Genomic DNA, 57671 nt, shown 5'->3' on the forward strand with positions numbered 1-57671 from the left:
GAAAGGCCCTGCAACGCCTGCAGCACCAGCACCGACCCGATCACCGGCGCCGGAACCGAAGGCCGGCCCCTCCGCGACGGGAAGAGGTCCTCCATCATTGAATCCGGAAACAACCGCCCCCGATGACTGGCCAGAAACGCGAAGACGCTGCCCGGAGCCAACAACTCCCCGGCCAGCGCCTCCACATCCAAATACCCGCGTTGCGCGTCCTCGCGTCCCTGCATAAGACCAGTCTTAACCACCAGGCCCACCAGTCCAGCGGACACGCCCGCCCCGCGACTAATTCAGCAGTCTCCTAGGGCGGGACGTCCTTGCGCACCACGCCCGAATTCTGGGCACGGACCATCCGGATACGTTAGTCGCTCGCGCGAATCTGGCTACACATATCGGCGTCGCCGGTCACCTCGACGAAGCGCTGCAACTCACAGCCGAGCTCGTCGAAGACAAAGTCAGAATTCTTGGACGCACTCATCCGGACACGCTCGCTAGCCGTGGAAACCTTGCCAGCTTCCTATCGCGCGCCGACCGACACGAAGAGGCCATCACCGAACTCGGCACTCTCCATGAAGATTGCATGAGGATCCTCGGCAACGACCACCCGCAAACGATGAGGACGCTCGAGAAGCTGATCCCATATATCGCGGTCGCCGGACCGGCTGGCGAAGCCTACACACTCGCCGAAAAACTCCTGGACGACCGCTACTGGTTACTGGGGCGCGAGCACCCAGACACGCTGCGCAGCCAAGAGCTATTGGAAGCCCTCAGCGGCACTGAAAACCAGATGGAAGAATCAAAAATGGAACACGTGATCGCAGAATTACTCGGATCGAACGCCGAAGTCGCCCGCGGCGCACTCCTGAGCATCGGCGCATACGAGGACGGTAGTTTCACTCCGGCCGACTTCGACCAGGTCACCTCATGGAAAAGCGGCAGCACCCGATTCACCATCATTTACTCCACCCAAGCGATGCTGCTCTTCGCCAACGACATCATGACCGGGGTTGCTCGTTATAGCCAGGAAGTTCTCGACGGGCGATTGACTGGACGGTTCGTTGCATTAACGGGCGAACGTCATCCGCTCTTCGCGGAAGGCATTCTCTGATCGTTTCCGGATCTCGACTCGTTGCGTTCGGTCTCCGGGCCCTACTCCCTTCCCGTGGCCCGTCGCTGATTCGGTCGAGAGGCGGCGATGGGCAGGACTTTGTCGACACTTGAATGTTTCACCAAAGCATCAAGGACGGGAGTACGGCACCCAAAGCCTAGATCCACAAGTGCGCCCCGGGATAAACCAACCACGGCAGCGACTGCTTCAATCCGCTCTGTAGCCCAAACGCTCATGCCACCTGATCGAAGAAGACTGAAAAGAGACTTTTATGGAGAATTTGCAGGGACACAGCGATCCCCGGACGGCACTGGTTAGCAAGCTGAACAGCTTGCACAAAGGGCTGCAGCGCGTGGAGGACCTCAAGCGGCAGAAGGTTGCGTGGGCAAGACCCGATCAACCTCTCGCGCCTCTCCCGGAAAAGTGGGGCGTCCTGGCTTTCCTGGTGTGGGCCGTGGTGCTGACGGTTGCATCCTTCACCGTCGCTCATCCAGTGACCGACGTGATCCTCAAGGCCGTCCTCACACCGCTCATGCCCTTGGAATGGGCTGAGGCGAACGTCGGGACCGCCATCGTAATTATGCTCGCGATCCCCGTCATACTCTCGGCTGGGTTGGCCCTGTTGATCACGGTGCTGCGAAACAAGCTGCTGCTCCCCTGGCAGTATTCCCGAACGGTTCGCTCCAATCAGGACCGTCAGGCGCACAACGAAGCCAACTCGCGCGAATTCTGGAAAAACTACGGCAGTTTGGCGGCGGCAGAAAGCGACCTCGCCGCCGAGGCCGGGACCTGGTACCCCCAGGCTTATCTCCACGAAGACGCTGTGGCCTTCTGTGCCCTTGCCGTGAAGAATCATCGGGCCAACGACATCACGGCCGCCATCAATCTCTACGAGGCCGAGCTGCAACACGCTGCGTTGCTGGATGAACAGGAGCGCACCCGGGCGCTCATGTTGTGGGACAGCATGGAGAACGCCGCAAACGCCCGCGCGACCACCGACGCTATCCGCCAGGAAGGTGCCAGGACCCGAGCGGCTTACGATGCCAACGCTGCGCGGGTCAGCGAACAACTCAGGAAGCCTCAGACTGTGTATGTGAAGAAGCGCTAGTAAGCACCCCATGCCACCGCCCTGAGCGGACTGACGAGGAGCCCCGAAGGAGTTTGTGAAACCTGCTGCCCGCAAGTCGGAACTGAATTTCTCAGTCCAATTTCCTGGACGCAGTTCCGGCCGCCACGGTGTCCGATTTCGGCAGCTATACATCCAGCTTGGCTTTGTCCATTCTGATTTTGGTGACGATGAACGGCACGCCGTTGAATGAGAATCCACACCAGACCGGGCCGCCGGCCGCGTCAGCGGACGGCCATCAGGAGTGCCTATGGACCGGGTGCGTGCCCGTCTTGTGGGGAGGGCCGTGGCAGGATGGGCCCATGGACAGGCGGTTGCGGCGTGCCCCGGACGCCGAATGGGTGCTGATGTACCGGCTCGGACTGAGTCGGCAACGCATCGCTGCCCTCGTGCGTGCGGAAACCAAGACGGTCGGATACCACTTGGCCATTGCTCGCCGCCACGATCCGGGGCTTGAGACGGAGCACCTAGCTGCCGTACTGACCCCTCCCCTAAGGATCTTGCCCGTATGGACGACGTCCTTCTATGGGTCTCGGCGGAGGGCCGGCTGCCCGAAGAAGGGTCCACCGACCGGGCTGAAAGGTCGTTGGCGCGGTGGCTGTACCTGCGCCGCCGCGAAGCAGCCGCTGGCGCCCTGGATCCCGTGTACAGCGCCTGACTCTCCCAGGTGCCCGGGCGGTCGCAGAACCCGAGGGAAGCTGAGGACGAGGCCCGTTGGCATCGTCGGCTGTCCCAGCTCGTGGACTTCCGGCAGGAAGGCAATGACTGGGCCTGCCACCGGAACACCGACTCGGACCGTGAACACACCCTCGGAGTATGGACTCACACGCAGCGGTACAAACGCCGCCGTGGCGAACTGAACCCGGCGAAGATCAAGCTCATGGACGATGCTGTTCCCGGATGGCGGACCGGCAGGACCCGGGGGCGTCACACCGGGGGTGATCGGTGAGGTCAACAACGCCCTCCCCGCTTGGTGACAGTCCCGATGTAACTCCCCCGTGGCTCAAAGCAATCTCCACCGGCATGCAACCGACACCGAGGCAGCCCGGGCCCAAGGCTGGATCGAGACTAGCCGGCATCCCGACCGCCTGAAAGGCCGACGACATCCCACACGCGCCGGCGCCGGCGACCTGCGACAGTGGCCCCACTTTCCCACCACCAAATGGTTGCTGAGCTATCATCGGCGCAACGCCGTCGAATCCGTCAACGCCGAGATAAAAACCCATCGCGGCGATATCAAGCGAGGCTATACGCACGTGTTCGGACTGTCCAAGCACACCATACTCATGGCATTCGGATTCGCGGCGACAAACATCCACATCCTTCGCGACTGGCACTTCAACCGACACGAGCAAGATCCCTGGTCCACGCAGCTGAAGAACCGTGGGATTTCGGGATCGAGCCCCCGCAAACCCGGGCCCTTCGAAGAAAACGGCTCAGAGACCTGACCAGAACCTGAAGACCACAAGCCAACCCCAATAAGACTCGCGCCCTAGTAAACCACGATCGCCGACGGTGATTGAGGCAGGCTAGACCCGGCCGCTGAGCCTCCCAGCCGCACGCCCTACGACGACGCGATGCGGCCCATTCCATCGCCACCGGGATGAACAGCGCCCAGACGCACAGAACTCCCCGCCGACCGAAGTCAGCGAGGAGTTCTGTGAACCCAATACGGGGGGATATGTGAACTACCCTTTGTGGAGATGGGGGGAATTGAACCCCCGTCCGATGTCGTGTTGTCAGGGCTTCTCCGGGCGCAGTTTGCGTTGGATTTTCTCGGCCCCAGCCATGCTGCAAACAGCTGGCTGATCCGGGCCCAGTCATCTAAGAGTCCCGTTTACCCCGATGACGAAGGTAAACAGCAGTGGCTATCTAAATGACGCCAGGATCCGGGGCGACAGCAACCCCGGGCTGACGGACTGTCTTACTGCTTAGGCAGCGAGAGCGAAGTCAGTGCGTTTTGATTCGGCACTTATTGGTTTGCAGACAGCGTTTACGAGATAATTCTGCATCCTCGGCCCGCTTCACCTGTCGCGACTAACATCGTCGAAACCGATCATCCCCGTATTTTTTTATCAAACCGCTGGGGAACCTTTCGGCTCTCTTCCCGGACTATCAATCATAACGCACTACCCGCCGGAATCATTCCCGGCTGCTGCTAGCGGCGGTTGCGCTCGCGCATGACGCGCTGGGCCTCGCGCTTGTCCTGCTGCTCGCGCAGGGTCTGGCGCTTGTCGTATTCCTTCTTACCGCGGGCGACGCCGATTTCCACCTTGGCGCGGCCGTCCACGAAGTACAGCTGCAGGGGCACGATCGTGAACCCCGATTCGCGGATCTTGTGCGAGATCTTGGTCAGCTCCTCGCGGTGCAGCAGCAGCTTGCGGCGGCGGCGTGCGGCGTGGTTGGTCCAGCTCCCCTGGTTGTACTCGGGGATGTGGATGCCTTCCATCCAGAGCTCGTCATTGTAGAAGGTGCAGAAGCCGTCCACCATGGAGGCGTGGCCTTCGCGCAGGGACTTGACCTCGGTGCCCATCAGCGCGATGCCTGCTTCATACGTATCCAGGATGTGGTAGTCGTGCCGGGCCTTGCGGTTGGTGGCCACTACCTTACGGCCACTTTCTTTGGGCACGGTAGGACTCCTCGGTTGGGTCGGTGGTTCGCTCCGGCCGGGTGGTGCGGAGCCTTTCCAGTCTACGGCAGGGGCCGCCGCCACAGCGGATCGGCTGGCGGACGGCCCCGGCACGGACTACAGCAGGGTCATCGGGTCCACGGCCCGGCCGTTGAGCCAGGTTTCGAAGTGCGAGTGGCAGCCCGTGGAGTTGCCGGTGGTTCCCGAGTAGGCGATCAGCTGTCCCTGGTTGACGTGCTGGCCCACCGAGACCACCACGGATGTGTTGTGGTAGTAGATGGTGGTCAGCGAGTTGCCCTGGACCACGCCGTGGGAAATCTTCACGTTGTTGCCGCCGCCGTCGTTGGCCCAGCCGGCCGAGAAGACGGTGCCGGCGGCTGCCGCATAGACCGGCGTGCCGCAGGCGGCGCCGAAGTCAATGCCGGTGTGCATGTAGCCGCCCTGGCCGTAGAAGTCGATGGTGCCCGGCGGCGTGGGCCGCCAGCCGAACCCGGACGTGATCGGAATGTTGCCCGGGAACGGGTGCTGCAGCCCGAAGGCCGACGGCGATCCCTGGGCCGGGGGGACGTACGGCTGGACTGCCTGTCCCCTCGCGCGGGCCGCCGCAGCGGCGGCCTCGGCAATGCGCCGTTGCTCGGCTTCCCACGCCTCGCGCAGCTTCCGGTCGCGTTCGGCGATTTCGGCGGCGACGGCGTCCTGCCGGGCCTTGACCTGGGCGAGCTGGTTCTGGATGCCGGGCTTGGCGGCCTGGAGTTCGGCGTCGAGCCTGGTGGTGTCGGCGATCAGCTTGTCCACCGCGGCCTTCTTGGCGGCGGCTTCGTCCCGGGCGGCCTTTTCCCGCGCCAGCGCGGCGTCTGCTTTGGCCTTCAGGTCCGTGATTTCGGCCTCGACGGCGGCCAGCCGGGCCTGCGCGTTCACGTTGGTGGCGTTCTGCTGGGTGAGCTTGTCCATCGCGGCGTTCTGGCTGCGCAGCGCCTGGTCCGCGAGGTCGATCGTGTCCGTGAGGCTTCCGCCCTGGTTTGAGCCGAAGAACAGGGACAGGTTGGACGGGACGCCGCCGGACTTGTACGCCTGCGTGGCGATCTGCCCGATCAGCTTCCGGGTGTCCGCGATTTTCTGTTTGTCGGATTCAAGCTGCTGGGTGATCTTGGCCTTGTTCTGCTGGGCGAGGTCCACCCGGGCCGCCAGGGCCTCGACCTCCTGCACTGCTCCGGCGACGCGGCCCTGGGCGTCCGTGAGGGCCTGCTGGGCGCCGGGGAGCTGGCCCTGGTAGAGCACCAGGTCCGCCGCGGCCTGGGCGATCCGGCCATCGACGAATTCAAGGGAATGCTGGACCCTGGCGGCCTCGTCGCGGAGTGCGGCCTGCTGGTCCTCGAGGTCATCCGCGAACGCGGCCGGGCTCGAGGCACCCATGGTTCCGGCCAGGACCAGTGCCAGAGTGGCGCTGATCATCCGGCTGCGCCGTCCCACCAGCCGAAGCCGGAGGGACTGCCGGAGGGAGCGGCGGGCCATCGGTGTCATAAGCATTCCCTTTTCGTTGAGCACAGCTAGACCCGCAAATACCGGCGGAGGGTCAGCAGAGAGGAAATTCCGGCCAGGACGACGCCCAGGCCGATGAGCGCAGGAGCCAGGAGCAGGGTCTGTCCGGGTGAGATGAACGCGGTGTCCGGGTACTGCTTGGACAGAACCTCGCCGAGGAAGAAGTGCGCCACGGCCCACAAGGTGCCGGAGGCCAGGGCCGCGCCGATTACCGCGGCGATGACGCCTTCGAGGATGAACGGCAGCTGGATGACCATCTTGGAGGCGCCCACCAGCCGCATGATGCCGGTTTCGCGGCGGCGGCTGAACGCGGAGAGCCGGATGGTCGTCGCAATGAGCAGGATGGCGCAGATGATCATGACGCCGGCGATGCTCACGGCCACGAGTGAAGCAGCGTTCATGGCGGAGAACAGCTTTTCCAGTAGCTGGCGCTGGTCGATCACGGTCTCGACGCCGGCCTGCGAGGAGAAGGTCTCACTGATGATCTCGTACTTCTGCGGGTCCTTCATGTTGATCCGGAAGGATGCCGGGAGCTGGTCCGGCGTCACCGAGTCGACGATCGGGGAATTGGAGAACTGTTCCTTGAAGTGTTTGTAGGCGTCTTCCTTGGACTCGTACTGGAAGTCGTTGACGTACTGGGCGACGGCGGGCGACTTCAGCAGCGCCCGCAGGTTGTCCTCCTGCTCCGGGGTGGCCGGGCCGGTGGCGCAGCCGGGCGCCGTCGAGCCGTCACTGCACAGGAAGATGGCGACCTGGACTTTGTCGTACCAGTAGCCCTTCATCTGGTTGATCTGCAACTGCAGCATGCCGGCGGCGCCGACGAAGGTCAGGGACACGAAGGTCACCAGGATCACGGAGATCACCATGGACAGGTTGCGGCGCAGGCCGCTGCCGATTTCGCTCAGGATGAATGCAAGCCTCATGCCGGGCCCTCCCCTGCGGTGCGCAGCTCGGCGCGGGCCTCGGCCCGCGCCTCTGCCCGGGGTGAGACGGCGGCCTGTTCGTCACGGCCGCTGGCGTCGCGGAGCCGGCGGGACTGTCCCACCACGGGAAGCATGGAGGTGTAGAGGGCCCTGGCTTCGTCGCGGATCACCACGCCGTTCTTGAGTTCCACCACCCGTTTGCGCATTTCGTTGACGATGTCGTCGTCGTGGGTGGCCATCACCACGGTGGTGCCGTTCTGGTTGATCTTATCCAGCACGCCCATGATGCCCATGGAGGTGGTGGGGTCCAGGTTTCCGGTGGGCTCGTCGGCCAGCAGGATGCCGGGCCGGTTCACGACGGCGCGGGCGATCGCCACGCGCTGCTGCTCGCCGCCGGAGAGTTCGTGCGGGAGGCGGTTTTCCTTGCCTTCCAGGCCGACGGTCTTCAGGACCTCGGGGACGGTGTCGCGGATGACGCTGCGGCTCTTGCCGATGACCTGCATGGCGAAGGCGACGTTGGCGAAGACGGTCTTCTGCGGCAGGAGGCGGAAGTCCTGGAACACGACGCCGATGCCGCGGCGCAGCCTCGGCACGCGCCAGCTGGAGATTTTGGCGACGTTCTGGCCGGCAACGTACACGGCGCCGGAGGAGGCGCGGTCTTCCTTGAGGACCAGGCGCAGGAAGGTCGACTTGCCCGAGCCGGAGGCCCCGACGAGGAAGGCGAATTCGCCACGGTCGATCTCAAGATTGATCGAATCCAGCGCCGGCCGCGCCTTCTGGTCATAGACCTTGGTGACATTTTCGAAACGGATCATGGCCCTTAGTACCCTGCAGGACAAGGCCGCGGGGACCCGGTTCTGCTGCCGGCGCAAGGGCTTTCGTGTGGGGGAAGTAGAGCTCCGGCCCCTCGACTATACGCACGGGGATCGGCGGATCGGACCGCACGCCGGGGTGTGTCGCGCGATTGTCAGGCACCTTTCAGCCGGGGCCGGCAGCCGCCGCGGCGGCCTACTTCTCCGCGTTGCGGTTGTCGGTGCGCCAGCGGATTCCGGCGTCGATGAAGTCGTCGATTTCGCCGTCGAACACCGCCGAGGTGTTGCCGACCTCATGCTCGGTGCGCAGGTCCTTGACCATTTGGTACGGGTTCAGGACGTAGGAGCGCATCTGGTCGCCCCAGGACGCCTTGACGTCACCGGCGAATGCCTTCTTCTCGGCGTCTTCCTGTTCCTTCTTCAGGAGCAGGAGCCGGGACTGCAGCACCCGCATGGCGGCCGCGCGGTTCTGCAGCTGCGATTTCTCGTTCTGCATGGACACCACGGTGCCGGTGGGGATGTGGGTCAGGCGCACGGCGGAGTCGGTGGTGTTGACCGACTGGCCGCCCGGGCCGGAGGACCGGAACACGTCCACTCGGATCTCGTTGTCCGGGATCTCGATGGAGTCCGTTGACTCGATCAGCGGGATCACTTCCACGGCGGCAAAGGAGGTCTGGCGGCGCCCCTGGTTGTCGAACGGGCTGATCCGGACCAGGCGGTGGGTGCCGGCCTCGACGCTGAGGGTGCCGAAGGCGTAGGGTGCCTTGACTTCGAAGGTGGCGGACTTGAGCCCGGCCTCTTCGGCGTAGGAGGTGTCCATGATGGTGGTCGGGTAGCCGTGGCGTTCGGCCCAGCGCAGGTACATGCGCAGCAGCATTTCGGCGAAGTCCGCGGCGTCCACGCCGCCGGCGCCGGCCCGGATGGTCACCACGGCTTCACGTTCGTCGAATTCGCCGGACAGCAGCGTGACGACTTCGAGTTCGTCCAGCGCCTTGCGGACGGACTCCAGTTCCGCGGCGGCCTCGCCCATGGAGTCGGCGTCGTCCTCGTCCTGGCCGAGCTCCACAAGGACCTCGAGGTCATCGATCCGCGCCGCCAGCTTGTTGAGCCGTTCGAGCTCGGACTGCTTGTGCGAGAGCTTCGAGGTGATGACCTGCGCCGCGGAGGGGTCGTCCCACAGATTGGGTTCGCCGGCCCGCTCGCTGAGTTCGGCGATGTCTTCCTTGAGCGCGTCAACGTTCGAGACGTTCTCGATGGACGCGTAGGTGGCCCGCAGCGCGCGGATTTCAGCGGGAAAATCAATGTTTGCCATGGTTTTTTAAGCCTACGCTATGTGTCCTAGCCCTACTCACCAGCCGCCCGGCTCCCCGCGCCGTTGTTAACGGGTGAGCCGGGACCTGGCGGTCGATGTCGCCTCGATCCGGATGCCGTCGGGGACCAGGAAGTTGACGACGGGCGGGTGGGCCGTGGCACTTAGGGCGACGACGGCGGTGGCCCCGTCCGGGCTGCCTGTGGCGGGTGCGACGGCCAGGCCGCTGAACCGGCTGAAGGCGCCGTTGCGCCCCAGATAGTCGCCGACGGCGCTGCGCACCCGTGCTCCGCTCAGGACGGCGGACGGCGTGCCGCCGGCGGTGTCCAGCTGCCCGAGTGTGAAGCTGTCCGCCGCGGCCACCGAGGCACCGTCCGCCAGCGAAAGCAGCTTCTTGTGTTCAAGGTAGACGCTGGAGGCAGCCATCACCACGGTCGCGAGAAGGAGGGCAATGACTACGAAGCCGATGCTGAGCACCAGCACCTGGCCGTCGTCCGGGCGGCCGGCGCTTTGTTTTGCCGTGTGCGTGCGCCTGATCACCGGAACCTGCCCACCAGCTGGGTTGCGGAGGCGCTGAGCTGGCTTGCGTTGAGGTGGAGCGCATCGTTGAACGGAACGAACGGCAGCGGAACCGTAAGGTGCACGGTGACCGTCACCGCGGAGCCGGGCGCCAGGCAGTCCGCCGGTTGGCAGCTCGTGTCGATGCGGGCGTTTCCCGCCGGCTGGCCGTAATCGGCGAGCGCCAACTGCACGGCTTGCTCGGCAGCGGCGCGCCCGCTGGCCGCGTCAGGCTGGGCGACATAGACCTTGGCCGCCTGGTCAGCGGCGCCGACCACAGCGAACGAGCCGCCCTGCACCTGGCCCACGGTGATGATGAAGTACACGAGCGGCACCATCAGCAGCAGGGACAGGAAGATGAACTCGACCACGGCACTGCCCTGCTCCTGCACGGGCATCCGTTCACGGCTGGATTGCGGCATGGCCTTTCACCTCCAGGAGCGCTTGCGGACCGATGAAGCCGACCACCGGCAAGGGGGCACGGACTGTCACCTCCAGCGTGCGGATGCCCTGGTACGTCGTTTCCCGGGTTTCCACGTCCCGCGCGAACTCGGGGGTGAGCGCCGCCGTGATCAGCTGCACGGTCCGGTCCCTGGCGTCCGGGGAGCCGCGGTCTGCCAGCGTCCCGTACCGGGCGCCGGAGGCGGCGGCGTCGATGAGTGTGTTGCGGACGTGCTGGGCCAGGGCGAGCTGCACGATCGCCAGGAAGAACAGCATGAGCAACGCGCCGATCAGCACGAAGTCCACCACGGCAGCACCGCGCTCCGGTACCGGACAGGCCCGGGCCCTTCCCCTGTAGGCAGCGCCGCCGGGTACCCGCACCGGTTACTGCCGGACCTTGTCCATAGCCTGGTTGAAGAGCCCCTCCAATGCCGGACCGGCCAGGGCCAGGAGGGCGGCCACGAGGACGGCCGACATGAGCGTAATCATCACCCAGCCCGGGACGTCCCCGCGCTCGGGTTGGTCTGCTGGCGCCGCGGCGTTCCCCGGCCCCTGCTGCGAGGGTGCCGCCCACCAGGCCATGCTGAGCGTGCAGGCCACTAATGCCACCCGGGCTCCGAAGTTCTTCACTGTGTCCCCTTTTCCGGTTTGGTTAACTTCTTTTCTGGTTTGCGGTTTTCCTGACTTTCCCTGCGGCCAGTCGCTGACTGCCGGACGTTCTTCCTATCGTGTTCCATCGTCGTGTGGCTTTTCTTGGGTGCTGGCTCTTCCTGGGTCCTGGCTTTTCTTGGGTATTAGAGTCCGAGACTGATGGCGGCCAATCCGGGGAACACGGCGAAGATGACCGTGAGCGGCAGTACCCCGAAGACAAGCGGCACCATCATCCCGATTTCCTTTTTGCCGGCGGACTCCATGAGCTCCCGTTTGGCTGTGTCCCGCACGTCCTGGGCCTGGGAGCGCAGGACGTCGGCGAGGGGCGTTCCGCGCTCGACGGCGACGATCATTCCGTCGACGAAACGGACCAGTGGCCCCTGGCCGGTCCTGGCCGAGAACTCCTGCAGGGCTTCCACGAGCGGCTTCCCGGCCCGGGTCTCGGCGAGCACGCGGCTGAATTCCTGCGAGAGCTCGCCGCGGGCGCTGCGGCAGACCCGGTCCAGCGCACCGATGGCGCTTTCACCGGCGCCGACGGCGAGCGCCATGAGTTCGGCGATGCTGGGGAACTCCGCCATCATCCGCGCCTCCCGCGTCCTGATCCGTGCGCCCAGCAGGTAATCCCGGAGCAGGAAACCGCCGGCGGCGCTCCCCACGACGGCCACGACCGCGACGAACGGACTGAACCGGCCGGCGGCGCCGGCGAGCGCCACAACACCAATGCCAAGGACAAAGCCGCCGGCGGCCCACAGGAGTTGTTCGGCACGGAAATCGGCCGCTGTCTTGGCGCTGCCGGCGCGGGCCAGCCTGTGGTTGAGCGCCGTGACGCCAAGATTCATTCGTCCCAGGGACCTGACGCCGTCGCGAATTGCCGGACGCAGAATCCGTTCCAGAGGACCGAACGGCGTGACGTTGTACGGGGCCGCGCGCAGGAGCCGTGACTCCAGGCTGTGTGTCCTCAATTGCGGTCCGATGCGTTCCACGAAGGTGGTCGGCCGCATGAAGGGAAGCCTCGCGATGAAGAGCCAAAGTCCGGCACCGAGGACTGTTCCGCACACTATGGCGCCGGCCAGCAGCCCCGTCACCGGAGCACCCGCTGCTCTTCCGGCAGCGCACCAATACGCAGCATGACGGAGTACGAAATCAGCGATACGGCAAGTCCGCCCAGCAGTACTGCGGCCCCGAGTGGCGTGTTGTAGGCCGCCACCGCTTCAGGACGGCTGGCCAGCAGCACCAGGACAATCCACGGGGCTGCGACAGCCAGCCGCGCGGCGTTCACGGTCCAGGACTGCCGGGCCTCCAGTTCGCTCCTGGTCCGGGCGCTCTCCCGCAGGAACTCGGCGAGCGTGCCCAGGAGCCGCCCGAGGTCCGAGCCGCCCACCTCGCGGGTCAGCCGGAGCGCCTCGACAATGCGGTCCGCCACGGGATCGGCGAGGCGTTCCTTGAGCCGGGTGAGCGAGGGATCGAACCGCCCGCCCGAGCGGTAGTCGGCCCCGAAGTCCATAAACACGTGGCGAAGCTCGATTGGGCCCTTCTCGCCCAGCTGGATCAGGGCCTCGGGCAGTGACAAGCCTGCCCTGATGGCTGACCGGAGGTGATCCACGACGTCGGGCCAGAGCTGACGGAGGACGGCCGTGCGCTTCCTGGCACGCCACCGGACAATCGCCATCGGCAGCCAGCCGCCAAACAGCCCAAAGCACGCCGAGATGGGCCAGGACCCCGTCACCGCGAAGAAGGCCAACGTTGTGAACACGCCGACCCCGAGGCAGGTGGCGAGCAGCCCGGCCGCGCTGACCTTTTCGACCCCTGCCGTCCGCAAGAGGTCCTCGAGCCGGCTGGTCCGGGGCCGGCGCCGGGAAGCCTCAGGCTCCTCCCATGCGGACCACCAGATCAGCAACAGTCCCGCCCCGCCCAGCACACCCAGAAGCGGCGCCATCAACGTGGCTCCAGGAGGGCGGCGACGTCGTAGCCGGCGCGGGCGAATTTTTCCGCGGCGGGCATGGAGTTGGCCTTGGGCTGCAGCTGGCCGTCCGACATCGTGAAAACCATGGATGATTCGATGATCCCGTTTTCCACCCGGCGGCCCAGCGAGAGGATTTCCGTGACCTGCCGGCGCCCGCTGGCGAGTCGGCTGCAGTGGACCACAAGGTCTATGCAGGAGGCCACGGTGGGGACCACGAAAGCACTGGAAATGTTGTCGCCGGCGAGCAATGGAAGCGTGCAGATCTTGGTGACCGCATCGTGCGCCGAGTTTGCATGGACAGTGCACATCCCGGGCATGCCACTGTTCAAAGCGATGAGCATGTCCAGGCTCTCGGCTTCCCGCACCTCCCCGACCACCAGGCGGTCGGGGCGCATGCGCAGTGCTTCTTTGACGAGCCGGCGCAGGGGAATCTCCCCCTGCCCCTCCAGATTCGGCTGCCGGCATTGAAGCCCCACCACATCGCGGAGCGGAAACTGCAGTTCGAAGATCTCCTCCACAGTGATGACCCGCTCCCTGGTGCCGATGCCGGCGGCCAGGCAGTTCAGCATGGTGGTCTTGCCGGCCTGGGTGGCGCCCGAGACCAGGATGTTGAGCCCGCTGGAGACGGCAGCGCCGAGAAATCTGGCTGCCTGCGGAGTCAGCGTGCCCAGCTCCACCAGGTGCTCGAGCCTGCTGGCCTTGACCACGAATTTGCGGATATTGATTGCCCAGTGCCGCCGGGTGACATCCGGAATCACCACGTGGAGGCGCGACCCGTCCGGCAACGCGGCATCCACGAACGGGGAGGACATGTCCAGCCGCCGCCCGGAACTCTTCAGCATGCGCTCCACCAGGTCCCGGACCTGCTGGTCCGTCAGCGCAACGGACGTCAGTTCCGATTCGCCGTTGCGCGCCACATAGATCTCGTCGGGGGCATTGAGCCAGATTTCCTCAATGCCAGGGTCGTCCAGAAGCGGCTGCAACGCACCGAAACCCGCCACGGCGTCGAACACAAACCGCCGGGCCGATTCCAGCGGCCCCAACGGAGGCAGCGGCGCGAGGAGCGCCCGTTCGTCGTAGTCGCTGATCGCCGCTTCGACCAGGCGCCGGACTTCCCCGGTCTGCCGGAGGGGGTCCAGTCCCTGCCTGCGGATCAGCTCGCGGACCTCGTCCTCGACAATGCGCACAGCCTCCACGTCGCCCCCAAATTGACTGCCGCCTCCCTGCCGAGGCGATGAAAGTGGGTTAAACCTAAGCGTCGCCGACCGGCCGGACAAGGGGTGCGGTGCAGCTATGTGGATAACCTCCGGCCCCGGGGCATAACACCTTTCTCATCGGTCACAGCAGGCGCACTGGCCTCACGGAATTCAGCGGCTGCCGGACTGTCCGCCCGGCCGGCCGGGCTGCGCTTTTGAACCGGGCGCCGCGTGGCCCTACGATCGACGGGACGCGTCTTCCCCTTCTGAAACGGTGCAGTGAACCCATGAATCTTCCCTCGCGCGAAGCGCCCGACGCTCGCCCGACGAAGAGCCCGACGAAGATCTCCGCCCCCGTCCTGCGCTTCGGCGTGATCTTCCTGGTCCTGTCGCTGTTCAGCACACTGTGGAGCCTGGCCTCGCCCCTGATGTCGGTACCTGACGAACCGGCCCACACCATCAAGGCCGCCGCCGTGGCGCACGGGCAGTTCCTGGGCACCTCCGGCCAGACCCAGGGCGAAGAGCTGCAGGTAGTGGTGCCCAAATACATCGCCGAGACCAAGTCCCTGACCTGCTTTGCCTTCAAGGTCAGCGTCACCGCGGACTGCTCCCCCGGACTGAACGCCGCGGACATCGAGCCGGTGACGGCGGGCACGTCCGCCGGCAACTACAACCCGCTGTACTACCTTGTGGCGGGCCTGCCTTCCCGGGTCCTCAGCGGCGAACCGGCCATCTACGCCATGCGGATCCTCAGCGGCCTGCTCTGCTCCCTGTTCCTGGCCGCCGCACTGTTCGCCACAACGCAGTCCGCCCACCGGCGCTGGCCGGTGGTGGCCGCGGGGATCGCCGCCACCCCCATGGTCCTCTACCTCTGCGGGTCAATTAACCCCAACGCCTTGGAGATCGTCACGACGTCCGCGGTGTTCGTCAACCTGTGCCTGGTCCTGGAAAACGCGCGGGACCTGTCCCGGGTCCGGTTCAACATTGTTGTTGTGGGAATTTCGGCCGCGGTCCTGGCCAACACCCGCGCCCTGTCCCTGCTGTGGCTTGCCCTGGCGGTCCTCGCAGCCCTCCTCATGGTCCCGGCCCGGGATATCCTGCTCCTGGCGAAGGACAAGCTGGTCCTCGCCATGACGGGCCTGATGGTGCTCGCGGCAGCCGGCGGCCTCCTGTGGCTCCGGAACGCCAACACCCTGGCCAGCCTGCTGGGCACACCGGGCACCGTAACCCCCGAGCAGGCCTTCGGCACCATGCTGGAGCGGACCTTCGACATCGCCGCCTCGTACGTTTCCCAGCTGGGATGGCTGGACACCAACGGCCCCACCGCCGTCTTTTACTGGTGGGCGTGCCTCACCGGCGCACTTATGGTCAGCGCCCTGTCTGTAGGGCAGTGGCGGCCGCGGCTGGGGTTCATCGTCCTGGCCGTCGCCGCCCTCATCATCCCACCGGTCCTCCAGGCCCAGGTCGTCACCGACCTCGGCTACATCTGGCAGGGCAGGTACCTTCTGCCCGTCATTGTGCCGATGCTTCTGGCCGCCGGACTGGCCCTGCGGTCCCAGACGTTCCCGGTAACCGCCTTCGCGAAGCGGGTCGCGGCCTGGGCCGCCGGGTTCACCGTGGCGGCCCACACAGCCGTGTTTGCGAACGCCCTGCGCCGCTATGGCGTCGGAATATCCACCGAAGCCAACTGGGGCAGCATGTTCGGCGCGGTGAAGTGGGAGCCGCCGCTGGGCTGGCTCCCGTTGACGCTGGCGTACCTGGCGGTGGCCACTCTGGCGTGTGCGCTCCTGCACCGGCACCTGTTCAGTGACACGCTCGGTGACGTGCACACTGACACGCGCCGTGGCGCGCTGAACGGAGCGGATTCCCCGGCCCCGGCACAGCCGCGCAGTGTGAGTTCGCCCGCGCTGGACTAGAATTGCCGGATGTCCCCGCGATTCACAACGCCCGGACGCGTCAACGACGGTAGGCGGTATGTTCTGACAATGGCGATGGTCCAGTGAGCCTGGCTCGGCGTTTGGCGACCTCTCTGCGCGGCAGCTACCTGGCCAGGTTCCTCCTGGTGGGAGGGGCCTCCTTCGCGATCGACCTCGGGCTGCTCGCGCTCCTCCACGACGCGGCCCACGTGGACCTGTGGATTGCCACCCCGATCGCGTTCCTCAGCAGCCTGGTCTTCAACTTCTTCCTCCAGCGGCGTTTCACGTTCCGCTCGGAGGCCCGGGCACCTGTCAGTTTCCTCAAGTACGGCACCCTGGTGGTGTTCAATGTCATCGCCACCGACGTGATCGTCAATCTCATCGCCGGCTCCGGCCAGTCCTACGCCCTCGGCAAGGTCATCGCGACCATCGCCACCACCGTGTGGAACTTCCTGCTCTACAAACACTGGATCTTCAGGCCGGCCCCGGCGGAGGACGGCGACGGCGTTGACCTGGATGCCTCCGCGACCGCCGCCGGCGCGTCCCGCCGCGGGCACTAGCTGGGCCTTGGCTGGTGCTTCCCTGATAACCCCTCGACACCAAGGGACCGGCTAGGGTAATAAGGAACGGTTTCGGAGGAATTCCGGAACAGGAAGGGATTTTCTTTGCGCAATCGGTCCACGGGCGGAGCTCTCGCCTGCATTCTGCTGTTGGGAATCGGGGTGACCGGCTGCTCCGGCGGCGCTCCCGTCAGCGAAGTCAGGGGCTCGCTCACGGCGATCGGAACGCCTGTGCAGAAGGGACCCATCGAGGCCTGGAGCAACGCCTGGAGCAAGGACCTGACCGCCACATCGCTGAACTACTCCCCGGACGGGTCCGACGTCGGGCTCACGGCCCTGGCCACGCGCCAGGCCTACTTCGCGGCGCTGGACGCCCCGCTGACGCCCGAGCAGCAGAACCGGACGAAGGACGTGTGCGGGCCCGCCGGGGCTTTTTCCGTTCCGGTGTCCGTGACCTCGATCGGCGTCGCGCTCAACAACCCCAGCCTGCGCAACGTCAAGCTGACCCGCGCGGTCCTGGCCGGGATCTTCTCCGGCACCATCACCCGCTGGGACGCTCCTGAAATCGCCGGCCTCAACCCGGATATCGCCCTTCCGTCCGACGACATCGCCCCCATCGTGGCCACGGAGCCCAGCGCGGAAACGGCCGCGGCCACCAAATACCTCAGCGCCGACCCCGCCTGGACCACGGGGGCCGCGGACACCTGGCCGAAGATAAACAACGACAACGCCGTGACCGTCAAGAAGCACTCCGACCTCGCCGACAAAGTCGACAAGACCGCCGGGGGCATCGCCTTCATGGACCTGGGCTCGATCGGCACCCGCTTCGAGACCGCGCTGCTCTCCTTCGGCGGCAGCTACGTGCGCATGTCCAAGGACTCGGCCGCGGTCGCCGCGCAGGAAGGCAGCACCAAGACGCTGCCCACCGGGGTTGAGTTCACCCTGCCCGCCACCAGCGACCAGGGCTATGCCCTCGGCGTCGTCGGGTACCAGGCGTTCTGCCGCGAATACTCGAACCACCAGCTGAGCACGCTGGTGAAATCCTGGGGGCAATTCGTCCTCAGCCCCGACGGCCAGGTGTCCTCGAGCTACTTCGCCAATGTCGCCTCGCCCAGCGAAGAGGCCGTGCGGGAATCCAGGAATCTGATTGACACGATCGGGGACGCACAGTGACCCACGCAACCGAGGCTGAACGCCCCTCACCGGCCGGCGCCGCACCCGGCACCCGGACCGGCAAGGCGCGGCGGTTCGCGCCGTCGCCGACCATCCGGGGCAGGCTGGGATTCTTCCTCCCGGTCTTCGGCCTGCTCTCCCTGCTCTTCACCCTGTGGATCCTGGCCACGCCGCTCATGGCCTATCCGGACGAGCCCTCGCACACCATCAAGGCCGCCGCCGTCGCCCGCGGCCAGTTCTTCCCGGGGCCCGGCGAATCCTACGGCCACGGGGTCCACGTGCAGGTTCCGTCCTACATCGCCAACGTGCAGGCACAGATGTGCTTCCCCTTCCAGGTGACCAAGCCGGCAGGCTGCGCCCCGGCGATCCCCCTCGATGACAACGACCTCACCATCGGCGTGACATCGGCCGGCCTCTACAACCCCTTCTACTACTGGCTTGTCGGCCTGCCCAGCCTCTTCATGTCGGGAGCCCCGGCGATCTTCGCGATGCGGATCGTCAGCGGCCTGCTCTCGGCAGCCTTCTACGCCGCCGGCTTCACGGCCCTGTCCAAGTTGCGCCACCCCAAGTGGCCGCTGGTCGCGGCCGCCATTTCGACCACGCCCATGGTCCTGTTCCTGGGCAGCGGCATCAATCCGAACTCGCTGGAAATCGCAGCGTCCATGGCGGCGTTCTGCGGTCTGGTGTCCGTGCTGGAGAACTCGCGGCATTTGAACCGGGCACGGGCGGGAATCCTGACCGTCGGCATTGCGGCGGCGACACTCGCCAACACCCGCAACGTGTCCCTGCTGTGGCTACTGTGCGGCGCCATCGTTGCCTGCCTGTTCTTCCGGCGCGCGGATGTCGTCGCGATCTTCAGGAACCGGCTGGTGCTGGCGGTGACGGCGCTGGCCACCGTGGGCATCGTCCTGGGCGTGGCCTGGAACTTCCTCATGTTCAGGGCGCCGGCCTCTGCCGGCGAAGCCCCGGCCGGGATCTCCAACGTCAACGGCGAGGTCCGCCCGTACAACGCGTTCCTGACCATGATGGACAAGACCTTTGACTTCACCGGCCAGTACATCGGCGTCGCCGGGTGGCTGGATGCGCCGGTTCCCCAGGCCGTGCACATGTTCTGGAACATGCTGCTCATGGGACTCATGCTCACCGTGCTGCTGGTGCGGCCCTACCGGCTCCAGGCCGCGTTCTGGGTGGCCGTCGGCCTGCTGGCCGTGGTCCCGGCTGTGGTGCAGTCCGCGCTGATCAACATCACCGGGTTCATCTGGCAGGGCCGCTACAGCCTGCCGCTGTTCACGATCGCGGTCATCTCGGCGGGGCTGGCCATGCGGTTCCGCCCGTTCGGGCGGCGGCCGCAAAGCCGGACCATCGCCCGGATCCTGCTGCTGGCCGGCTGTGTCGCGCACGCCTATGCCTTCGCCAATGTGCTCCGGCGCTACGTCGTGGGGCTCCAGGAAACGGCCAACTGGCAGACCATGTTCACCGTCCCGGGCTGGCAGCCGCCGCTGACCTGGGAGGTGCTCACCCTGGCCTTCACCGCGGCGGTCCTGCTGTGTGCCGCGAAGCTGTTCAGCTACCTGTTCCCGGGCCATGCGCTGCTCCCGAAGCGGCCGCGGGTCGCCAGGCGGAAGCGTTCCGCAACCGTGCCGGCCTGACCGCGGCCCACCAAAAAGACCCGTCCACGCGAAAGCGCGCGGACGGGTCTTTCCATTGGCGGGCATCCCGCCGTTGCGGTGCTAGTGCCCGGAAATCCCGGCGCTCATGTACTCCTTGAGCCGGGCGGAGGACAGCGGCGGAATGAACCCGGCGGCCTTGATCTTGGCCAGGTCGAGGGCGCTGTTCAGCGGGCGCGGCGAGACGGCCTTGCCCTTGAAGTACTCTTCGGTGCTGACTCCGGTCACGGCGTCCCGCGGCTTGCCCGCGAGCTCGTAGACGTCAGCGGCGATCTCGGCCCAGGACTGCGGCTCGCCGTCGTTGCTGAGATTGTAGACGCCGTACCCGGCGCCGGACTCCAGCAGGTGGGCGATGCCCGCGGCGATGTCCTCCGTGAAGCTCAGCCGCCCGATCTGGTCGTCGACGACGGACGGTTCGATGCCCCGCTGCGCCAGTGACGCCATGGTGCGGACAAAGTTGTTGCCCTCCCCGATCACCCAGCTGGTGCGCACGATGTAGTGCCGGGGCACCACTCTGACGACGGCGTCGCCCGCGGCTTTGGTCTGGCCATAGACACCCAGCGGGGCCACGGCCTCCGACTCGTCGTGCGCGGCGAGCGTTCCGTCGAACACATAGTCGGAGGAGATGTGCACCAGCGTGAGGTCGTGCTCGACGGCGGTGCGCGCCAGGTGTGCAACTGCCGTGACGTTCACCGCCCAGGCGGCGGCACGGCCTTCGGCCGTCTCGGCGGCATCCACCGCCGTGTACGCCGCGGCGTTGATGATCGCGGAGTAGTTCTTCCAGTTGCGTCCGGCGAAGGCGTCCTCGCTGCCGAGGTCAAACTCGTGCCGGCCGGCGAACTCGACGGACGCAACGCCGTCGTAGTGTTTCCGCAGCGCCTTGCCGAGCTGGCCGTCGGCGCCGACCACGAGGATCTTCTTCGGCGGCATCGGGACCACGTCCGCCAGGCGCGGGTGCGCCTTGTCCTTGTCCGAGAGCTCGGCCTGCTCCAGCGGCACCGGCCAGGCGATGGCCGCGGTTTCGTCGGCAAGGTTCAGGAAGGTGTACTGGCCCTGCGCATCGGCGGACCAGTGGTCGTTGACGAGGTAGGTGTAGGCGGTGTTGTCCTCCAGCGTCTGGAAGGCGTTGCCCACTCCCCGCGGAATGAAGATGGCCTGGCTGGGGTCCATTTCGGCGGTGAAGACGGTGCCGAACGTGGGCCCCTCGCGCAGGTCCACCCAGGCGCCGAAAATCCGGCCGGTGGCCACGGAGATGAATTTGTCCCACGGTTCGGCGTGGATGCCGCGGGTGGTGCCGGCCGATTCGTTGAACGAAATGTTGTTCTGCACGGGCCGGAAGTCCGGCAGGCCGAGCGCCACCATCTTTTCCCGCTGCCAGTTCTCCTTGAACCAGCCACGGTTGTCACCGTGGACCGGAAGGTCATAGAGGACGACGCCGGGAATCGGGGTTTCGTGCGCGGTGAGCTTCTTCGAGAACTCGATCGACATTGGTTACTGGCCCTGTTCCTTGTACTTGGCTTCGGTCGCGGCCTTCTGCGGGCGCCACCAGTCCTCGTTATCCCGGTACCAGGCGATGGTGTCCTCGATGCCGGCGTCGAAGTTGGAGAACTGCGGTTCCCAGCCGAGTTCCTCGCGCAGCTTCGTGGAGTCGATCGCGTAGCGCATGTCGTGGCCGGGCCGGTCCACGACGTGGTCGTAGGCATCCGGCGCCTGGCCCATGTGCTTGAGGATGAGCTCGACGACGTCCTTGTTGTTCTTCTCGCCGTCGGCGCCGATCAGGTAGGTCTCGCCGATCCGGCCCTTGGCGATGATCGCCAGGACGGCGGAGGAGTGGTCGTTGGCGTGGATCCAGTCGCGCACGTTCTCGCCCTTGCCGTAGAGCTTGGGGCGGATGCCGTCGATCACGTTGGTGATCTGGCGCGGAATGAACTTCTCCACGTGCTGGTACGGGCCGTAGTTGTTCGAGCAGTTGCTGATGGTTGCCTGCAGGCCGAAGGAGCGCACCCAGGCGCGGACGAGCAGGTCCGAACCCGCTTTGGTGGACGAATACGGGCTGGACGGGTTGTAGGGGGTGCTTTCGGTGAAGCGGTCCGGATCGTCGAGCTCGAGGTCGCCGTAGACTTCGTCGGTGGAAATGTGGTGGAAGCGCTTGCTGTGCTTCCGGGCCGCCTCGATCAGCGTGTAGGTGCCGATGATGTTCGTGTCCAGGAACGGGCGGGGATCATGCAGCGAGTTGTCGTTGTGGGATTCGGCGGCGTAGTGGACCACGACGTCGGCATCGGCTACCAGGCCGTCGACGACACCCGCATCGCAGATGTCGCCCTGCACCAGCCGGAACCGGTCGCCGGGGAGGCCCTTCAGCGACTCCACATTGCCCGCGTAGGTGAGCTTGTCGAGTACCGTGACGTGGTGGTCGGTGTTCGCCAGTACGTAGTGGACAAAATTGGAACCGATGAAACCGGCGCCGCCGGTGACGAGGAATTTCTGCATTAGGCCAGCTTACCGGCTGCTGAAATTCTCCCCTTCCGGCGCCGGACGCACCAGCGGCATCACTGGCCCCAGTGGTAACAATGAGGGCGATTGGTTACTCTTTACGCACATACGGGGGTGATTCTGGCCTCTGTCCAGATCCTCCGGAGTAATGGTGACGACTATCAAAACCGACAAACTACGGACCGCCGCGGCACTCTGCCTTCCGTTCGCACTGGCGCTGACCTGGGCCACCCCTGCTTCCGCGGCACCGGCGCCCAGCCCCTCTCCCTCCGCCGCGACGGCGTCGGCGACCCCGGCCCCCACGGCGTCGGCAAGCCCCAAACCAACCGCGACGGCGACGAAGAGCCCGTCCGCGCCGGCGCCCGTGAAGTCCACGGCCACCGCGCCGGCGGCGCCGTCCTCCGCGGCCCCGGTGGCCACGGCGGAAGCCGCGTCCCCGCCGGAACAGGGCCAGGCGAGGATGGGCCGGGCCGGCTTGAACCCGGCGACGGCGTCTGCGGCGATGGCCAGGACGCAGCAGGTCCCCGTCACCCAGGCGACCGACCCCTGGGTGGCCGAGCAGCCCATGGCCACCCGCGGCCAGCCGCTGGGCCTGGATGTCAGCTCCTGGCAGGGCAGTGTCAACTGGTCCTCTGTCAAGGCCAACGGCGCCCGCTTCGCCTACGTCAAGGCCACCGAGGGCACCAGCTACGTCAACGGCCAGTTCGGGCCCCAGTACACGGGCGCAAGTTCGGTCGGCCTGCTGCGCGGCGCCTACCACTTCGGCCGCCCGGACGTCTCCGGCGGCGCCGCCCAGGCCCAGTTCTTCGTCTCCAACGGTGGCGGCTGGTCCCCCGACGGCATCACGATGCCGCCGGTCCTGGACATTGAGGACAACCCTTACGCTGGCCTCAACCGCTGCTACGGGAAGACGCCCGCACAGATGGCGACGTGGGTCCGGGACTTCACCCAGACTGTGTACCGCCTGACCAACAAGCAGGCCATGATCTACACCAGCTACTACTTCTGGCGCGACTGCCTGGGCAACACGAGCGAGTTCAGCCAGACGAACCCGCTGTGGCTGGCGTCGTATTACACCAACGCTCCTGCTGTGCCCGGCGGCTGGCCCACCTACACGGTCTGGCAGTACGCCAACGCCTACGCCGACGCGTCCCAGACAGTCAAGGCCACGTTCCCCGGCGACCAGAACGTCTTCAACGGTTCCTCGGACCTGCTGCGCAAACTCGCGGCGACGCCTGACACCTATCCGATCGGCCTCATTCCGGGCGCCACCCTGCTGAGCGGCAAGTGGGCCGGCAACGGCAAGTCCTACACCGGCTGGTTCAAGGACGGATTCTGGTGCCTGCAGATGCCCTCGGCCCCGCGCCGCTGCTTCGGGTTCGGGAACCCGGGCGACAAACCGGTCGTCGGCGACTGGAACGGCGACGGCACCGCCGGCATCGGAGTCTTCCGGAACGGCGTGTGGTGGCTTGCGGATGACGTCAACACCCGGGCCATCACGAAGGTCGTGGGCTTCGGCGTCGGATCCGATACCCCGATCGTGGGCGACTGGGACGGCGACGGCCGGGACGGGATCGGCATCTGGCGCAACTCCAGCTTCCAGGTCAGTTACAACATCAACAATCCGGTGGTCAACGAATACACCGGATTCGGCATCCCGTCCGATACGCCGATTCTCGGCGACTGGGACGGCGACGGCAAAACGAGCATCGGAGTCTGGCGCAACGGCGAATGGTGGCTGAGCAACCGGATCAAGTCCCCGGTGGTGTCCAACTTCATCGCCTTCGGGATCAGTACCGACCGCCCCGTCACGGGCGACTGGAACGGGGACCGGCTGACCACCGTGGGCATTGTCCGGGGCAACAGCTGGCAGCTGACCAACAGCCTCACCAAGCGGACGGTGGATATCTCCTACTTCTAGGAACGCAGCCTTCGGCGGGCCTCGATCATGAGGCGCAGCAGGACCACCCGGGCCGCCAGGATGACGCGGAGGGAGCGCCACCCGCGGGGGGTCGCGTTGGACTCGTGCAGCCTCCGCAGCAGGGTCGAAGCGTCCAGGTGACGGATCGACCCTGCGGTGTTGCCGAGGATCGCGAGCCAGAGGTCGTGCGATTCGCGCAGGTACGCCGGGACCGGGGCGAAACTGCCCAGGACTTCCCGGCGGAACGCCATGCCGCAGCCGTAGTAGGCGCGGTAGCCCACCAGGATGCCCCACAGGTTGGCGCGGTGGCGGCCGCTGTCGGCCGCCCGGAGCCGGGGAATCCGCGGACGATCGCCGCCGCCGAGCACATCGAAGTTGCTGGCCACGACGGCGTGCGTCCGCAGCGCCTCCAGCATGGTGTCCAGCCGGCCCTGGATCCAGACGTCGTCCTGGTCGGCCAGGAAGATCGCACCGCCGCGGCTGGCCTGCACTGCCTGCTCGAAGGAGCGCACGTAGCCCTGGTTGGCGGCGGCCCCGATCAGCCGGATCCTGGGATCATCGAGTTTGCGGATCCGCGCGACGGTGTCATCCGTGGACGCATCGTCCACGATCACGACCTCGTCGTCGGGGCCCAGCTGGGCCAGGATCGAGGCGAGCTGCTCCTCCACGAAGTCCGCGCCGTTGTACGTCGCCATGCAGATGCTGGCCCGGAGCGGAGCGCCGGGCAACCCGTTCAGATCGTTCATCTGCACCATCCTAGGGGACCACGGACGGGGCCCGGGCATCCCGTAGGATCGAGGGACGATGTCTAAGAAACCAGGATTCCGGCGCGAATGAGAACCGTACTGCTGCGACTTTCAGGGTTCACCGTCCTGCCCCTGCTGTCCTTGATCACCCCCCTTTTGCTGTTGCCGGTCATCTCCGGCTTCGTCGGCGGCGAGGGAATCTCCAGTGTCATCTCCGGGCAGGCGATCGGCACCTTCGCCGCCACCGTCCTGATGTGGGGCTGGAACGTGGACGGGCCGGTCGCCGTCGCCCGGGCCAACGGCAGCGCCGAACGTGCCGCGGTCTACCTGCGCAGCATCCGGACCCGGCTGATCCTGTTGGTCCTGACCCTGCCCGCGGCCGGGGCTGCCGCCGCCTTAGTCGCCGTTCCCGCGTTCCGGTGGGAGGCCGCGGCCATGGCGTGGGCGGTCACCGTCGCCGGGATGTCGCCGTCGTGGTTCTGCATCGGGCTGGGACAGCCGCGGCTGCTGGCCGTCTACGACACCGTCCCCCGCTTTATCGCCACGGCCCTGGCGGTCCCGGTCCTGCTGGTCAGCCACCAGCTCTGGTACTACACAGCCCTGATCGCGGCCATGAGCATTGCCTCCCTGATCGTCTTTCACCGGACCTTCTCCCCGGGAGGAAAATGGTGGCCCCGCGATCTTCGCGGCGCGTTCCGCGAGCTCGGCGCCCAAGGCCGGACAGCAGGCATCAGCCTCGCCGGCAACGCCTATGCCTCCACCCCGGCCCCGATCGCAACGGCCACCACCGCGCCGGCGGCCTCGGGCAGCCTGGCCACGGCCGACACACTGTACCGGTTCGGGCTGTTCACCGTGGTGGCCCTCGGCAATGCGTTCCAGGGCTGGACCCTGGAACGCGGCGTGTCCGGCCGCAAGCGGAGGCAACTGGCCGCCATCTGGTCCCACATCGGACTGGGCGTGGCCGGCGCGGCGGTCCTGACGGCGGCCGGCCCGTTTGTCAGCAGCCTCCTCTTTGCCGGGCAGGCCCAGGCGACCACCGAGCTGTGCCTCTATTACGGGATCGCTTTCCTCTTCCTGAGCGCCAGCACCCCGTTTATCCGGAACCTGCTCATTCCGGCCGGCCAGCAGGGCCTCGTGCTGCGCTGGACGCTGATCTCGGCCGTGGTCGGCGTCGCGGCCATGATCTACGCCGGGTCCCTGGGCAGCGCCCCGGGCATCGCACTGGGCATGGCCCTGAGCGAAGCTATCCTGTTCGTGACCTTGCTGATCCCGGGGTCAAAGCTGCTCGCCAAAGAAAGCATGGAGCCCGTTGTCGCCGAATAATCCGACGCCGAATAGTCCGACGCCGAATCAGCCGTCCCCCGGCGTTGCCGCCGTCATCGCCGCGTACCGACCCGACCCGTCCCTGGCCGGCACCGTCCGCGCCCTCCGGGAGCAGGTGCAGCACATCGTTGTCGTGGACGACGGATCACCCGAGGGATCCGCATCCGTGCTGGCAGCTTTGGCGGACGCCGGCGCCACCGTGGTCCGCCAACCGGAAAACTCCGGGATCGCCGCCGCGCTGAATGCCGGCGTCGCGGAGGCGCGAGCCCGCTGGAACCCGGACTTCTTCCTCACCCTGGACCAGGACTCACGCCCCGCCGGCGACTACGTCCGGCGCGGCCTGGACACCTACGCCAGCGCCACCGCCGCCGGACTGGGCGTGGGGTTCGTGACGGCCTCGTCCTACAGCGGACACCCCATCCCCGTGATGCACGCCGAGGGCCGGTTCGTTCACGCCTTCGACCCGATGCAGTCCGGCTTCCTCATCCCCCGCTCCACGCTGGACCGGCTGGGACCGTTCGAGGAGGACCTGTTCATCGACGGCGTCGATTCCGAATTCACCATGCGCACCCGCACGGCAGGGCTCGCCGTCCTGGTCGGCGACGGTTGTGACATCGCCCACGACCTCGGCCGGCGTGAGCCCGGCCGGCTCTTCGGCCGGCCGGTGCGGGTCCTCGGCAGGGAAATTTCCTACAACTACCACTCGCCGAGCCGGGTGTACTACATCTGCCGGAACGGAACGGTGCTGACCCTGCGCTACTTGCGGAGGTCTCCGGGCTGGGTGTTCCGGCGCCTCGTGGAGGAGCTGAAGGCGCACATCCTGCGTTTCACGTTCAGCCCCGGCCGCAGCAAGCTCCTGCGCGCCGCTGCCGCGGGATTCAGGGACGCGCTGCGCGGCTCGACCGGCCGGATCCCGGCGGAACTGGAACAGCGCCTGCGCTGAAGGGGCCGCCGGCCGGCGCCGCCCGGGTCGCCGGCTCCGGCAAGGACCCTGCACGCAATTGATATAGTTTGGACGATATGGAACCCCTACCCTCCCCGCGCGTCTTGGTGATCATGCCTGCCTGGAATGAAGGCGCCGTTGTTGGCAACACCGTGCGGGAAGTCCTCCACACGAACGCCCGTTACGACGTGCTGGTCGTCAACGACGGTTCCACCGACTCGACCGCCGAGGCAGCAGCCGCAGCCGGCGCCACCGTCCTGAACCTGCCGTTCAACCTCGGCGTCGGCGGCGCCATGCGGGCGGGCTTCAAGTACGCCCAGCGCCTCGGCTACGTTCAGGTCATCCAGGTCGACTCGGACGGCCAGCACGATCCCCGGAACATCGACGAAGTCCTCGCCGGCCTGGAGCACGCGGATATCTCGATCGGGGCCCGCTTCGCCGACCGCGGCGACTACAAGGTGACCGGCCCGCGGAAATGGGCCATGCAGTTGCTGGCCAGGGTCATTTCCGGCCTCGCCAAGACCCGCCTGACGGACGTGACCAGCGGCTTCCGGGCCGCCAACGGGCGCGCCATCGCGCAGTACCTCGACCACTATCCCGCCGAATACCTGGGCGACACCATTGACTCGCTCGTCGTGGCCATCCGCTCGGGTTGCACGGTCACGCAGGTGCCCGTGGAAATGCGGGCACGCCAGGGCGGCAAACCAAGCCACAACCCCGTCAAGGCCGCCATCTACCTCGGAAGGTCCGTGTTCGCCCTGCTCTTCGCCCTCACCCGGAAACCCACCCGACTGGCCGCCCGGGCCGCTGAACCCGCAGGAGCCTAGGGATGGGAAATATCGCAGCATTCCTGCTGGCGCTTGCCATCGTGGCCCTGGTCATCGAGATGCTCCGGCGCAAGAAGCTCCGGGAGAAGTATGCCGTCCTTTGGCTGATCGTCGGCGTCGCCACCCTGGTCCTCGCCGCCTTCCCCCGGCTCTTGAACATCGTCGCCGAATACGTCGGCGTCCAGATACCCTCCAATCTGCTCTTCGCCATGAGCATCCTGATGCTGCTGGGCGTCTGCCTTCACCTGTCATGGGAAATTTCGGTCGTTGAAGACGAAACCAGGACCCTCGCCGAGGAGGTTGCCATCCTGCGCACCCAGCTCGAGTCCCTGGAGCAACACCGCCCGGGACCGGCTGCCCCGGCGGCCCCCGCCGGCACCCACACCACCGAACGTCCCGTCGAAAGCTCGGATTCTTAAGATGCCCCTTGATATTTTCATTCCTTACTGGGGCGACCCCGGCTACATGAAGGAAACCGTCCGCAGTGTACTGGCCCAGGACAACGGCGACTGGCTCCTCACGGTGGTCGACGACGCCTACCCCGGCCGGGAGATCACCGATTTCATGGCCGGGATCGACGACGAGCGCGTCCGCTACGTGCGCAAGGACACCAACGCCGGCATCACGGAGAACTACCGCACCTGCGTCGGGATGGCCAGCCAGGAGGTCATGGTCATCCTCGGCTGCGACGACGTCCTGCTGCCGAACTATGTCGACGTGGTCCTCGCCGCCCACCGGCGTTTCCCCGATGCGGCGATCATCCAGCCGGGCGTGCAGGTGATCGACGAACAGAGCCAGGTCGTGGCCACGCTGGCCGACTCCGTCAAGCAGAAGATCGTCCGGCCCCGCGGCCGCGGCAAGCAGCTCATCGCGGGCGAGGCCATCGCCAGCAACCTCATGCACGGGGACTGGCTGTACTGGCCGTCGTTGGCCTTCCGGACCGACAAGATCCGCGAAGTCGACTTCCGCGACGGATTCCCGATCATCCAGGACCTCGCCCTCATCATGGACATGATCTACAAGGGCGACCAGTTGCTGATCGAACCCACGGTGTGCTTCCAGTACCGCCGCCATTCCAACAGCGCTTCTTCGACCAAGCTCGTCGACGGTTCCCGGTTCGCCGGCGAACGGGAGTATTTCGCCCTCTCCGCGGAGCAGGCGGATGCGCTCGGCTGGCGGCGGGCCAGGCGCGCGGCCAGGCTGCGGCTCACGTCCCGGGCGCACGCGCTCTCGCTGCTGCCCCGGGCCGTCCTGGACCGCAACTCCACAGCCGTCGGCGCCCTCGTGCGCCACTCCTTCGGCAAGTAAACGCCCCGCAACGAAAGGTCCGCTGTGACTCCTTCCGAAACTTCCGCACGCCCCGGCGGCACTGTCCTGGTGACCGGCGGCGCCGGTTTCATCGGCTGCGCCATTTCGACCGCCCTAGCCGACGCTTTCGACCAGGTGGTCGTGGTGGACAGCCTTCACCCGCAGATCCACGCCACGGGCGAACGTCCCGCGGAGCTGGACGCGCGGGCGGAACTGATCGTGGCCGACGTCGCCGAAGCCCGGACGTGGGACACGGTCCTCGCCCGGGTGACCCCCGACGTCGTGATCCACCTGGCGGCGGAGACCGGAACAGGCCAGTCGCTGGAGGAGTCGACCCGGCACACCCACGTCAACGTGGTCGGCACGTCCCAGCTTCTGGACGGCCTCAACCGCCACGGCAAGCTCCCGCGCAGGATCGTCCTGTCCTCGAGCCGCGCCGTGTATGGCGAGGGTGCCTGGAGCGACGCCAACGGCAACGCGTTCTACCCGGGCCAGCGCACCAGCGCCACCCTGGACCAGTCCCAGTGGGACTTCCCCGGCGCCACCCCGCTGCCGATGAAGGCCTCCGAGACCTTCCCGGCCCCCGTGAGCGTCTACGGCGCCACGAAACTGGCCCAGGAACACGTCCTGCAGGCCTGGGCGAAGTCCTACGGCGTGGAAACCGTCATCCTGCGACTGCAGAACGTGTACGGTCCCGGCCAGTCACTGATCAACCCGTACACCGGCATCATGAGCCTGTTCTGCCGCATGGCGATGGGCGGCAAGTCCATTCCGCTGTACGAGGACGGCGAAGTCCGCCGTGACTTTGTCCTGATCGACGACGTCGCCTCCGCGATTGTTGCCGGCGCGGTCTCCCCCACGGTCCAGGGTGAGGCAATGGACATCGGCTCCGGTGAATTCCAGACCATCGGCACCGCCGCTGAGCTCATTGCCAAGCACTACAACGCCCCCGCCCCGCACGTCACCGGCCAGTACCGGCAGGGCGACGTCCGGCACGCCTGGGCGGACATTACGGCGGCCAAGGAAGTCCTCGGCTGGACCCCGCAGTACAATCTCGCCCAGGGGATCAACCGCCTCGCCACCTGGATCGACGCCCAGCCCGACGTCCAGCCTGCCTGACCCGGAGCGACGCACCGTGCCCCGGACTGCCGCCGTTGTTTCCCTGTTCAACCCCGACGACGCCGTGCTGGCGAACGCCGCCGCGCTGCTGGCCCAGGTTGACTCGGTGGTGGTCGTCGACGACGGAAGCCCCGAAAACCCCGCCCGGGTTCTGGCCCGGCTGGAAGCCATGGGCTGCACGGTGGTGCGGCTCGCCGAGAACTCCGGTATCGCCGCCGCACTCAATGCGGGCATCACCGCGGCGCTCTCCGCGGACACCACCGCCGCCGGCACGAAGCCCGACTACATCCTGACGATGGACCAGGACTCGCTCCTGGACCCCGGCTACGTCGACGCGCTGCTCGCGGCGGCGGCTGCCGCCGCGAAAGCCGGCGTCGACGTCGGCATGGTCGCCCCGGCGTCGGTCCGCGGCCTGCCGGTGCGCCGCGGGCCGGTCATTAACGGCATCCAGCTGGGCGGCGAACCCATCCAGTCGGGACTGCTGATTCCCGTGCCGGTGCTTGAACGGCTGGGCCTCTTCCAGGCCCCGCTGTTCATCGACGGCGTGGACAGCGAGTTCTACCTCCGCTGCGAAGCCGCCGGGCTCCGCACGGTGCTGGCACCGGAGGCGGCACTGAACCACGCCCTCGGCAGCCCGGCTGCGGCGAACGTTTTTGGCCGGGATGTGTCCGTCGGCGGCCGGCCGCTGACGGTCCGGACGGCCGCGGACTGGCGCTACTACTACCTGTTCCGGAACCGGATCCTGCTGGCCCGGCAATACGGCAGGCGCTTCCCGGCGTGGACGGCCAAGGGCTTCCTGGCCGACTACCGCCATCTGGCAATCGTCACCGTGCTCGCCCCCGGCCGCGGCATCCGCCTGGCCAACGCTTTCCGCGGGGTGGCCGACGGCGTTCGCGGTGTCTCGGGGCGGCGCGCACGCCGCTAGTCAGCCGGCGCCGCTCAGCCTGCGCCGGTCAGCCTGGCGCTGGTCAGCCGGCGTTCCTGGCCCGCCGCATGACGGGACGCTCGACGAAGAACCAGCTCGCCGCCGCGATCGGGATGGTGCACAGGGTGGCCGCCACGGTGAACCACGCCACGCCCCAGTGGTACGCCCCAAAGACCGCCAGCAGCTGCTGGACCGGAAACGCGTAGATGTACGCGCCGTAGGAGATGTCGTGGCGGCCCACGATGGCCGGCTGGGGCAGCCAGGTGGAGATCCACAGCAGCCCGTAGGCAATGAACGGTGCGGCGAGCTGGCCGCCGAACCCGTCCACGAGGAAGATCGACGCTGCAGCGAGCACAATCGCCACCGGCCCGGCCACTTTGTGGATGCCGATCTTGTTACTGAGCACCTGCACCACGGCTCCGCCGAGGAAGTAGGGCACCAGTCGGGCGGCGAGTTCGAAGTCCAGGTTTGACTGCAGGAACGGTTTGAGGGTTTCAATGTTGGCCCACAGGACCACGCTGGCGACGAACGCGGCGATGATCGGCCACGGCGACTTCCGGACCAGCGGGATGAACCCCATCACGGCTACCAGCAGGTAGCACATGAACTCGAAATACAGGGTCCAGAGCGAGCCGTTCCAGGCACCCGGATACGGCACGCCGGCGGGGGTTCCGGCAATGTCGTAGCTGACAATCCGCAGGGACAGGTTCGCGAAGATGGAATTCAACGGGGTCGTGGCCGTCTGGAGGAAGCCGTGCAGGGATCCGTGCTGGATCACGTAGGCAACCGGAGCGAAGGCGAAGGCCATGACGATCAGGCAGACGATGAACGCCGGGAAGATCCGGGCAACACGGTGGACCAGATACCGGCCGATGCCGCTGCTGAACCGGCTCGCGGTAATCAGGTAGCCGCTGATGCCGAAGAACCCGGCCACCGCCCAGCCGCCCAGGTTTTCGCCGCGGAACCCCCAGCCGTTGCCGGCGCCGACAATGTGCCAGCTGTGCGCGAGCAGCACCATGAACGCAAGAACGAGCCTGATGAGGTTCAAGCTGTTCTTCCGCGGGTCCAGCCGGGTCCCGACGCTGGGGGCCGGCTTTGCCTTGGGTGTCAGTACAGCTGCGCTCAAATCCTGATGTCCTTCGTCGCTCAAATCCTCGGTCACCTGTTAACCCGGGTCATCCAGTCCAGCCCCAATTCTACCTTGCACGGGCCCTTCGGCTTCCGGCTCCGGTGCCGGCTGGTTTGCTGTCACAGGCTCCCGTGCGGGAGGATTGGGCCCATGCGTGGAATAATCCTGGCCGGCGGTACCGGCTCCCGGCTTCACCCGATCACCCTCGGCATCAGCAAGCAGCTCGTTCCGGTCTACGACAAGCCGATGATCTACTACCCGTTGTCGACGCTGATCCTCGCAGGCATCCGTGACATCCTCATCATCACCACGCCGCATGACGCGGAACAGTTCCAGCGCCTCCTGGGCGACGGTTCTCAGTTCGGCGTGAACCTCACTTACGTCCAGCAGCCCTCACCGGACGGCCTGGCCCAGGCGTTCGTGCTGGGCGCGGAGCACATCGGCAACGAGACCGTGGCCCTGGTCCTGGGTGACAACATCTTCTACGGACAGGGCATGGGCACGCAGCTGCGCCGGCACGCCGACATCGACGGCGGAGCCGTGTTCGGGTACTGGGTCCGGGACCCCAAAGCCTACGGTGTGGTGGAATTCGACGACGCCGGCAAGGCCCTCTCGCTCGAGGAAAAGCCCGCAAACCCGCGCAGCCACTACGCCGTGCCGGGCCTGTACTTCTACGACAACGACGTCATCGACATCGCCAAGAACCTCAAGCCCTCCCCCCGGGGTGAACTGGAAATCACCGACGTCAACCGCACCTACCTGGAACGCGGCAAACTACAGGTCGAGATCCTGCCGCGCGGGACCGCCTGGCTGGACACCGGAACCTTCGATGACCTCAGCGACGCCTCCAACTTCATCCGCACGGTGGAGAACCGCCAGGGACTGAAGATCGGCGCGCCGGAGGAGATTTCCTGGCGGCTGGGCTTCCTGACCGACGACGAACTTCGCGAGCGTGCGGAGCCCCTGGTTAAGAGCGGCTACGGATCCTACCTGCTGGGACTGCTGGACCAGACCATCTGACGTGCCCGCCTGTCCTGACGTCCCCGCCGCCCGCGGGGCGGCGCCTGCCGGCGCCCGCACTGCCCCGAAACTGAACCGTTGAGCTGGCCCGAGACGCTGCCGTACCTGCTGGCGGCTGTGCTGTTCCTGCTGCTCCCGGGTGCCCTGGTGACACTGAGCCTGGGCCTGCGGGGACTGTCCGCCGCCGCCCTGGCCGGTCCGGTGACCATTTCGATCGCGGCCGTGCTGGCAGTGCTCCTGCCGTTCATTTCCATCCCGTGGTCGGCGGGCGCAGTCATGGCCGGAGGCGCCCTGTTGTCCGCAGCGGTCCTCGGGTTTCGCCGCGCCCGCGAGGGCAGCGGCCTGTGGCGTTCCTTCACTGCCGTGCCGGGGGCCCACGAGCCTGGGGCACAGGAGCCGCGGAGGCGAAGCACGGCCTGGGTTGCCGCGGCTTTCGCCGCGGGTGCGGCCATGGTCCTTGTGGAGCTCGCCCTGGCCTTCGGCACGCCGGAGAGCTTTTCCCAGACCTTTGACAACGTCTTCCACTTGAACGGCGTCCGGTACATCCTGGACACGGGCAGCGCCTCGTCGCTGACGATGTCGAAGATGACCAGCGGCGACGCCGCACCGTACTTCTACCCCGCCGCGTGGCACGGGCTTGCCGCCGCCCTCATCCAACTGACGGGCCTGCCGATCCCGGCGGCCGTCAACATCCTGAACATGGCCGTGGCGGCGGTCGTGTGGCCGCTGGGCTGCATGATGCTGACCCGGACAGTCGCAGGTGACCGGCCCGTCGCCGTCGGCGCCGCCGGGATCCTCGCCGCCCTGTTCGCCCCGTTCCCGCTCCTGTTACTGGACTTCGGCGTCCTGTATCCGAACTTTCTCGCCATCAGCATGCTGCCAGCCGTCCTGGCCGCCATTGCGCTGCTGTTCCACGTGGCGCGGCAGCTGGAATGGCCGCCGCTGCCACGCTTCACGCTGCCGCTGGTGATCGTTCCGGGACTTGCCCTGGCCCACCCGAACGGATTCATGTCCCTCTTGGTCCTCTCCGTTCCGATCATCCTGCAGGAATACTCCCGCTACCTGCGCGACAGCGCACACCGGGCCCGGCATCGCACGGCCTGGATCGCGGCAACCGCAGGCCTCGCAGCCGGTGCGGTGGCCCTGGTCGTACTGTGGACCGCCATCCGCCCGCCTGAAGACGCCGCGTTCTGGGGCCCGGTGCAGACGCCGCGCGGTGCCGTGTTCGACATCCTCACCAACGGCGCCATCGACCGGCCCGCGGCGGTCGGCGTCAGCTTCCTGATGCTGCTCGGCCTCTTCGTCTGCTGGCGGCGCGGCGGCAGGACCTGGATGATCGCCGGATTCCTCATCATCGCCGTGCTGTATGTGGTCGTCTCCGGCACCATGAAGGGCGACCTGCGCAGCGCCCTGACCGGCATCTGGTACAACGACAGCAACCGGATCGCCGCTCTCCTGCCGCTGACAGTGCTGCCGTTCGCCGCCGTCGGCGTCGATTCGGCGGCCGCCTGGCTGCGGCGCGTGGGTGACCGGCGCGCCGCGGCGCGGCAGGCCCGGACCGGCGGCCCGCACGTGGCGCAGGGCTCGGGGATTGCCTACGCCGTCGTCTGCGGTGTCCTGGTTCTGGCCGTGGCCGCCTCGCAGGTGCCCTCGCTGCGGTACGCGATCGGCTCGGCCCGCATAGCCTACCGGGAGTCGGACCATTCGCTGCTCATCACGGCGGACGAGCAGAAAGTCATTGACCAGCTGGACCGTATTGTTCCCGCGGACGCGGCCATTGCCGTGAACCCGTGGACGGGCGGGGCGCTGGCGTACGCCCTGGCCAACCGGGAGACCACCGCCAAGCACATCCTGACCGCCAACACGGCCGCCGTCGAGACCCTCAACCGGAGCCTCCGCGACGCCGACAGAGATCCCGCGGTATGCGCAGCCCTGCAGGAAACGAAAGTCCGGTACGTCCTGGACTTCGGCTCCAACGAGGTCCACTTCGGCGATCATCCGTTCCCCGGGCTGGAGCACCTGAACAACTCGCTCGCCGTCAGGCTGGTCCTGGCCGAAGGCGGCGCCCGGCTCTACGAAGTGACGGCCTGCCGCGGAACCTAGGTGTGCTCGATCAAGGCCCGCGCATTTCCAGGGCTGGGACGTAGTCCATCGCCGCCAGAGTCACCCAGCTCCGGATGTCAGCCCGTGCTGTCTTAAATGTCAGTGCCCCCTGTCATGCTGTGGGTATGGATCGCAGGGCGGCATTCAGTCGAGCGGGATCGAGTCGAGCGGGGTCGAGTCGAGCGGGGTGGAGCGCTGAGAGCGGGGAGGCCTTGGCGGCCGTCGGCGCGTCTGTTGCCGCGCTGGCTGCCCTTGCCGGCGGGGCCGGTGGCGCCGGCGCGGGCTGCGCTGATGTTGATGAGCCCGGTGGGGATCCGTTGCGGGATTTCGCGGATGGCTGCCTGGACGGGTTGGCGTTAGTGGCGCGGCTGGAGGCCGGGATGGCGGCGTTGAAGGTGCGCCTGGCCGCCGACTACGTGCAGGCCGCCGGGTACCTGGCCGGCCCGGCCGCGTCTCCGCAGGACGCGTCAGCGCGGGAGCTGGCCGTGGTCGCGGAGGTCGCGGGTGTCCTGACCGTGAGCGAACGCTCCGCCTCGGCGCTGCTCTCCGACGCGCTGGCATTGGTCTCGTCGTTGCCGTTGACGTTGGCGGCGTTGCAGGCCGGGGAGCTGTCCTGGCAACATGCCCGGATCATGGTCGATGAGGCGGCGAACCTGGACCGGGCCGGGGCGGCCGGGCTGGAGGGGCATTTTCTGGACCCCGCCGCGCCGGATCCGGCGCGGGGCTGCCCGGCCGGGGAGCTGGCCCCGGGCCGGTTCCGGGCCAAGGCGCGTGTGTGGCGGGAACGCCACCACCCGGACAGGACCGAGGCCCGCCACGCCACGGGGGTGGCGGAGCGGCGGGTGGAGTTCGTCCCGGACCGGGACGGCATGGCCTGGCTCTCGGCCCGGCTCCCGGCCGATACTGCCGCGGGGATCTGGGAACGGACCACCGCCGCGGCCCGGGCGCTGCAGGGCCCGGGCGAGTGCCGGACCCTGGCCCAGCTCCGCGCCGACGTCACCGCCACCTGGCTCCTCACCACCAACCTCCCGGGCACAGGCACCGGCGGTTCCGGCAGCACAAGTTCCGGCGCCGTCATGGCCGGCGCGGGCGGGGGCGGGGGTGTGCCGTCGCCGCGGGCGCAGGTCCTGGTCACGGTCCCGGTGATGGCGCTGCTCGGGGCCACCGAGGAACCGGCCATGCTGGACGGGTACGGGCCGATCCCGCCGTCAATGGCCCGCCGGCTGGTCGCCGACGGCGCCAATTCGTTCCACCGGGTCCTGGTCGACCCCCGCGACGGGGCGCCGCTGGAAATCGGGCGTACCAGTTACCGGGTCACGAAGGCGATGCGTCAGTGGCTGCGGCTGCGCGACGGCAAATGCCCGTTCCCGGGCTGTAACAACCCGTCGCTGGATAACGAGGCCGACCACCTGCTGGCCTGGGCCGACGGCGGGACCACCGGGGTGGCGAATCTGGCCCAGCCCTGCCCGAAGCACCACCGGCTCAAACACAACTCCACCTGGACACCCGCCGGCGCGAGCGGTGAGAGCCCGCCGGGCTGGACCTCACCGGCCGGACGCCACTACGCCAGCGAACACCCCGACTGGGAACCACCCCGCTGGCCCGAGCACTTCGTGCCGCCGGACCCCGGCCCGGACCCCGACGCCGCCCTGCCCCCGGACCCCTTCCCCGACTGGCACCACTTCTTGCCCGGACACGAAGTCCTGGCCCCGGCCGTCGCGTAATCAGTGGCGGCCGGGGTTGCCGCGCTTGATCCGCTCAACCTTCCAAACAGCCGCCGCCTAGCTGTGCCTGGCCAGTTCGGCGAGTTGCCCGGAGGCGTTCTCCGGCTCACCCACGTCCGCCGGAAGGGCAAGGGTCACCCGAAGGACCGACAAGCCGTCCACCGCTTCGAGGACGTACTCCGTGGTGCCGCTGAGCCGGTTCACCGAATACCAGGCGGCAGTCCCCACGCCAGGCACGGACACGGGCGCCATCATCAGCCGGGGCAACCCGAGCTTGTCCAGTGCCGCCTGGTCCGGGACGGTGGTCCGGGCGATGATCAGGGCGTTGCCCGTATCCGGAGCCTGCCCGGCACCGACCGGGGCCAGCGCGAACGTGCAGACACGCTCTGCCACGCCATCCTTGGTGGAGGCCTGGACGTCGGCTTCCTGCACGCCCTCGGCCACGGGTCCCAGCAGCTGCTGGATCTCCTGCAGCGCCGGGCGGGCACAGTCCTCACGCGGCGCCGGCAGCACGGTGCGCCCGTCGTGGGTCAAGGGATCGCTCCCGGGGGCGACGCCGGACGTCGCGGTCGGGGTGGGGGCGGGGGCTTCCGCGGTGGGAGCCGCAGTGGCGGCCGCCGATGGTGACGGGCCGGGCGCCGGGGCTGCCGTGCAGGCGCCCAGTGACAGGCCGGCCGCGAGGGCCAGGAGGCCGGTGAGGCCGAGCCGGCTAGTTGAAGATGTCATACGCCACTCCCATCACGAACCGGTCGCCGGAGTGCGCTGTTCTCAGGTACTGCAGGAGATCCCCGTCGTTGAGCGAGATGCAACCCCATGTTGGCAGGTTGTTGCCGTGCAGGAAAATCGCGAATCCGGCGTTCATTGTGATGGGCGCATCCGGGGGCCGGTTGTAGTTGATGACGACCCCCTGCCGGTAGTCATGGGACGGCCGGGTGGCGAAATACCACATGTTCTCATCCGGGAACACGTCCGCGCTCGATTCGAAGTACTTATTGTAGTTGGCGTTGAGCCGGCCGCCCCAGCGCGAATAGGGGTTGAGGGTGCGGTACGGCAAGGCCGTGCCGGGGTTGCCCAGGCCAAAGGCCTGGGTGACCGTGAAGGATCCTGTCGGAGAGAAGGCCTGCCACGTGGGTCCGGTCGCGACTCCGGGCGCCGCGAAGCCGGACTCACCGGCATGCCCCAGGGCGCCCCACTCCTTGGCGTAGCTGCCATCCGTCCGGCGGACGCAGGTGATGAAGGTGACGCCGGTGTCCCTGTATTCGTCGGCGATCGCGAAAGACACGCGCGGGGCGCCGGCGGTGCGGTACTTCACGGCCCCCGAGTTGAGGGCCGGGCAGTACGCGGCCGAGGTCAGCCGGTAGCGGACGCCGGTTCCCGGGAACCACTGAAGCCGGCCGTACTGGAAGGACTGGCTGCAGTACCCGCTGCGGTCGCACGCCTCCGCCGTGACGGGATACCCGAGCGCACCGTCCTGGGCCTTGCGGGCCGCGTAGAACTGTCCGAGGCCGCCCCACACGGCCTGTGTCCCGGCGCCGGCGGCGTAGTAGATCCGGCCGCGCTGGAAGGCTTGGGAGCAGCCCCCGCCCCGCAGCCCGCATTTCTCCGCGCCGGTCGGGTAGCCGAGGTACCCGCCGCTGCCGCCCAGTGCCACGTAGCGGGCGTTGATGGCACCCCAGACCGGGAAGGTACCCGCGCCGGGGGCGAAGTACACGACGCCGCGCTGGAACTTCTGCGTGCAGGCCCCGCCGGGCAGCCCGCACTTTTCGGCTCCCAGCGGATAACCCAGATACCCCTTCAGACCGCCCTGGGCGTCGTAGGCGGCGCGGATGGCGCCCCGGACCGGATACGTTCCGGTGCCGATCACGTTGTAGAGGACGCCGCCCTGGAACGCCTGCCGGCACACCCGGGGCTCGCCTCCGCAGCTGGCATCCGCCACCGGGTAGGCAAGATAGCTTCGGACGCCGCCGGCGTTGCGCCACGCATTCAGCACGCCGCCGGAGAGCAGGTGGGCACCTGTGGCGTCGCTCCAGACGATGGATCCGTTCTTGAAGGCCTGCAGGCAGCCGCCGTCGGGCAGTCCGCACTGCTGCGCGGCAGTCGCAGGTCCCGCGGCGCCGTCGGCACCGCCAAGCCGCTCATATTCGATGCCGATCGCCCCGGGCACGCGGATGGCCGCCTCCGCAGCGGCCGGCGCGGGCGCCGCCTTGGCGGACGCCCCTGCGGACTGGGCGGCAGCCGGGGACGCACCGGCGGACGGCGGGGTTGGTGACGGCGTCGGGGCCGGCGTCGGGGCCGGCGTCGGGGCCGGCGTCGCCGTCCGTGCGGGTGAGGCCGTTGGTTTTGGCGTGGATGTCCCTGCGGCAGTGCGCGACGGCGCGACGGCCGGTGTCGGCGTCGGCGTCGGTGACGCTATGGCCGGGGATGTCGTCGGGGCACCGGGCGGGGGCGCGGCTGTCTGCGCAAATGCTGTCTGGCCGAGGCCTGCCAGCACGGTGATGCTCACTGCCGCGATGGCCACGGCCCTGGTCACGATCCGCGCAGCTGTCATTTTTGCCCCCCGGCATCCCCCGGTACGGGGCTGAGCCCCCGTACCGGGCCCATCCTAGCGGACGGCGCGCCGGGAACCTCCCGGGCACGCCGCCGCCGGGCGCCGACGACGCTACAGGGCTGGCGTCTACCGGGCGCGGGACCGGCTACAGGGCGAGCGAGCGGCGCCGGAGTTCGCCGACGACGTCGTGGACTTCCCCGTCCATGACAATCTCGCCGTGTTCGAGCAGGACCCCGCGTTCACAGACGGTTGAGACAAGGTCCAGGTCATGGCTCACGACAAACAGGGTTTTGCCCATTTCCGAAAGTTCCTTGATCTTCGCGATGCACTTGCGCTGGAACGGCTCGTCGCCCACCGCGAGGATCTCGTCAATCAGGAAGACTTCCGGGTCGGTGTGCACGGCGATGGAGAATGCCAGCCGCAGGTACATGCCGGAGGAGTAGAACTTCACCTCGGTGTCGATGAATTCACCGATTTCGGAGAACTCCACGATTGAGTCGAACTTCTCGTCGATCTGCTTTTCGGTCATGCCGAGGATGGCGCCGTTGAGGTAGACGTTGTCGCGGCCGCTGAGGTCATGGTGGAAGCCGGCGCCGACCTCGATGAGCCCGGCGACGCGCCCGCGGGTGCGCACGGTTCCGGCGTCGGGCTGCAGCACTCCTGAGATGAGCTTCAGGAGCGTTGACTTGCCCGATCCGTTCAGTCCCATGAGCGCCACCGTCTCGCCCTGCTTGACTTCGAGGGAGACATCTTTGAGGGCCAGGAATTTCTTCGACAGGTCCCCCTTGCGCCCCTTCACGAGCCACACGAGGGCTTCCTTCAGGGAACGGGTGTGGCGGAGCACGAACTGCTTGCGGATGTCGGTGCAGATGATGGCCACCTGGCCGTGCGGCGTCATGTCAGAGCTCCTGTGCGAAGTGGACGGCGAGCCGGCGGAACGTCAGCTGCCCGAGGAACAGCACGGCCGTCGTGATCAGCAGGGCGACGGGCAGCCACAGTGTCAGCAGCCCCGGGGGCGTGGCGTCGCTGACCAGCTGGTCCGGTTTGAGCGTCGGTTCCCAGAAGGACCAGTGGAAGACCTCGACGGCGACCGTCATCGGGTTCAACTGGTAGATCCAGAACCAGTCGCCCAAAACCTTTTCGACCATCGTCCAGAGGTAGAGGACCGGGGAGGCCCAGGTGACGACCATGACGATCATGTCGACGATGTTCTCGGAGTCCCGGAAATACACGTTCATGGCGCCGAACAGCAGGCCGAGGCCCGTGCCGAGGACGGCGACCATGAGGAAGACCAGGACCACCGCAGCCAGTTGCAGGAGCGTCGGCGCCCATCCGACCAGCAGACAGGCGCCGATCAGCACCACCAGCTGGGGCAGGAAGTGGGCCGCCGACACCCACACCGTGGCCACGGGGAAGAGTTCCCGCGGCAGGTAGATCTTCCGGATCAGGTCCCGGTTGTCCACGATCGAACGCGTGGCATTGGACAGCGCTTCCGTGAAGAAGTTCACCAGGACAATGCCGGAGAACAGGTAGATGGCGTAGTTCGGTGTTCCATGCTGGAGGTTCAGGAAGATGCCCAGCGCCACGAAGTAGATCAGGAACTGCACGAGCGGCTTCACGTAGGACCACAGCAGGCCCAGCACCGAGCCGCGGTAGCGCACCTTGATCTCCTTGCGCACCAGCAGCTTCAGGAGGAACCGGTCCCGGTAGACGTCCAGGAGACCGTGTCCGGAGCCGGGCTTGATCAGTTGGTCGGTTTGACCAGCCATCTACCTGCCGTCCTCGGAGTGCGCCTCGAACGTCTTCTTCCAGGCGTCGATCGAGCTGATCTCGGTGACGGCGCGGCGGTACTGCTCGGCAAGGCTGTCCCATTCCCGGAACAGTTTCGCGTGCAGCATGGTCGCCTCCGTCAGCATGGATTTCAGCTTCTTCGGGTCGCGCTGGTACCACGACGCCCCGGTGCCTTCGGCGTTGGAGACCACGACGGAGTCATAGTGCGCCACGCGGTACCAACGGTTGTCCCGGTGGGCCAGGTAGCCCTGGGGCCGTTCGGCGCTTTCGGGTCCGGGGGCCTTGATGAGCTGGCGGGCCACGGTCTTGATGCCCCACGGGATCAGCTGCTTCTTGCTGGGCAGCCCCATCGCGGTCCCGCCCATCGGCCCGCGGCCGATCTTGGGTGCCGGGAAGTCATCGACGTCTTCCTTGAGCTGGGCGTCCGGGTAGTCGGCCTTCGCGGCGTTGATCTCCGGGAGCTTCGTGCCCAGAATCGCGTGCAGGTCTTCCGGCCCCTTCAACAGGTCGCGGAGGGCCTCGATGCGGCCGTGCTCGGTGAAGTACTGCATCGACACGAGGTGCTTGACGTCGGACTGCACCGACTCACGCAGGACGCGGCCGCCCTTGGGGTAGGGGCTGTGGATCAGGGTGGTGATCAGCCGGTTGCGGGCGTGGAAGTACGCCTGCCAGCCGACGAGGTCATCCTTGTCGATCCAGGACACGTGCCAGACGGCGGCGCCGGGCATCGACACCGTGGCAAAGCCGGCTTCCCGGGCGCGCAGCCCGTATTCGGCGTCGTCCCATTTGATAAACAGCGGCAGCGACAGGCCAATTTCCTGGATCACCTTCGTGGGAATCAGGCACATCCACCAGCCGTTGTAGTCGACGTCCACCCGGCGGTGCAGCCACGGGGTCTGGCGCAGGTTCGCGACGGAAAAATCGTGCCGCGTTTCCATGTCCGCATGGGGCAGCGCCGGCACGATCCGGTAGGGGTCGACGACCTCGCCGAACGTGTGCAGGATACTGCGGTTGTACAGGTCGAACATGTGGCCGCCGACAATCGTGGGCTTGCGGCAGTGGTCGGCAAAGGTCAGCAGCCGGACGATGCTCTCGGGCTCCACGACGATGTCGTCATCGAGCAGCAGGGCGTAGTCGCTGCCGTTTTCGACGGCCTCGAACATGCCGCGCGCGAAGCCGCCGGACCCGCCGAGGTTGGCCTGGTTGATGATGCGGAGCTTGCCGCCGAGGGCATCCCGGACCTCGGCGAAGCCCGCCTGGTCTTCGACCTTCTGGGTGCCCTGGTCAACGATCAGGACTTCCTTAACGTTCTCAAGCACATCAGGGTTGTCCGCCAGGATGCGGGCGTTGTTCAGGCAGAAGTCAGGCTTGTTCATGGTGGTGATTTCCAGGGTCACCTGGCCCTTGGCAGCGGGTCCGCCCTGGGCCTCCCACGCGCCGCTCTTCAGGACCAGCTCACCGGTGCTGGCCGCCAGGTCGAACCAGTACCAGCCGCCGTCGCCGAACGGCTTAAGCGAGAGTTCGAACGTGGAGGTGGCCTCGCCGTCGACATGCTTGCCGTCCACGCGCTGGACGGCGCCGCGGGCGTTCGACTTGTAAACCGTCACCGTGCCCGGGCCGGAAGTCTCCACGACCAGGCGGATGTCATGCACCGAGGTCCAGCGCCGCCAGTAGCTGGCGGGGAACGCGTTGAAATAGGTGCCGAAGGAAATCTGCTCGCCGGAGCGCACGCGCATGGAACTCCGGCTTAGGAGGTCCTCGAAGTGCGCTTCCCGGCGCTCCGAGCTGACCAGCTGCAGCTTGTCTTCGAGCAGCTTCGGGTTGCGGGCCAGTTCGTCGTTTTCCCGGAGGCGGATGCCGCTGGCGGAGCCGGCGTCGACGTAGAGGGGGACGGTGTCCGTCTGGTCCGTCGAGGGCAGGATAATCCGCTGGATGGTGTTCCAGCCAGGTGTCGCTTCAGCGGCGCTCATGCGTCCACTCCTCCGCTTTCAATCGTGGCGCCGGCCTCGAAGTGCGGCCGGATCTTGTTCTCAAACATGGTCAGGGCAGAGCCGATGGCCATGTGCATGTCCAGGTACTTGTACGTGCCGAGGCGTCCGCCGAAGAGGACGTCCTTTTCCGCCGCGGCGAGGTCTCGGTACTTGAGCAGGCGTTCGCGGTCCGCGGCGGTGTTGATGGGGTAGTACGGTTCATCGCCCTTTTCTGCCGCGCGGGAGAATTCGCGCATGATGACGGTCTTTTCCGTCTGGTAGTCGCGTTCCGGATGGAAGTGGCGCGGTTCGATGATCCGCGTGAACGGGACGTCGTCGTCGTTGTAGTTCACCACCGAGGTGCCCTGGAAATCGCCGACGTCGAGGACTTCCTCCTCGAAATCGATGGTGCGCCACGAAAGGTCGCCTTCGGCGTAGTCGAAGTAGCGGTCAACCGGACCGGTGTAGACGACCGGGATGGTGCCGACCACCTTGTCCTTGCTGTATTCGTGCGACTCGTCGAAGAAGTCCGTGTTGAGCCGGACCTCGATGTTCGGGTGCTCGGCCATCTTCTCGATCCAGGCCGTGTAGCCGTTGGTCGGCAGGCCCTCGTACGTGTCGTTGAAGTACCGGTTGTCATAGTTGTACCTGACAGGCAGCCGGGAAATGATGCCCGCGGGCAGGTCCTTGGGGTCCGTCTGCCACTGCTTGCCGGTGTAGTGCTTGATGAACGCCTCGTAGAGCGGCCGGCCGATGAGCTGGATGCCCTTATCGTTCAGGTTCTGCGGATCGGTGCCGGCCAGCTCGCCGGACTGCTCCTTGATCAGGTCCCGGGCCTGGCCCGGGGTGAGGTTGGCGCGGAAGAACTGGTTGATCGTGGCCAGGTTGATGGGCAGGGAGTAGACCTCACCCTTGTGCACGCCGTACACCTTGTGGACGTAGTTCGTGAACGAGGTGAAGCGGTTCACGTACTCCCAGACACGGTCATTAGAGGTGTGGAAAAGGTGCGCCCCGTAGCGGTGCACCTCGATGCCTGTCTGTTCTTCCTTTTCGCTGTAGGCATTGCCGCCGATGTGGTGGCGGCGGTCGAGGACGACTACCTTCAAGCCGAGCTCCGAGGCGGCCTGTTCTGCGATTGTCAGGCCAAAGAAGCCCGACCCTACGATGACGAGGTCAGCGGTCACAAACTCTCCTGATTCGAATGCGGGCAGCCCAATGTTGCGCATTGTCTGCTGAACTAGCCTACCCGAGGCTCCCCGCCAATCAGCGCCCGGCCCCTCACACGCGGGCTCCCGGTGCATGGTCCCGGCCGCCGCACCCGGTTATCCACATGGCCCAATCTTTCGGCCCCTTCCAGGCCGGCGCGTCCCTACCGTGGAATACGGACCGCCGCGCGGGAAAGGACGCCGGCAGAAAGGAGGCTCGGATGATCTTCCACTGCACCCTCGCACCCTGCCCGCCCGGGCACGGTCCGGCCGGGCAGGCCTCCCCCGGGCCGGACGGCCGGCTCATTGAGCTGGCCGCCGAGGTGCCCGAGCCGTGCCCGGGCGCGGAGCTGGAAGCCGCCATTGCCCGGCGTTACGGTACCGGTCAACTGTTTGTCCGGGGTGCGCCCGTCGCGGCCATGATAGTGGGCACGGCTCCCCTGGTCCCGGGTTCCGTGCTGGTTGAGGGGCCGGCTTCCCGGTGCTCGTCGCGGGCCGGTCGGACTGGGCCTGCCGCGTTGCTGCTGGTCGTGCACAGCGGCCCCGGGGCGGGCACGGTTGTCGCGCTCGGCCGGGGCCGGTTCCGGATCGGCCGCAGCGGCACGGAGATCGCGATCCCGGACGCGGCCCTCTCCCGGGAACATGCGCGCCTGGACGTGTCCGACGCAGACGTCACGATCGTGGACCTCGGCAGCGCCAACGGCACCTGCGTCGACGGCCGGAAAGTGCGGTCAGCACCGGTGACCACGGCGTCCTCGATCCGCTGCGGCGACTCCACCATGGCGCTCCGGCTGACGCCCCCGTTCGCGACGGATACTGCCCCGGACTGCCTGTCGCTGGCAGGGGGCAGCGTGGCCGAGCCGCTGGTCGTCCGCGGCACCGCAGCCGCAGGGAACAGGGCCGCCATCGCCCTCGCCGCGGCGCTGCCCTTGGTGGCCGGAATCGGCCTGGCGGTCCTGACCGGGACGTGGATGTTCCTGGCATTCACCGCAGTGTCCGCCGTCTCTGTCCTCGTTCCGGTGCTGTCGGGCCGCCGCCAGCGCCGGGAACTCAAGACGGCCGTGGCGGCGGCCGCCGTGCAGGACAGGGAACGACGCCGGCAGGCCGCCCCTTCCGTAGCGGACCTTGTCCTCGACGCCGTTGCCGCAGCGCCGGAGCCGGCTCGTGCAGCTGAGCGTGCATCTGCGCCACCACTCGTTGGACAGGCACCGGATGTCTGGCTGCGGCTGGGGCTGGCCGACCAGCGGGCGAATGTCCGTCTGGAACCGCCTGTGTCCGGCTTCCGGCCGCCGCCGCTGGGCGCGGTCCCCCTGACGCTGGACCCGGCCCCGGCCGTGGCCTCCGTCCACGGTCCGGGGCCGGCCGTGGCCGGGCTCGTGCGGTCACTTATCCTGCAGCTGGCCGGCTATCCCCGCGCCGGGGACACGTGCCTGATCATCCACGGCCCGGCCGGCACGCTGCCCCTGCCGGCGCGTTTCCTGCCCGGAGTCCGGCTATCGGCCGACGAGGCCGCAACGACGGCCCTCCTGGCTGCCGGACCCGCCGGCGGATACGGCCGGGGTGTCCTGATTCTCCGGGACACTCCGGACCGGGCAGGGGCTGCGGCCGGCGCGGATGGCGGCGCCGGGGCAACCATCCGGTCAGTGGCCACGGCCCACGGGTGGAGGGTGATTGATTGTTCGCCAGGGCAGTTTCCCGGGAAATCACCGGGGATCGTCCTGGGCCGGCGCAGTACCCTCACGACGTCAGCCGGCCCGCCCATTGAGTTCGTACCGGATCTGGTCCCACCGGAGGTGTTCGACCGCTTTTGCCGCGGCTTCAAGGCCGCAGGGCGCACCCGGCCTGTTGCGCTGCCGCCCGTCCCGCAGGGGTGCACCCTGGCCGAGGTCCTCCCCCTCGCGGCCGCGGACATTGCCAGCCGCTGGTCGCGGGCCAGCGCCGCGGCCGCCCTGACGGTGCCGGTCGGGGCCGGGAGCGCAGGTGCCGTGCAGATCGACCTGCGGGCCGACGGCCCGCACTTCCTGATCGCCGGAACTACCGGGGCCGGGAAATCGGAGTTTCTGCGGACGTTTGCCGCGGCCATCGCGGCCAGCCACCCGCCGGAGCGCGTTAATCTGCTCTTCATCGACTTCAAAGGCGGCTCGGGCCTCGGTCCGTTGACCGGGCTGCCGCACTGCGTCGGTATGCTGACCGACCTGGGCGCTGCCGACGTCGGTCGCACCCTCGTCTCCCTGCGGGCCGAGGTGCGCCGCAGGGAGGAACTGCTGGCCCGGGCGGGTGCCCCGGATCTCGCAACGTATGAATCGTCATCGGCCAACGGCCCGGCCGTCCCCTATCTGGTGATCGTCGTCGACGAATTCAGGATCCTGGTCGACGACGCTCCCGGCGCCCTCACCGAGCTCATGCGGATCGCCGCCATCGGCCGGGCGCTCGGAATCCACCTCGTCATGGCCACCCAGCGTCCGCAGGGTGCCCTTAATGCCGATATCAGGGCCAATGTCACGACCTCGGTCGCCCTCCGGGTCCAGTCCGCTTCCGAGTCCTTCGACGTCATGGGCTCCGGCCTGGCGGCCGCCATCCCCATCACACGTCCCGGCCGGGCGTTCCTGATCCGCGGCGCCCAAGCCCCGGAGGAGTTCCAAACGGCCACGCTGGCACCGCGGAGCGGTGGTCCGTCCGGCGGCGGAGTCACGATCCGCACGGCGGCGGAAGACCTCGCCCGGCCACAGCCGGAGGCCGGTGTTCGGTCCAACGGCTCGACCGGCGTCGCGTCCGGTCACGGCGTTCCTTCCGGCTTCGGCGGCTCCCCCGGCAGCTCTGCGCCTTCTCCCGTGCCGGAGGCGGCACAGGACGCTTCGTTCCTGGTGGACACCGTCGTGCGGTTGTGGCGGGCCGGGGGCGCCCGTCAGCCCCGCCGGCCGGTAGCGGATCCTCTGCCGAAGCTGCTGCCGTACCCGGGTCCCGGGCCTGCGGACCGGGCCGGGGTCCGGCTGGGCCGCGTCGACCTGCCGGAGATCCAACGCGTCGCGGAGCTGATCTGGAAGCCGGCCGGGCACGGCCATCTTGGCCTCGTCGGCGCCGAGGCCGTCAGGACTGACGCTGTCCTGGCCCTCACGGTCGATCAGCTGATGGCCGCAGGTGCCGAGTCGCACCTTTATGTGCTCGATGCCGCCGGCGCCTTCAGGACCGCCGCGGCGTCGCCCCGGGTCGGTGCGGTTGCCGGCCTGCCTGAACTCCGCAGGGCCGTCAGGGTGCTGCAGCGCGTCGCGCAGGAAGTCACGGCCCGGCTCAGCGTCCCGGCCGCCCGGCCCCGGCCCCGGCTGGTCCTGGTGCTCAGCGGTTGGGGGGCCTGGGTTTCGGCGTTCCGTGCCGGGCCGCTGGCCTGGGCCGAAGACCTCGTTCAGGACATTGTGCGGGACGGGCCGGGAGCGGGTGTCACTGCCGTCGTTTCGGGCGGACGCGAGCTCGTCACGTCACGCTTTTTTGCCGCCCTGCCCAACCGGATCTTTTTTCCCGCCGGGTCCACTGAAGAGGGCCGCCTCGCGTGGCCCCGGCTTCCGGCGCTGGAGACGCTTCCCGGCCGGGTCGCGGTGTTCGGGTCCTTTGTGCCGGCGTCCAGGGCCACGGCGGCGACCGGGGTGACAGCGGCGACCGGTCACGCAGCCCAACTGTACGAACCGCGCGATGCCGGCGGCCGGCTCCCCTCCGGCGGCGCAGTCTCAGAGCTGCCGTTTCGGATCGACGCGCTGCCGGTGTCCGTGACCGCGGGTGAGGTCCTGGCCCGGCGCGCCGCTTCCGGACCGGGCAGCGGGATTCCCCCGCCGTCCGCGCTGCTGATCGGGGTGGGCGGCGACGACCTCCGGCCTCAGGCCATCCGGCTGCCGTCCGGAGGTGTCCTGGCGGTCCTGGGCGGCCCGGGCTCCGGGAAGACGACGTTCCTCGCCGCGCTCCCGGCAATGAACCCCGGCATCGCGTGGCTCGCCCCTCCGTCAGGGACCGATCCCGGCCGGTACTGGTCAGGGCTCCACGCCGGCGCTCTCGCGGGGACCTTTGACCGGTCGGCGATAGCCCTGGCGGACGATGCTGACCTGCTCTCGCCTGAAGCCAACAGCAGCCTTGCGGCCCTGAACAGCCTGGGCTGGCGGGTGATCGTGACGGCCGATTTCGGTCCGGCCTTTGGGCACCGGGTCACCCTCGCCGCCGCCGCACGCAGCCAGGGCCGGGCGGTCCTGATTCGTCCCCGCGGCTTCATGGATGCCGAGGCCTTCGGAGTCCGGTTCGAGCCGGAGCAGAACCCGCCGCCGGGACGCGCCGTCGCCATTTCCGATGGCCGTGCGACACCCGTCCAGCTCGCCACACACCGGGCCGTCCCGTAGCCCGGGCCGTTGCGAGGGAAGGGACCAAACGGAGCGAGCAAGTGGGCCCGGGAAGGGGCCGTGGATCAGGCTACAGAGCCGGCGGAGCGCCGGCCGCCCGGGAGGCGAACGCGATGACCCGCTTGTCGAACAGAAGCACGATGGCGATCGCGGCCGGGACCAGCATGGCCAGGCCGGCCAGCGGATACCCGCCGGTCAGGGTCGGGAACCCGATGGTCAGCACAAAGAGCTGGGTCACCAGGGCACCGGCCCGCGGCCAGCGGAACCCCCGCATGAGGAAGCGTGCCACAGCGAAAAGCCATACGGAAAACGCCAGGAGCAGGATCAGCGTGAATACGGCACCCCAGAAGGAGAGCACCGGTGCCCCGGTCACGAGCTGGGAACCGTACCATACACCCGCCAGAAGCAGGGCCGTGGCCTCAAGCGCCACAACGGCGGCGATCACGACGACGGCCCGCGGCCGCACGGCTGCCGAGGCAGGGTTTTCTGCCTGCCTCACCGCATCGTCGCGGGAACTTTCCTGCGAGTTCCCCGGGCTGCTTTCCGGGGAGTTTTCGCGGGGATCTTCGGGATTCACAGGGGGCCTTGACACACTGGCACACTACCGGACATAGTCGTCTAGTTGTGAGGACGCCGCCACTGAATGTGATGCATCGCTCACGGCCCCGAGGCATTTTGACCTCTATTACCCCTTGTTTACACAGCGTTAACATGACACGCTTAATCCAGATGACCGAGGGGGCCCCAATGGGCCCTTTTCTTATGAAGCCTCTAGTGAATAATTTCACAAAGGCATTTAACGAGTTCCCAGGAATGGAGTGACTGATCAGCATGGATTGGCGTAATCGCGCAGCCTGCCTTGACAAGGACCCGGAGCTTTTCTTCCCCGTTGGAAACACCGGCCCCGCCCTCCTGCAGATCGAGGAAGCGAAAAGCGTCTGCCGGCGCTGCCCCGTCGTGGACACCTGCCTGCAATGGGCGCTGGAGTCCGGCCAGGACGCCGGCGTCTGGGGCGGCATGAGCGAGGACGAACGCCGCGCCCTGAAGCGCCGCGCAGCGCGCGCCCGGCGCGCTTCCTGATCCCGCGGCCGGAATTCCGGCACCACCGCATGAGCCGTCCAGCAATGGCCGCGGACCGACAGGTCCGCGGCCATTGCCCGTTTTAGGACGGCCGCTTAGTGTTTGGCAAGGCTCAGGACAATCTGTACCGCGGTTCCCCCGCCGTCGCGTGCCTGCCAGTGGATTGTGCCGCCCAGCTCGCTCGTCACCAGGGTGCGGACGATCTGCAGGCCCAGTCCCTCGGTATACGGGGTATCCGGCAGCCCGACGCCGTCGTCCTCCACCCGCACGGTGAGAAGTTCTTCGCCGTCCTCGGTCTCGGAGCGGTCGGCCACGAGCCAGACAGTGCCGGTCCGCCCCTCCAGCCCGTGCTCCACCGCGTTGGTGACCAGTTCATTGATCACCAGGGCCAAGGGGGTGGCGAAGTCGCTGGGCAGTTCACCGAAGAACCCGGAGCGCTGCGTCTTGACTTGCTGCGAGGGAGAGGCGACCTCGGCCGAGAGGCGGAACTGACGGCCAATGAGTTCGTCAAAGTCGACGCTTTGGGTCAGGCCCTGGGACAGCGTCTCATGCACCAGGGCAATGGTTGCCACCCGCCGCATGGCCTGTTCGAGTCCTTGCTTGGCCTCGTCGCTGACCATCCGGCGGGACTGCATCCGCAGGAGGGCTGCAACCGTCTGCAGGTTGTTCTTCACCCGGTGGTGGATCTCGCGAATGGTGGCGTCCTTGGTGACCAGTTCCATCTCCCGGCGGCGGAGCTCGGAGACGTCGCGGCACAGGACCAGTGCGCCGAACCGCTGCTGCTCGTCGCGCAGCGGGATGGCACGGAGGGAAAGGCTCACGCCGCGGGACTCGATTTCGCTGCGCCACGGCATGCGGCCCGTGACCACGAGCGGGAGCGTTTCATCGACCATGCGCCGGTCCTTGAGCAGACCGGCGGTCACCTCGGCGAGGGACCGGCCCTCGAGGGACTCGCCGTCGCCGAGGCGCCGAAACGCGGAGACCCCGTTGGGGCTGGCGTACTGCACAATCCCCTCGGCGTCGAGCCGGATCAGTCCGTCGCCGACACGCGGCGCGCCCCGGCGCGAGCCGGTGGGCGAGGCGAAGTCCGGCCACAGGCCCAACGTCCCCATCCGCAGCAGGTCGTAGGCGCACTGCCGGTAGGTGAGCTCAAGCCGCGAGGGCATCCGCGAGCTGGACAGATCCATGTGTGAGGTCACGATCGCCAGGGTGCGGCCGTTACGGACCATCGGGACCGCCTCGACCCGCAGAGCCATGTCGCTGCTCCAGTTGGTCTCGTTGGAGCGCTCGATCGCGCGGCTCTCCCACGCTTTGTCGACCAGCGGCTGCAGGTCCGACCTGATCCCCTCCCCCACGAAGTCGGCGTGGAACACCGTGTGCGTGGTGGAGGGGCGGACGTGGGCGAGCGCCACGTAACCGAGCTCAGGATGCGGGAACCACAGGGCCAGGTCCGCGAACGCGAGGTCGGCGACCATCTGCCAGTCGCCGACCAGGAGGTGCAGCCACTCGGCATCCCCCGGGCCGAAATCAGCATGCTCCCTGATAGGGTCCGTAAAGATTGCCACAGCACCTCCATTTGCGACGCCGGGGACGGCAGCCCCTAGCGTCGGACGATTGACCTCAAGAGCCTCAATGCTACCGACAGTGAGGCCATGTCATCGGCCTCGAGGGCATTGACCTCGTCAAACATGGACTTCGCCCGGTCCAGTTGCTCGGCGTTTTGGCTTTCCCATGCCGCGAGCCGTTCCTCCGCGGGAGCCCCGGCCGGGGTGCTCTCCAGGACCGCCGTCGTCATGTCCGAGACGGTGGAGTAGAGGTCATCGCGCAGGGCCGCACGGGCCAGGGCCTGCCAGCGGTCCTCCCGCGGCAGCTTGGTGATGCGTTCCAGCAGCGAATCCACGTGGAAGCGGTTGAAGACCGTGTAGTACACGTGGGCGATCTCTGCCACCGGTTCCGGGCTGACATGGACGATCTTGGCGATGTCCAGGAGCACGAAGCTTTCGAACAGCTCCGCCCAGCGGTGCGCCAGGTCCTCGGGGAGGTCCCAGCTGCGCGCCTTCTGCAGCCACCCGGCCACGCGGTCACGGTCTTCGCCGCGCAGGTAGTCCAGCAGCCGGGCCCGCATGGGGTCCATCAGCGGCTTGAATTCGGCCACGACGTCGGCGATGGGCCGGGACGCAGAGCCCTGGCCGAGGAGCCAGCGGACGGCGCGGTCCAGGAGCCGCCGGATGTCCAGGTGGACGGTGCTCCAGTGTTCGGTCGGGAACGACGCCGGCAGCTCGTTGAGCTCCGCGATCATGATGTCGAGTTCGTAGACTTCGCGGAGGGCCACGAACGCCTTGGCGACAGCCGCTTCCGTGGCCGACGTCTCCTCGATGGCACGGAACGCGAACGTGATGCCGCCGAGGTTAATCATGTCGTTGGCGACAACGGTCGCGATGATTTCGCGGCGCAGCGGGTGGGTGTCGAGTTCGGCGTCGAACCTCTCCCGCAGCTGCTGCGGGAAGTACTTCCGGAGAGTGGTGCGGAACCACGGGTCGTCGGCCAGGTCACTCTCGCGCAGCGCCGTGGCGAGTTCGATCTTGGCGTAGGCGGCCAGGACCGACAGTTCCGGGGATGTCAGGCCCTGGCCCTGTTCCAGCCGCTCGCGCAGTGTGGCCGTGGTGGGCAGCGCCTCGAGGTCACGCTTGAGGTCCGCCGACTTCTCCAGCCAGTCCATGAGCCGTTCATAGCTGGGGCTCCACTCCGAGACCCGCATCCGGTCGTTGAGCAGCAGGATGTTCTGGTCGATGTTGTCCTCGAGCACCAGCCGGCCGACCTCGTCGGTCATCGAGGCCAGGAACGGGGCCCGCTCGGAGCGGTCCAGCTTGCCGGCCGCGACCATCCGGTCCACGAAGATCTTGATGTTGACCTCGTGGTCGGAGCAGTCGACACCGGCCGAGTTGTCGATCGCGTCGGTATTGAGGATGACGCCCTGCAGGGCTGCCTCGATCCGTCCGCGCTGGGTCATCCCCAGGTTGCCGCCTTCGCCGACCACCTTGACCCGCAGGTCGCGGCCGTCGACACGGATGGAGTCGTTGGCTTTGTCGCCGACCTCGGCGTTGGTTTCCGTGCTCGCCTTGACGTAGGTGCCGATGCCGCCGTTGTAGAGCAGGTCCGCCGGGGCCAGGAGGATCGCCCGGAGCAGCTCCGGCGGGCTGAGCTCCGTGGTGCCGTCCGGGAGCCCGAGGGCCGAGCGGACCTGGGCGGACACGGGGATGACCTTGGCCTGCCGGGCAAAGACGCCGCCGCCTTCGCTGATGAGGTCCTTGTTGTAGTCGTCCCAGGAGGACCGGGGCAGCTCGAAGAGCCGCTGGCGCTCGGCGTAGGACGTTGCCTCGTCCGGGGCCGGATCCAGGAAGATGTGCCGGTGGTCGAACGCGGCCAGCAGGCGGATGTGCTTGGAGAGCAGCATGCCGTTGCCGAACACGTCCCCGGACATGTCGCCGACGCCCACCACGGTGAAGGGCTCCGACTGGGTGTCGAGATCCAGCTCGCTGAAGTGCCGCTTGACCGATTCCCAGGCGCCCCGGGCGGTGATGCCCATGGCTTTGTGGTCGTAGCCGACCGAGCCGCCGGAGGCGAAGGCGTCGCCGAGCCAGAAGCCGTATTCGGCGGCCAGCCCGTTCGCGATGTCGGAGAAGGAGGCCGTGCCCTTGTCGGCCGCGACGACGAGGTAGGAGTCGTCGTCGTCATGGCGGACGACGTCGGCCGGCGGCCTGACGGTCTCGCCCTCGGGCGTCACGATGAGGTTGTCGGTGATGTCCAGGAGGCCGCGGATGAACGTCTTGTAGCTTTCGATGCCTTCGGCCATCCAGGCGCTGCGGTCGCTCGCCGGGTCCGGGAGCTGCTTGGCGTAGAACCCGCCCTTGGCGCCGGTGGGGACGATGACGGCGTTCTTGACCGTCTGCGCCTTCACGAGCCCCAGGATTTCGGTGCGGAAGTCTTCGCGCCGGTCCGACCAGCGCAGTCCGCCGCGGGCCACCTTGCCAAAGCGCAGGTGCACGCCTTCAACCCGGGGCGAGTAGACCCAGATCTCGAACATCGGCCGCGGGAACGGCAGGCCCTCGATGGCGGCCGGGCTGAGCTTGAAGCTGACGTGGGTCTTGTTCTGGAAGAAGTTGGTCCGCAGCGTGGCCCGGATCAGGTTGGCGAATGTGCGCAGGACGCGGTCGGCGTCGAGCGTGGCGACGTTTTCGATGGCGGCGTCCAGTTTGGCGCTGACTTCCTGCTGCATGAGCTCGCGTTCGGCGTCGCCCAGCGCCGGGTCGAAGCGTGCGGCGAACAGTCCGGTCAGGGCGCGGGTCACGTCCGGGTTGCCCAGCAGGGTGTCGGAGATGAACCCGAAGGAATTGGTGTTGCCCATTTGCCGCATGTACTTGGCGTAGGCGCGCAGCACCACCACCTGGCGCCAGTGCATGCCCTCCCGGAGCACCAGCCGGTCGAAGCTGTCGGACTCCACGGCACCGGTGACGGCGGCGCCGAACGACTCGGCGAGCAGCCGGCCGGTGGCCTGCGGGTCCACGCCGGCGGGGTACTTCAGGCCAAGATCGTAAAGGAAGAAGTCCCGGTGGTCCGCCGTCTCGATCTCGAACGGGCGTTCGTCGAGGACCTCCAGGCCGAGGTTGTGGAAGTACGGCAGGATCTGGCTCAGGCTCTTCGGCTCCAGCATGTAGAGCTTGACGCGGGCGTCCTCCTCAAGGGTGGCTCCGGCGCCTTCCGGCAGGTACACGTGCACCCCGGGCTGCTCCTTGCCGGCTTCGCCGGCCCGTTCGGCCGCCGCACCGTACTTCTCGAAGCGGTTGATGTCCTCCAGGGCGTCTTCGATTTCGTAGTCCACCCGGTAGCCGGCCGGGAAGGCTTCAGCCCAGACGGCGGCCAGCTCCATGGCGCCGTCCGCCCTGGCACCGGCGCCTTCGGCCTCGGCCCGGGCGCGCAGGGTCTCGGAAATGCCTTCGCCCCAGGAGCGGGCGGCCCGGACCAGGCGCTTCTCCAGCTCGTCGCTGTTGACATTGCTGACGTCAGCGTCCTTGGGCAGCCGGATACGGAAGAAGAGCCGGGCCAGCGCGGACTCCGTCATGCGTGCCTCGTAGTCGATGGACACGGCGTTGAAGGTCTCCCGCAGTTCCTGCTCGATGCGCAGGCGCACGTTGGTGGTGTAGCGGTCGCGCGGCAGGTAGACGACGGCGGACATGAACCGGCCGTAGATGTCCGGCCGGAGGAACAGCCGCGTGCGGCGGCGTTCCTGCAGCCGCTGGATACCGGTCGCGATCGCTGCCAGGTCCGGGATTTCGATCTGGAAAAGCTCGTCGCGCGGGTACGTCTCGAGGATGCCCAGCAGGTCCTTGCCGGAGTGCGAGTCCGGTGGGAAGCCGGCGTCGTCGAGCACGGCGGCGACCTTTTCACGGACTACGGGGATGTCCCGGACGGAGCCGGCGTAGGCGGTGGTGGCGAAGAGCCCGATGAAGCGGCGTTCGCCGTTGACGTTTCCGGCGGCGTCGAAGCTCTTGACGCCGATGTAGTCCAGGTACGCCGAGCGGTGCACGGTGGAGCGCGAGTTGGCCTTCGTGATCACGAGTGCGCGCTTCTCGCGCGCCTTCTTCCGGCCGGCCTCGGTGAGGTGCTGGACCTGGCGGGCGTCCGCTCCGGCGCGGAGCAGGCCAAGACCGCTTTCCTCGCGCAGCTCCAGCACGTCCTCGCCGGATTCGTTCACGAGGTCGTATTCGCGGTAGCCCAGGAACGTGAAGTTGCCGTCGTCGAGCCAGCGGAGCAGGTCCTGCGCCTGCCGGAGCTCGGCGATCTGGGCACGGTTGGCCACGCGGTCCAGGTCCGCGGCAATTTCCAGGGCCTTGGTGCGCATCTTGGGCCAGTCTTCGACCGCGGCGCGTACGTCGCCGAGCACCCGGGAAATGCCCTTCACGAGTTCGGCGCGCTTCTGTTCGCCGACGAGGTCGATTTCGACGGCGATCCAGGACTCCATGTGCGAGGCGTTGTCGCCCTGGGCGATCAGGTGGGAGAGGTTTGGCATCGCTGCCGTGTCGCCGCTGGAGATGCCCAGATGGGCGGGGACGCGCGCGACCTTGACGAGGTCGCCTGTTTCGCGGTTCCGGGTGACGACGAAGAGCGGGTGCATGACCAGGTGGATGGGAGCGTTCTGGCGGACCAGTTCACCGTTGACGGAGTCGACGAGGAAGGGCATGTCGTCGGTGACGATGTAGAGGACGCTGCAGTCGGCTTCATCGCGGACTTCGATGTTCGCGACACCCGGCAGCCGCGTGCCCGCGATCTGCCGGTGCGCCTCAGCCCTCGCCGTCAGGATTTCCTGCGGGTAGGCCGCGAAGTCCTCCTCTGCGAGGTGCTCGTAGTAATCCCCGAGGTAGCCCTCGCTGGTACCGATCGAAACGGGTTGATCCTCCACGCTGGACCCAGACGACATCGAAACGCCTCCATTAAAGAAGTTCACAGCCGCCTCATTGCGGCCCTTACGATGACCCTAGCTCTTTGCCCGACGCTCTGCTGTGGAAGTAAAGACAAAGGATTTCTTCTTTTGCTGGGCAGGTGCACAAACGAGTTTGGCGATCGAGCGCCGCAACTCGGATTCCGGGGCGGATTCGAGCAGAAGCGCCCCGGAAAGCAGGGCGGCGTCACTCGCCGCGGGGTCCGACGGCAGGAACGCCGACAGCGGCGCGGCCGGCCCAAACCGCTCCCACGCGGCCCGGAGCTGCCGCTCCGGCGAGCGCCCCACGGCGGCGGCCCTGACCTTGTTCAGGACCACCCGGGGCGCGGCCTGCGGGACGGCCGCCTGAAGCTCGGCCAGGCCGCGGACCAGCCTCGGGACCCCGACGGCGTCGGCCGCTCCGACCGCGAAGACGGTGTCCGCGAGTTCCAGGCTCCGCAGGGTCGCCGCGTTCCGGCGCGGCGCGCCCGCGTCGAAGTTGAGCTCTTCATCGGCTTCCAGGCAGAACCCGGTGTCCACCACGGTGACGTCCGCGATTTCGCGGGCCCGCCCCAGCACCCGGGTGAGTGCAGCCGCCCGCAGTTCCGTCCACCGGTCCGCCCGCGTGATCCCGGTGAGCACGCGAAAGGTCCCCGCCGTGGTCGCCACCGGGGTCGCGATCCTGCGCAGGGCCTCGGCATCGAGCAGTCCCTGGTCGGCCAAGCGGCAGGCCTGGGCAAGCCCGGCAGCCTCGTCCAGCAGCCCCAGCAGCGCCGCCACACTGGCTCCGTAGCTGTCGGCGTCGACCAACAGCACGGACTGTCCTTCGACGGCCAGCTCTCCGGCGATGTTGGCAGCAACCAGGGTGCGGCCCGGCGCTCCGGCCGGACCCCAGACCGCAATGATGAGGCCCCGTCCGTCGGGCCCCGGGGTGCCGTCAGCGCCGTTCCCGGCGGTCCTGGCCGGGCTTACAGCGCCTGTGCCCGCTCCGGCAGCGCCGTTCCCTCCAGGCGGCAGGCCGCCGCCGCCGCTATTCCCGCCCGTCTGGGCCACCGCTGCGGCAATGCTCGCCGCAAGGGC

49 protein-coding genes, 1 other RNA gene and 1 pseudogene (1 of these 51 running past the window's edge) are annotated in these 57671 nt (G+C 67.6%); 23 read left to right on the forward strand and 28 right to left on the reverse strand.

Annotation, left to right across the window (positions count from 1 at the left end; translation table 11 throughout):
- Positions 1–224, reverse strand: a pseudogene (locus CFN17_RS18795) (IS5/IS1182 family transposase); the annotation flags it as partial.
- 230 nt (positions 225–454) lie between these two features.
- Between CFN17_RS18795 and CFN17_RS18800 the strand changes: the two are divergent.
- The 5 genes from CFN17_RS18800 (at position 455) to CFN17_RS18815 (ending at position 3676) form a co-directional block, all read left to right on the forward strand.
- Positions 455–1102: a tetratricopeptide repeat protein gene (locus CFN17_RS18800; RefSeq protein ID WP_261792492.1), complete on the forward strand. Its 648-nt coding sequence runs from the start codon at positions 455–457 to the stop codon at positions 1100–1102.
- Positions 1103–1373: 271 nt separating this feature from the next.
- The gene (locus CFN17_RS18805) at positions 1374–2210 is read left to right on the forward strand and encodes a hypothetical protein (protein ID WP_208749193.1); all 837 of its coding nucleotides are present in this window, start codon (positions 1374–1376) and stop codon (positions 2208–2210) included.
- 526 nt (positions 2211–2736) lie between these two features.
- Entirely contained in the window at positions 2737–2886 is a 150-nt protein-coding gene (locus CFN17_RS20035) for a hypothetical protein (RefSeq protein ID WP_261792275.1), read from the forward strand.
- A gap of 81 nt (positions 2887–2967) precedes the next feature.
- On the forward strand, positions 2968–3177 hold the full coding sequence (locus CFN17_RS20040) for a helicase associated domain-containing protein (RefSeq protein WP_261792493.1): 210 nt from the start codon (positions 2968–2970) through the stop codon (positions 3175–3177).
- A 49-nt stretch (positions 3178–3226) separates the two neighbouring features.
- On the forward strand, positions 3227–3676 hold the full coding sequence (locus CFN17_RS18815) for a hypothetical protein (RefSeq protein ID WP_208749194.1): 450 nt from the start codon (positions 3227–3229) through the stop codon (positions 3674–3676).
- Between the two features lie 247 nt (positions 3677–3923).
- On the opposite strand, the gene ssrA is transcribed toward CFN17_RS18815, so the two are convergent.
- From ssrA to CFN17_RS18880, 13 genes are all read right to left on the reverse strand, one after another.
- Positions 3924–4292, reverse strand: a transfer-messenger RNA (tmRNA) gene (ssrA, locus tag CFN17_RS18820).
- Between the two features lie 94 nt (positions 4293–4386).
- On the reverse strand, positions 4387–4857 hold the full coding sequence (smpB, locus tag CFN17_RS18825; RefSeq protein WP_208749195.1) for an SsrA-binding protein SmpB: 471 nt from the start codon (positions 4855–4857) through the stop codon (positions 4387–4389).
- A 117-nt stretch (positions 4858–4974) separates the two neighbouring features.
- The gene (locus CFN17_RS18830; protein ID WP_395925643.1) at positions 4975–6378 is read right to left on the reverse strand and encodes a peptidoglycan DD-metalloendopeptidase family protein; all 1404 of its coding nucleotides are present in this window, start codon (positions 6376–6378) and stop codon (positions 4975–4977) included.
- Between the two features lie 26 nt (positions 6379–6404).
- A complete protein-coding gene (gene ftsX, locus CFN17_RS18835) occupies positions 6405–7319 on the reverse strand; it encodes a permease-like cell division protein FtsX (protein WP_208749196.1) in 915 nt (304 codons plus the stop codon).
- Complete coding sequence (gene ftsE, locus CFN17_RS18840) at positions 7316–8134, reverse strand: cell division ATP-binding protein FtsE (protein ID WP_208749197.1); 819 nt, start codon at positions 8132–8134, stop codon at positions 7316–7318. Before ftsE ends, ftsX begins: the two co-directional genes overlap by 4 nt.
- Positions 8135–8327: 193 nt before the next feature.
- Positions 8328–9443, reverse strand: a complete 1116-nt coding sequence (gene prfB, locus CFN17_RS18845; protein ID WP_208749198.1) for a peptide chain release factor 2 — start codon at positions 9441–9443, stop codon at positions 8328–8330.
- A gap of 66 nt (positions 9444–9509) precedes the next feature.
- Positions 9510–9980, reverse strand: coding sequence for a pilus assembly protein TadG-related protein (locus CFN17_RS18850; protein ID WP_261792276.1), 471 nt, complete (start codon positions 9978–9980; stop codon positions 9510–9512).
- Positions 9977–10420, reverse strand: coding sequence for a hypothetical protein (locus CFN17_RS18855; RefSeq protein ID WP_208749199.1), 444 nt, complete (start codon positions 10418–10420; stop codon positions 9977–9979). The genes CFN17_RS18850 and CFN17_RS18855 overlap by 4 nt, the downstream gene beginning before the upstream one ends.
- Complete coding sequence (locus tag CFN17_RS18860; protein WP_261792494.1) at positions 10401–10745, reverse strand: TadE family protein; 345 nt, start codon at positions 10743–10745, stop codon at positions 10401–10403. The genes CFN17_RS18855 and CFN17_RS18860 overlap by 20 nt, the downstream gene beginning before the upstream one ends.
- A 78-nt stretch (positions 10746–10823) precedes the next feature.
- Positions 10824–11021, reverse strand: a complete 198-nt coding sequence (locus CFN17_RS18865; protein WP_261792495.1) for a hypothetical protein — start codon at positions 11019–11021, stop codon at positions 10824–10826.
- Positions 11022–11233: 212 nt separating this feature from the next.
- A complete protein-coding gene (locus tag CFN17_RS18870; protein ID WP_208749201.1) occupies positions 11234–12175 on the reverse strand; it encodes a type II secretion system F family protein in 942 nt (313 codons plus the stop codon).
- Positions 12172–13026: a type II secretion system F family protein gene (locus CFN17_RS18875; RefSeq protein ID WP_208749202.1), complete on the reverse strand. Its 855-nt coding sequence runs from the start codon at positions 13024–13026 to the stop codon at positions 12172–12174. Before CFN17_RS18875 ends, CFN17_RS18870 begins: the two co-directional genes overlap by 4 nt.
- Positions 13026–14249 (reverse strand): CpaF family protein, encoded by a 1224-nt coding sequence (locus CFN17_RS18880; protein WP_208749203.1) that lies wholly within the window; start codon positions 14247–14249, stop codon positions 13026–13028. The genes CFN17_RS18875 and CFN17_RS18880 overlap by 1 nt, the downstream gene beginning before the upstream one ends.
- Before the next feature lie 287 nt (positions 14250–14536).
- On the opposite strand from CFN17_RS18880, the gene CFN17_RS18885 reads away from it, so the two are divergent.
- The 4 genes from CFN17_RS18885 (at position 14537) to CFN17_RS18900 (ending at position 19547) form a co-directional block, all read left to right on the forward strand.
- On the forward strand, positions 14537–16165 hold the full coding sequence (locus CFN17_RS18885; protein WP_208749204.1) for a DUF2142 domain-containing protein: 1629 nt from the start codon (positions 14537–14539) through the stop codon (positions 16163–16165).
- A gap of 101 nt (positions 16166–16266) precedes the next feature.
- Positions 16267–16725, forward strand: a complete 459-nt coding sequence (locus tag CFN17_RS18890) for a GtrA family protein (RefSeq protein ID WP_261792277.1) — start codon at positions 16267–16269, stop codon at positions 16723–16725.
- A gap of 105 nt (positions 16726–16830) precedes the next feature.
- Positions 16831–17898, forward strand: coding sequence for a substrate-binding domain-containing protein (locus CFN17_RS18895; protein WP_208749205.1), 1068 nt, complete (start codon positions 16831–16833; stop codon positions 17896–17898).
- Positions 17895–19547 (forward strand): DUF2142 domain-containing protein, encoded by a 1653-nt coding sequence (locus CFN17_RS18900; protein WP_208749206.1) that lies wholly within the window; start codon positions 17895–17897, stop codon positions 19545–19547. Before CFN17_RS18895 ends, CFN17_RS18900 begins: the two co-directional genes overlap by 4 nt.
- A gap of 81 nt (positions 19548–19628) precedes the next feature.
- On the opposite strand, the gene CFN17_RS18905 is transcribed toward CFN17_RS18900, so the two are convergent.
- Positions 19629–21053 carry a bifunctional dTDP-4-dehydrorhamnose 3,5-epimerase family protein/NAD(P)-dependent oxidoreductase gene (locus CFN17_RS18905; protein WP_208749207.1) on the reverse strand — a complete coding sequence of 475 codons (1425 nt, stop codon included), beginning with the start codon at positions 21051–21053 and terminating at the stop codon, positions 19629–19631.
- Positions 21054–21056: 3 nt separating this feature from the next.
- Entirely contained in the window at positions 21057–22055 is a 999-nt protein-coding gene (gene rfbB / locus CFN17_RS18910) for a dTDP-glucose 4,6-dehydratase (RefSeq protein WP_208749208.1), read from the reverse strand.
- 151 nt (positions 22056–22206) lie between these two features.
- Here rfbB and CFN17_RS18915 point away from each other — a divergent pair, with 151 nt between their 5' ends.
- Positions 22207–23979 (forward strand): GH25 family lysozyme, encoded by a 1773-nt coding sequence (locus CFN17_RS18915; RefSeq protein WP_208749209.1) that lies wholly within the window; start codon positions 22207–22209, stop codon positions 23977–23979.
- Here the strand turns inward: CFN17_RS18915 and CFN17_RS18920 are convergent.
- The gene (locus tag CFN17_RS18920; protein WP_208749210.1) at positions 23976–24725 is read right to left on the reverse strand and encodes a glycosyltransferase; all 750 of its coding nucleotides are present in this window, start codon (positions 24723–24725) and stop codon (positions 23976–23978) included. The genes CFN17_RS18915 and CFN17_RS18920 overlap by 4 nt on opposite strands.
- A gap of 87 nt (positions 24726–24812) precedes the next feature.
- Here CFN17_RS18920 and CFN17_RS18925 point away from each other — a divergent pair, with 87 nt between their 5' ends.
- The 7 genes from CFN17_RS18925 (at position 24813) to CFN17_RS18955 (ending at position 31170) form a co-directional block, all read left to right on the forward strand.
- Positions 24813–26048 (forward strand): polysaccharide biosynthesis protein, encoded by a 1236-nt coding sequence (locus tag CFN17_RS18925; protein ID WP_208749211.1) that lies wholly within the window; start codon positions 24813–24815, stop codon positions 26046–26048.
- On the forward strand, positions 26035–26991 hold the full coding sequence (locus tag CFN17_RS18930) for a glycosyltransferase (RefSeq protein WP_208749212.1): 957 nt from the start codon (positions 26035–26037) through the stop codon (positions 26989–26991). The genes CFN17_RS18925 and CFN17_RS18930 overlap by 14 nt, the downstream gene beginning before the upstream one ends.
- A gap of 77 nt (positions 26992–27068) precedes the next feature.
- Positions 27069–27818 (forward strand): glycosyltransferase family 2 protein, encoded by a 750-nt coding sequence (locus CFN17_RS18935; protein WP_208749213.1) that lies wholly within the window; start codon positions 27069–27071, stop codon positions 27816–27818.
- 2 nt (positions 27819–27820) lie between these two features.
- Positions 27821–28237 (forward strand): DUF2304 domain-containing protein, encoded by a 417-nt coding sequence (locus CFN17_RS18940; protein ID WP_261792278.1) that lies wholly within the window; start codon positions 27821–27823, stop codon positions 28235–28237.
- 1 nt (position 28238) lies between these two features.
- Positions 28239–29126, forward strand: coding sequence for a glycosyltransferase family 2 protein (locus tag CFN17_RS18945; protein ID WP_208749214.1), 888 nt, complete (start codon positions 28239–28241; stop codon positions 29124–29126).
- 24 nt (positions 29127–29150) lie between these two features.
- Positions 29151–30245 carry an NAD(P)-dependent oxidoreductase gene (locus tag CFN17_RS18950; protein WP_208749215.1) on the forward strand — a complete coding sequence of 365 codons (1095 nt, stop codon included), beginning with the start codon at positions 29151–29153 and terminating at the stop codon, positions 30243–30245.
- 16 nt (positions 30246–30261) lie between these two features.
- Positions 30262–31170, forward strand: a complete 909-nt coding sequence (locus tag CFN17_RS18955; protein WP_208749216.1) for a glycosyltransferase — start codon at positions 30262–30264, stop codon at positions 31168–31170.
- Positions 31171–31213: 43 nt separating this feature from the next.
- On the opposite strand, the gene CFN17_RS18960 is transcribed toward CFN17_RS18955, so the two are convergent.
- Entirely contained in the window at positions 31214–32296 is a 1083-nt protein-coding gene (locus CFN17_RS18960; protein WP_208749217.1) for an acyltransferase, read from the reverse strand.
- A gap of 153 nt (positions 32297–32449) precedes the next feature.
- Here CFN17_RS18960 and rfbA point away from each other — a divergent pair, with 153 nt between their 5' ends.
- The 3 genes from rfbA to CFN17_RS18975 all read left to right on the forward strand — a co-directional run bounded on the left by rfbA (position 32450) and on the right by CFN17_RS18975 (position 37146).
- The gene (gene rfbA, locus CFN17_RS18965; protein ID WP_208749218.1) at positions 32450–33319 is read left to right on the forward strand and encodes a glucose-1-phosphate thymidylyltransferase RfbA; all 870 of its coding nucleotides are present in this window, start codon (positions 32450–32452) and stop codon (positions 33317–33319) included.
- Positions 33320–33397: 78 nt separating this feature from the next.
- Positions 33398–35422, forward strand: a complete 2025-nt coding sequence (locus CFN17_RS18970) for a DUF6541 family protein (RefSeq protein WP_208749219.1) — start codon at positions 33398–33400, stop codon at positions 35420–35422.
- A 380-nt stretch (positions 35423–35802) separates the two neighbouring features.
- A complete protein-coding gene (locus CFN17_RS18975; protein WP_395925660.1) occupies positions 35803–37146 on the forward strand; it encodes a DUF222 domain-containing protein in 1344 nt (447 codons plus the stop codon).
- Positions 37147–37203: 57 nt separating this feature from the next.
- Here CFN17_RS18975 and CFN17_RS18980 read toward each other — a convergent pair whose 3' ends face one another.
- Positions 37204–37872, reverse strand: coding sequence for a hypothetical protein (locus tag CFN17_RS18980; RefSeq protein ID WP_208749221.1), 669 nt, complete (start codon positions 37870–37872; stop codon positions 37204–37206).
- A complete protein-coding gene (locus CFN17_RS18985) occupies positions 37856–39310 on the reverse strand; it encodes a L,D-transpeptidase family protein (protein WP_208749222.1) in 1455 nt (484 codons plus the stop codon). The genes CFN17_RS18980 and CFN17_RS18985 overlap by 17 nt, the downstream gene beginning before the upstream one ends.
- Positions 39311–39314: 4 nt before the next feature.
- Here CFN17_RS18985 and CFN17_RS18990 point away from each other — a divergent pair, with 4 nt between their 5' ends.
- Complete coding sequence (locus CFN17_RS18990; RefSeq protein ID WP_208749223.1) at positions 39315–39728, forward strand: hypothetical protein; 414 nt, start codon at positions 39315–39317, stop codon at positions 39726–39728.
- Positions 39729–39839: 111 nt separating this feature from the next.
- Here the strand turns inward: CFN17_RS18990 and CFN17_RS18995 are convergent, their stop codons facing one another.
- The 4 genes from CFN17_RS18995 to glf are packed head-to-tail and all read right to left on the reverse strand — an operon-like array spanning position 39840 to position 44639.
- Positions 39840–40592, reverse strand: a complete 753-nt coding sequence (locus CFN17_RS18995; protein ID WP_208749224.1) for an ABC transporter ATP-binding protein — start codon at positions 40590–40592, stop codon at positions 39840–39842.
- A gap of 1 nt (position 40593) precedes the next feature.
- The gene (locus CFN17_RS19000) at positions 40594–41463 is read right to left on the reverse strand and encodes an ABC transporter permease (protein WP_208749225.1); all 870 of its coding nucleotides are present in this window, start codon (positions 41461–41463) and stop codon (positions 40594–40596) included.
- Positions 41464–43455: a glycosyltransferase gene (locus CFN17_RS19005; RefSeq protein ID WP_208749226.1), complete on the reverse strand. Its 1992-nt coding sequence runs from the start codon at positions 43453–43455 to the stop codon at positions 41464–41466. It abuts the gene before it with no gap.
- Entirely contained in the window at positions 43452–44639 is a 1188-nt protein-coding gene (glf, locus tag CFN17_RS19010; RefSeq protein WP_208749227.1) for a UDP-galactopyranose mutase, read from the reverse strand. The genes CFN17_RS19005 and glf overlap by 4 nt, the downstream gene beginning before the upstream one ends.
- 242 nt (positions 44640–44881) lie before the next feature.
- Between glf and CFN17_RS19015 the strand changes: the two genes are divergently transcribed.
- The gene (locus CFN17_RS19015; RefSeq protein WP_261792280.1) at positions 44882–49036 is read left to right on the forward strand and encodes an FtsK/SpoIIIE domain-containing protein; all 4155 of its coding nucleotides are present in this window, start codon (positions 44882–44884) and stop codon (positions 49034–49036) included.
- 70 nt (positions 49037–49106) lie between these two features.
- On the opposite strand, the gene CFN17_RS19020 is transcribed toward CFN17_RS19015, so the two are convergent.
- Positions 49107–49535 carry a hypothetical protein gene (locus CFN17_RS19020; RefSeq protein ID WP_261792281.1) on the reverse strand — a complete coding sequence of 143 codons (429 nt, stop codon included), beginning with the start codon at positions 49533–49535 and terminating at the stop codon, positions 49107–49109.
- Between the two features lie 332 nt (positions 49536–49867).
- Between CFN17_RS19020 and CFN17_RS19025 the strand changes: the two genes are divergently transcribed.
- The gene (locus CFN17_RS19025; protein ID WP_003804966.1) at positions 49868–50116 is read left to right on the forward strand and encodes a WhiB family transcriptional regulator; all 249 of its coding nucleotides are present in this window, start codon (positions 49868–49870) and stop codon (positions 50114–50116) included.
- Positions 50117–50211: 95 nt separating this feature from the next.
- Here CFN17_RS19025 and CFN17_RS19030 read toward each other — a convergent pair whose 3' ends face one another.
- The 3 genes in view from CFN17_RS19030 to CFN17_RS19040 are tightly spaced (at most 57 nt apart) and all read right to left on the reverse strand, a layout consistent with a single transcriptional unit that may run on beyond the window.
- A complete protein-coding gene (locus tag CFN17_RS19030; protein ID WP_208749228.1) occupies positions 50212–51681 on the reverse strand; it encodes a sensor histidine kinase in 1470 nt (489 codons plus the stop codon).
- A gap of 35 nt (positions 51682–51716) precedes the next feature.
- Positions 51717–56591 (reverse strand): NAD-glutamate dehydrogenase, encoded by a 4875-nt coding sequence (locus CFN17_RS19035; RefSeq protein WP_208749229.1) that lies wholly within the window; start codon positions 56589–56591, stop codon positions 51717–51719.
- Between the two features lie 57 nt (positions 56592–56648).
- Positions 56649–57671: the 3' portion of a chromosome partitioning protein gene (locus tag CFN17_RS19040; protein ID WP_208749230.1), read on the reverse strand. 306 nt of this gene lie beyond the right edge of the window; 1023 of the gene's 1329 nt are visible here — the last part of the coding sequence; the start codon falls outside the window, past its right edge; it ends in the stop codon at positions 56649–56651.

Source organism: Arthrobacter sp. PM3 (assembly GCF_003352915.1).
Taxonomy (GTDB): domain Bacteria; phylum Actinomycetota; class Actinomycetes; order Actinomycetales; family Micrococcaceae; genus Arthrobacter.

Coding starts and splice junctions, on each gene's coding strand:
- CFN17_RS18980 (WP_208749221.1), bottom strand. CDS start 37,872: ATGACATCTTCAACTAGCCGGCTCGGCCTCACCGGCCTCCTGGCCCTC.
- CFN17_RS19025 (WP_003804966.1), top strand. CDS start 49,868: ATGGATTGGCGTAATCGCGCAGCCTGCCTTGACAAGGACCCGGAGCTT.
- CFN17_RS18995 (WP_208749224.1), bottom strand. CDS start 40,592: ATGACGCCGCACGGCCAGGTGGCCATCATCTGCACCGACATCCGCAAG.
- CFN17_RS18905 (WP_208749207.1), bottom strand. CDS start 21,053: ATGTCGATCGAGTTCTCGAAGAAGCTCACCGCGCACGAAACCCCGATT.
- CFN17_RS19015 (WP_261792280.1), top strand. CDS start 44,882: ATGATCTTCCACTGCACCCTCGCACCCTGCCCGCCCGGGCACGGTCCG.
- CFN17_RS18830 (WP_395925643.1), bottom strand. CDS start 6,378: ATGACACCGATGGCCCGCCGCTCCCTCCGGCAGTCCCTCCGGCTTCGG.
- CFN17_RS18920 (WP_208749210.1), bottom strand. CDS start 24,725: ATGAACGATCTGAACGGGTTGCCCGGCGCTCCGCTCCGGGCCAGCATC.
- CFN17_RS18855 (WP_208749199.1), bottom strand. CDS start 10,420: ATGCCGCAATCCAGCCGTGAACGGATGCCCGTGCAGGAGCAGGGCAGT.
- rfbA (WP_208749218.1), top strand. CDS start 32,450: ATGCGTGGAATAATCCTGGCCGGCGGTACCGGCTCCCGGCTTCACCCG.
- rfbB (WP_208749208.1), bottom strand. CDS start 22,055: ATGCAGAAATTCCTCGTCACCGGCGGCGCCGGTTTCATCGGTTCCAAT.
- CFN17_RS18875 (WP_208749202.1), bottom strand. CDS start 13,026: ATGGCGCCGCTTCTGGGTGTGCTGGGCGGGGCGGGACTGTTGCTGATC.
- CFN17_RS18915 (WP_208749209.1), top strand. CDS start 22,207: ATGGTGACGACTATCAAAACCGACAAACTACGGACCGCCGCGGCACTC.
- CFN17_RS18865 (WP_261792495.1), bottom strand. CDS start 11,021: ATGGCCTGGTGGGCGGCACCCTCGCAGCAGGGGCCGGGGAACGCCGCG.
- CFN17_RS18805 (WP_208749193.1), top strand. CDS start 1,374: ATGGAGAATTTGCAGGGACACAGCGATCCCCGGACGGCACTGGTTAGC.
- CFN17_RS18990 (WP_208749223.1), top strand. CDS start 39,315: ATGGCCGCCTCCGCAGCGGCCGGCGCGGGCGCCGCCTTGGCGGACGCC.
- CFN17_RS18885 (WP_208749204.1), top strand. CDS start 14,537: ATGAATCTTCCCTCGCGCGAAGCGCCCGACGCTCGCCCGACGAAGAGC.
- CFN17_RS20035 (WP_261792275.1), top strand. CDS start 2,737: ATGGACGACGTCCTTCTATGGGTCTCGGCGGAGGGCCGGCTGCCCGAA.
- CFN17_RS19035 (WP_208749229.1), bottom strand. CDS start 56,591: ATGTCGTCTGGGTCCAGCGTGGAGGATCAACCCGTTTCGATCGGTACC.
- ftsX (WP_208749196.1), bottom strand. CDS start 7,319: ATGAGGCTTGCATTCATCCTGAGCGAAATCGGCAGCGGCCTGCGCCGC.
- CFN17_RS18975 (WP_395925660.1), top strand. CDS start 35,803: ATGGCGGCGTTGAAGGTGCGCCTGGCCGCCGACTACGTGCAGGCCGCC.
- CFN17_RS18925 (WP_208749211.1), top strand. CDS start 24,813: ATGAGAACCGTACTGCTGCGACTTTCAGGGTTCACCGTCCTGCCCCTG.
- CFN17_RS18935 (WP_208749213.1), top strand. CDS start 27,069: ATGGAACCCCTACCCTCCCCGCGCGTCTTGGTGATCATGCCTGCCTGG.
- CFN17_RS18940 (WP_261792278.1), top strand. CDS start 27,821: ATGGGAAATATCGCAGCATTCCTGCTGGCGCTTGCCATCGTGGCCCTG.
- CFN17_RS19005 (WP_208749226.1), bottom strand. CDS start 43,455: ATGAGCGCCGCTGAAGCGACACCTGGCTGGAACACCATCCAGCGGATT.
- prfB (WP_208749198.1), bottom strand. CDS start 9,443: ATGGCAAACATTGATTTTCCCGCTGAAATCCGCGCGCTGCGGGCCACC.
- ftsE (WP_208749197.1), bottom strand. CDS start 8,134: ATGATCCGTTTCGAAAATGTCACCAAGGTCTATGACCAGAAGGCGCGG.
- CFN17_RS19000 (WP_208749225.1), bottom strand. CDS start 41,463: ATGGCTGGTCAAACCGACCAACTGATCAAGCCCGGCTCCGGACACGGT.
- CFN17_RS18945 (WP_208749214.1), top strand. CDS start 28,239: ATGCCCCTTGATATTTTCATTCCTTACTGGGGCGACCCCGGCTACATG.